42 protein-coding genes and 1 riboswitch are annotated in these 57,671 nt (G+C 45.0%); of the genes, 20 read left to right on the top strand and 22 right to left on the bottom strand.

Translation table 11 applies throughout. The features are described 5' to 3' along the window. Window positions 1–79: 79 nt before the first annotated feature. Window positions 80–481 (top strand): DUF3842 family protein, encoded by a 402-nt coding sequence (locus tag KQI32_RS06760; RefSeq protein WP_253291096.1) that lies wholly within the window; start codon window positions 80–82, stop codon window positions 479–481. A 105-nt stretch (window positions 482–586) separates the two neighbouring features. On the opposite strand, the gene KQI32_RS06755 is transcribed toward KQI32_RS06760, so the two are convergent. From KQI32_RS06755 to galT, 8 genes are all read right to left on the bottom strand, one after another. Beyond that, window positions 587–2,194 (bottom strand): extracellular solute-binding protein, encoded by a 1,608-nt coding sequence (locus KQI32_RS06755; protein ID WP_216424412.1) that lies wholly within the window; start codon window positions 2,192–2,194, stop codon window positions 587–589. 331 nt (window positions 2,195–2,525) lie between these two features. After that, window positions 2,526–3,224, bottom strand: a complete 699-nt coding sequence (rsmG, locus tag KQI32_RS06750; protein WP_177689724.1) for a 16S rRNA (guanine(527)-N(7))-methyltransferase RsmG — start codon at window positions 3,222–3,224, stop codon at window positions 2,526–2,528. An 11-nt stretch (window positions 3,225–3,235) separates the two neighbouring features. Next, window positions 3,236–4,801, bottom strand: a complete 1,566-nt coding sequence (locus tag KQI32_RS06745; protein ID WP_216424411.1) for an extracellular solute-binding protein — start codon at window positions 4,799–4,801, stop codon at window positions 3,236–3,238. Beyond that, window positions 4,714–5,268, bottom strand: coding sequence for a thioesterase family protein (locus KQI32_RS06740; protein WP_253291094.1), 555 nt, complete (start codon window positions 5,266–5,268; stop codon window positions 4,714–4,716). The genes KQI32_RS06745 and KQI32_RS06740 overlap by 88 nt, the downstream gene beginning before the upstream one ends. Window positions 5,269–5,677: 409 nt before the next feature. Then, on the bottom strand, window positions 5,678–7,966 hold the full coding sequence (locus KQI32_RS06735) for a fibronectin type III domain-containing protein (protein ID WP_216424409.1): 2,289 nt from the start codon (window positions 7,964–7,966) through the stop codon (window positions 5,678–5,680). Between the two features lie 734 nt (window positions 7,967–8,700). Continuing rightward, window positions 8,701–10,215, bottom strand: coding sequence for a LamG-like jellyroll fold domain-containing protein (locus KQI32_RS06730; RefSeq protein WP_216424408.1), 1,515 nt, complete (start codon window positions 10,213–10,215; stop codon window positions 8,701–8,703). 554 nt (window positions 10,216–10,769) lie between these two features. Next, window positions 10,770–11,930, bottom strand: coding sequence for a galactokinase (locus KQI32_RS06725; protein ID WP_216424406.1), 1,161 nt, complete (start codon window positions 11,928–11,930; stop codon window positions 10,770–10,772). Continuing rightward, complete coding sequence (gene galT / locus KQI32_RS06720) at window positions 11,924–12,907, bottom strand: galactose-1-phosphate uridylyltransferase (protein WP_216424405.1); 984 nt, start codon at window positions 12,905–12,907, stop codon at window positions 11,924–11,926. Before galT ends, KQI32_RS06725 begins: the two co-directional genes overlap by 7 nt. 256 nt (window positions 12,908–13,163) lie before the next feature. On the opposite strand from galT, the gene KQI32_RS06715 reads away from it, so the two are divergent. Next, window positions 13,164–14,717 (top strand): ClC family H(+)/Cl(-) exchange transporter, encoded by a 1,554-nt coding sequence (locus KQI32_RS06715; protein WP_216424403.1) that lies wholly within the window; start codon window positions 13,164–13,166, stop codon window positions 14,715–14,717. Window positions 14,718–14,984: 267 nt separating this feature from the next. Here the strand turns inward: KQI32_RS06715 and KQI32_RS06710 are convergent, their stop codons facing one another. Both KQI32_RS06710 and KQI32_RS06705 read right to left on the bottom strand, forming a co-directional pair. Beyond that, window positions 14,985–19,985 carry a sialate O-acetylesterase gene (locus KQI32_RS06710; protein ID WP_216424401.1) on the bottom strand — a complete coding sequence of 1,667 codons (5,001 nt, stop codon included), beginning with the start codon at window positions 19,983–19,985 and terminating at the stop codon, window positions 14,985–14,987. 764 nt (window positions 19,986–20,749) lie between these two features. After that, complete coding sequence (locus KQI32_RS06705) at window positions 20,750–21,118, bottom strand: VOC family protein (protein WP_216424400.1); 369 nt, start codon at window positions 21,116–21,118, stop codon at window positions 20,750–20,752. Between the two features lie 251 nt (window positions 21,119–21,369). Here KQI32_RS06705 and KQI32_RS06700 point away from each other — a divergent pair, with 251 nt between their 5' ends. Continuing rightward, window positions 21,370–22,257 (top strand): DegV family protein, encoded by an 888-nt coding sequence (locus KQI32_RS06700; protein WP_177689734.1) that lies wholly within the window; start codon window positions 21,370–21,372, stop codon window positions 22,255–22,257. Window positions 22,258–22,323: 66 nt separating this feature from the next. Here KQI32_RS06700 and KQI32_RS06695 read toward each other — a convergent pair whose 3' ends face one another. Beyond that, complete coding sequence (locus tag KQI32_RS06695) at window positions 22,324–24,486, bottom strand: DNA topoisomerase (ATP-hydrolyzing) subunit A (protein ID WP_253291093.1); 2,163 nt, start codon at window positions 24,484–24,486, stop codon at window positions 22,324–22,326. Between the two features lie 15 nt (window positions 24,487–24,501). After that, on the bottom strand, window positions 24,502–26,490 hold the full coding sequence (locus KQI32_RS06690) for a type IIA DNA topoisomerase subunit B (RefSeq protein ID WP_177689737.1): 1,989 nt from the start codon (window positions 26,488–26,490) through the stop codon (window positions 24,502–24,504). A gap of 403 nt (window positions 26,491–26,893) precedes the next feature. On the opposite strand from KQI32_RS06690, the gene KQI32_RS06685 reads away from it, so the two are divergent. Continuing rightward, on the top strand, window positions 26,894–27,061 hold the full coding sequence (locus KQI32_RS06685) for a YtxH domain-containing protein (RefSeq protein WP_177689738.1): 168 nt from the start codon (window positions 26,894–26,896) through the stop codon (window positions 27,059–27,061). 132 nt (window positions 27,062–27,193) lie between these two features. On the opposite strand, the gene KQI32_RS06680 is transcribed toward KQI32_RS06685, so the two are convergent. Next, on the bottom strand, window positions 27,194–28,495 hold the full coding sequence (locus KQI32_RS06680; RefSeq protein WP_177689739.1) for a phenylacetate--CoA ligase family protein: 1,302 nt from the start codon (window positions 28,493–28,495) through the stop codon (window positions 27,194–27,196). A 383-nt stretch (window positions 28,496–28,878) separates the two neighbouring features. Between KQI32_RS06680 and KQI32_RS06675 the strand changes: the two genes are divergently transcribed. The 9 genes from KQI32_RS06675 to KQI32_RS06635 all read left to right on the top strand — a co-directional run bounded on the left by KQI32_RS06675 (window position 28,879) and on the right by KQI32_RS06635 (window position 36,929). Next, window positions 28,879–29,595, top strand: coding sequence for a pseudouridine synthase (locus KQI32_RS06675; RefSeq protein WP_177689741.1), 717 nt, complete (start codon window positions 28,879–28,881; stop codon window positions 29,593–29,595). A gap of 8 nt (window positions 29,596–29,603) precedes the next feature. Next, entirely contained in the window at window positions 29,604–31,745 is a 2,142-nt protein-coding gene (locus KQI32_RS06670) for a Tex family protein (RefSeq protein ID WP_216424399.1), read from the top strand. 34 nt (window positions 31,746–31,779) lie between these two features. Next, a complete protein-coding gene (locus tag KQI32_RS06665; protein WP_177689743.1) occupies window positions 31,780–32,301 on the top strand; it encodes a DUF6106 family protein in 522 nt (173 codons plus the stop codon). Continuing rightward, window positions 32,298–32,666, top strand: coding sequence for a holo-ACP synthase (gene acpS / locus KQI32_RS06660; RefSeq protein ID WP_177689745.1), 369 nt, complete (start codon window positions 32,298–32,300; stop codon window positions 32,664–32,666). The genes KQI32_RS06665 and acpS overlap by 4 nt, the downstream gene beginning before the upstream one ends. Before the next feature lie 2 nt (window positions 32,667–32,668). Then, complete coding sequence (locus tag KQI32_RS06655; RefSeq protein ID WP_216424398.1) at window positions 32,669–34,174, top strand: NAD(P)H-hydrate dehydratase; 1,506 nt, start codon at window positions 32,669–32,671, stop codon at window positions 34,172–34,174. A 320-nt stretch (window positions 34,175–34,494) separates the two neighbouring features. Continuing rightward, window positions 34,495–35,691 (top strand): alanine racemase, encoded by a 1,197-nt coding sequence (gene alr / locus KQI32_RS06650; protein WP_216424397.1) that lies wholly within the window; start codon window positions 34,495–34,497, stop codon window positions 35,689–35,691. 105 nt (window positions 35,692–35,796) lie between these two features. Beyond that, window positions 35,797–36,081 (top strand): hypothetical protein, encoded by a 285-nt coding sequence (locus tag KQI32_RS06645; protein ID WP_177689748.1) that lies wholly within the window; start codon window positions 35,797–35,799, stop codon window positions 36,079–36,081. Between the two features lies 1 nt (window position 36,082). Next, window positions 36,083–36,427, top strand: a complete 345-nt coding sequence (locus KQI32_RS06640) for a type II toxin-antitoxin system PemK/MazF family toxin (RefSeq protein WP_177689750.1) — start codon at window positions 36,083–36,085, stop codon at window positions 36,425–36,427. Window positions 36,428–36,452: 25 nt separating this feature from the next. Continuing rightward, window positions 36,453–36,929, top strand: coding sequence for a hypothetical protein (locus KQI32_RS06635; RefSeq protein WP_177689751.1), 477 nt, complete (start codon window positions 36,453–36,455; stop codon window positions 36,927–36,929). A gap of 145 nt (window positions 36,930–37,074) precedes the next feature. Here the strand turns inward: KQI32_RS06635 and KQI32_RS06630 are convergent, their stop codons facing one another. The 5 genes from KQI32_RS06630 to thiD form a co-directional block, all read right to left on the bottom strand. Then, a complete protein-coding gene (locus KQI32_RS06630; protein WP_177689752.1) occupies window positions 37,075–38,448 on the bottom strand; it encodes a TrpB-like pyridoxal phosphate-dependent enzyme in 1,374 nt (457 codons plus the stop codon). 387 nt (window positions 38,449–38,835) lie between these two features. Next, complete coding sequence (locus KQI32_RS06625) at window positions 38,836–41,430, bottom strand: hypothetical protein (protein ID WP_216424396.1); 2,595 nt, start codon at window positions 41,428–41,430, stop codon at window positions 38,836–38,838. Between the two features lie 320 nt (window positions 41,431–41,750). Then, the gene (gene thiC, locus KQI32_RS06620) at window positions 41,751–43,052 is read right to left on the bottom strand and encodes a phosphomethylpyrimidine synthase ThiC (protein ID WP_216424419.1); all 1,302 of its coding nucleotides are present in this window, start codon (window positions 43,050–43,052) and stop codon (window positions 41,751–41,753) included. A 52-nt stretch (window positions 43,053–43,104) separates the two neighbouring features. After that, a complete protein-coding gene (locus KQI32_RS06615; protein WP_216424395.1) occupies window positions 43,105–43,743 on the bottom strand; it encodes an HAD family phosphatase in 639 nt (212 codons plus the stop codon). Further along, window positions 43,740–44,552: a bifunctional hydroxymethylpyrimidine kinase/phosphomethylpyrimidine kinase gene (gene thiD, locus KQI32_RS06610; protein WP_177689756.1), complete on the bottom strand. Its 813-nt coding sequence runs from the start codon at window positions 44,550–44,552 to the stop codon at window positions 43,740–43,742. Before thiD ends, KQI32_RS06615 begins: the two co-directional genes overlap by 4 nt. Window positions 44,553–44,618: 66 nt before the next feature. Then, a riboswitch (TPP riboswitch) is annotated at window positions 44,619–44,719 on the bottom strand. Window positions 44,720–44,822: 103 nt separating this feature from the next. On the opposite strand from thiD, the gene KQI32_RS06605 reads away from it, so the two are divergent. Then, window positions 44,823–45,590, top strand: coding sequence for an AraC family transcriptional regulator (locus tag KQI32_RS06605; protein WP_177689758.1), 768 nt, complete (start codon window positions 44,823–44,825; stop codon window positions 45,588–45,590). Window positions 45,591–45,831: 241 nt separating this feature from the next. On the opposite strand, the gene KQI32_RS06600 is transcribed toward KQI32_RS06605, so the two are convergent. The 3 genes from KQI32_RS06600 to KQI32_RS06590 form a co-directional block, all read right to left on the bottom strand. Next, a complete protein-coding gene (locus tag KQI32_RS06600; RefSeq protein ID WP_374197059.1) occupies window positions 45,832–46,746 on the bottom strand; it encodes an aldo/keto reductase family oxidoreductase in 915 nt (304 codons plus the stop codon). Between the two features lie 12 nt (window positions 46,747–46,758). Beyond that, window positions 46,759–48,057 (bottom strand): DUF1015 domain-containing protein, encoded by a 1,299-nt coding sequence (locus KQI32_RS06595; protein WP_177689760.1) that lies wholly within the window; start codon window positions 48,055–48,057, stop codon window positions 46,759–46,761. Between the two features lie 158 nt (window positions 48,058–48,215). Further along, window positions 48,216–49,367, bottom strand: a complete 1,152-nt coding sequence (locus KQI32_RS06590) for an ABC transporter ATP-binding protein (protein WP_177689762.1) — start codon at window positions 49,365–49,367, stop codon at window positions 48,216–48,218. A 216-nt stretch (window positions 49,368–49,583) separates the two neighbouring features. Here KQI32_RS06590 and rlmD point away from each other — a divergent pair, with 216 nt between their 5' ends. The 3 genes from rlmD to nth all read left to right on the top strand — a co-directional run bounded on the left by rlmD (window position 49,584) and on the right by nth (window position 53,041). Then, on the top strand, window positions 49,584–51,011 hold the full coding sequence (gene rlmD, locus KQI32_RS06585) for a 23S rRNA (uracil(1939)-C(5))-methyltransferase RlmD (protein ID WP_216424394.1): 1,428 nt from the start codon (window positions 49,584–49,586) through the stop codon (window positions 51,009–51,011). A gap of 98 nt (window positions 51,012–51,109) precedes the next feature. Further along, on the top strand, window positions 51,110–52,183 hold the full coding sequence (locus KQI32_RS06580) for a GGDEF domain-containing protein (protein ID WP_177689764.1): 1,074 nt from the start codon (window positions 51,110–51,112) through the stop codon (window positions 52,181–52,183). Window positions 52,184–52,405: 222 nt separating this feature from the next. Next, window positions 52,406–53,041, top strand: coding sequence for an endonuclease III (gene nth, locus KQI32_RS06575; protein ID WP_216424393.1), 636 nt, complete (start codon window positions 52,406–52,408; stop codon window positions 53,039–53,041). A 171-nt stretch (window positions 53,042–53,212) separates the two neighbouring features. On the opposite strand, the gene KQI32_RS06570 is transcribed toward nth, so the two are convergent. Further along, window positions 53,213–54,121: a GGDEF domain-containing protein gene (locus KQI32_RS06570; protein ID WP_216424392.1), complete on the bottom strand. Its 909-nt coding sequence runs from the start codon at window positions 54,119–54,121 to the stop codon at window positions 53,213–53,215. Window positions 54,122–54,475: 354 nt separating this feature from the next. Between KQI32_RS06570 and KQI32_RS06565 the strand changes: the two genes are divergently transcribed. From KQI32_RS06565 to KQI32_RS06555, 3 genes are all read left to right on the top strand, one after another. Beyond that, complete coding sequence (locus KQI32_RS06565) at window positions 54,476–54,811, top strand: helix-turn-helix domain-containing protein (RefSeq protein ID WP_374197058.1); 336 nt, start codon at window positions 54,476–54,478, stop codon at window positions 54,809–54,811. Between the two features lie 153 nt (window positions 54,812–54,964). Then, window positions 54,965–56,170 (top strand): GGDEF domain-containing protein, encoded by a 1,206-nt coding sequence (locus KQI32_RS06560; protein ID WP_216424391.1) that lies wholly within the window; start codon window positions 54,965–54,967, stop codon window positions 56,168–56,170. Window positions 56,171–56,182: 12 nt separating this feature from the next. Next, window positions 56,183–57,544 carry an RsmF rRNA methyltransferase first C-terminal domain-containing protein gene (locus KQI32_RS06555; protein WP_216424390.1) on the top strand — a complete coding sequence of 454 codons (1,362 nt, stop codon included), beginning with the start codon at window positions 56,183–56,185 and terminating at the stop codon, window positions 57,542–57,544. Window positions 57,545–57,671 lie beyond the last annotated feature (127 nt).

Here is a 57,671-nt window from a genome sequence, read left to right as displayed (position 1 = left end):
TTTATGATGTCTTTGCCTTGCAAAAGTATTTTCATCTTGTTATAATAGTTATTGAGGCAGGTGATATTTATTGAACGTCATGGTTGTGGATGGTCAGGGCGGAGGAATTGGAAAATCAGTGATTGAAAAGTTAAAAACAATAGAAAATATAGATATTATCGCTTTGGGTACAAATCAATATGCCGCTCATCAAATGGAAAAAGCCGGTTCCTGTAAAAATTATTTCGGCGAAACCGCAATAATAGAAAATGTCAAGAAAGCTGATATTATTATAGGCGCCATAGGCATTATAGCTCCCAGTGCAATGATGGGCGAAATAACCCCCAATATTGCCCGTTCAATCGCGCAAAGCTCTGCAAAGAAAATTTTAATTCCGATTAATAAATGTAACTTTATTGTTGCCGGTGCTGATAAGAATAATCTATCAAATTATATACAGAATGCTGTCAATATTGTAAGGTCGTTATGTATGTCACTTTAAAAAACTGACACCGTAATTCATACGGTGTCAGTTTATTTTTTGTGATTCTATTTTTTACAAAACAAAATGTATTGATCTTGCAAAGCACACATATAAAGCTATTCTTTACTGTTGATCATAACGCGCCTGTGCGGCATTCTGAGCTGCTACTGTTTCAGATGCGCCGTTAGCTTCCATCTGGCTCAAGAAATTATTCCAAGCAGCATCTCCGCTTTCTCCAGACAGAATATATTTGGAAGCAAACTCCTCAGCCAGCTTTCTGAGTTTCGGATCGTTTTTGGTGATAATTTCTTTTTCCTCGGCAGTCGGGGTAGGCTGCGGATCTTCCGGCAGATAGCCTCCGTTCGGTTTGTTGTTCATCAGATCCTGTGCTTCCTGGTTCTTCTCGGAGTAATTAAAGTAAACCGATCTTCTGTCATATCTTCTGGTCGTTCCTGCCAGGCACATTCCGTATTTTTCTTCCAAATCCTTGATGGTAATGTTCTGCGTGTCAAATCCGATATAAACCGCATGGGATTTATCTTCATTCCAGTTAAAGGTAACCCCTTCGATACCACAAGTCATCAGTTCCGCTCCGCCGTCACTGAGAAGATAGTCATTGACCTTCATCGCTAACTCACTGTTGTCAGATCTTTTAAACACTACACCACCGGATACAGGTGAAATTGTAATGACTTTCTGTGTCGGGCCAACTGGATTCCCGTATCTCAGATTGTAATCCGGAACCGTAGCCTTGGCCTGTTCGTAGAACATATCCATTCTGTCAATCCAGTCAAAGGTTGTAAACGCCTGATTCGGCTGGGTCATTTTTGTTGTCCATGCTGCCTGTGTACAGGTCAAAAATTCAGGATCCAATAATTTTTCATCATACAGCTTTTTGATATAATCCAATAATTCTTTGAATCTGGGATCCATAGAGGAATATTTCCACGTCTTCGCTTCATGGTCATAGAACATACCGGGCCAGTTCAAAATTCCCCAGCTTTGCGCCTGTTGGGTAAAGAAATTAGTGCCTGTTTTAGAAACCATCGGCGTGGATGACGGATACAGCTCTTTCAGTTTTTTCAGCACCTGATAGTAGCTTTCCGGACCATCCCACATCTGAATTCCATGTTTGTCAAAAATGTCTTTCCGGTACATCATTCCATGATTCACATCACGGTTAATGCCATAGGAGGGGAACATATAGAGATTGCCATTGGAAGCTTTCCAGCTTTTCATAACTTTTTCTGTCCCCAGCTCTTCCGCTTTATCGATAAACAGGTTTTTAAAGTTCGGGAGTTCATCCAAGTGTTCCAAAACGGGTTCAAAAGCTCCCTGCATCCCCAGGTCATTGAGTTCCTCTGTTGTAAAACCTCCGGTAATAACATCCGGCATATCTGTCTTAGATGCAATCAATACCTTTGCTTTTTCTTTCATCGTGGCTTGCGGGATCTCTGTTATAACAATCTTTGCACCTGTTCTTCTCGAAAGTTCTTTGATAACGGTACTGTCTGTCATCCCGGTATTGCTGGATTCTGTCATGAAATTGATCTGCGTTCCTTTTTTGTCCAAAGGAAGTTTCAATCCGCCAGCATCCGCCTCGAATTTTTCAATTTCCTCTTTTGTCATTTCCCCTACATCATTTTGTGTTCCACCGCCATTACATCCAGCAAACAGGGAAGCTGCCATTGTAATACATATTCCTGCGGCCAAAAGTTTTTTTGCTCTCATCTCACTTTTCCTCCTTTTCATTTTCGTGCATATTTCATAGAAATACACAGATGTGCCCCATTCTTTTATGTTATTTTACACCTTTTGTTGGGATAGTGTCAATCTAATTTGATGTTTCTGAACATCACATCTTCATTTTTTGTCATCTTGCATAATTTTAATCTCATTTTTTATCTATTTTGATATTTAAAAAATAAGATTATCTATTGACAAATATAATTTTATTAGTTTTATGATCTTTCTTACAGATACGGGCAACATCTTCTTTTCATTGCATATCTTATTAAAACACCGACGGTAATATCACAGTCAGTCTTCTAAGAAGGAGCGCTTAAAGTGGTTTTTTGCCGGGCTTTCCTGCTTTTCTGGGATACCTTAAAGGAGTCTCTCCCTTTTTTTGAAAAACAAGCAACATTCTCCTTTGATCCGTCGAAGGAAGCTCCAGCTCGATCGTTTCGTATACCTCCATGGAGAGTATCTGCATAGCATGTTTTGACTCTTCCAGTTCACGGATTCCATCCGGTCCCTTTAGAGCAACGAAGTATGCATCTTTTTTCAAAAAAGGCGTACAATATTCCATTAAAATATTGAGCGGCGCTACCGCTCTAGCGACACAAAGTTCATACTGCTGACGGTATTGTTCGTCCTGACCGGCATCCTCCGCACGCATGTGAAGCGTTTCTATCTCCTTAAGCCCTAATTTTTCAATGGCACAATTCAAAAAATGAAGCCTCTTATTCAGAGAGTCCAGGAGTGTAAAACGCAAATCCGGCCGGATAATCTTTGCAGGAACAGATGGAAACCCTGCTCCGCAGCCCACATCAATCGTTTTCATTCCCTGCCGGATAACCTTTGTCTGAAACAGCAGAGCACTGTCCAGATAATGCTTTAAAATAATCTCATCCGGGTCGGTAATAGCGGTCAAATTCATTTTCTGATTCCATTCCAAGAGCAATTTTGTGAAATCTTCAAACTGTTCCCTCTGCCGCTGGCTTAAGGTGATTCCAATCTTTTCAAATAGTTGATACATAAACAATTCCTTTACTTTAGATACTTTTGATATTGGTGGTTATATAATGCAACGAGTTCTTCTGCACCAAGATAATTCGCCTTTTCCGCCCACCGATCCCAAGATGTTTCCCCCGCATCATTTCCAAGGACATAGTTTTGGGCAAACTCCATGGATGCCGCATATAAATCATTCGTCCATTTGGATACCTGTGCCTTCTGGGCAGATTCAAATCTTACCGGCGGCAGTTCTTTTGCAAACCGGTTTTCCTTGATAATCATATCCTGCGCTTCCTGTTCTTTCTTAGAATAATTGAAGTAAACGCTTCTCTTGTCGACGCGGCGGTAAAGCCCATCGATAAACATTCCATAGCGTTCTTCCAAATCATCAATTGAAATCGTTTTTTCCTGAGAAAATCCCAGATATTTCACAGAACCGTCCTTTTCCACCTGAAACGTTTTATTCTGTACCCCCAAAGTCATCAATTCAGCTCCCGAAGGGCTCAGCAAATAATCTAAAAGTTTTAAGGACAAAAGCTTTTTGCTATTGTTGGTAACCGCCGGTCCTCCTCCAATTTTGCTCAACGTCGCAACATTGCCAGTGGGACCTACCGGATAAGCATACCGCAAATCAAATTCGGGATTGGATTCCTGGACTTGCTCGTAAAAAATATCCATTTGACTGATCCAGTCAAACGTAACAAAGGCCTTTTCCGGTTCTGTCATCTTCACTTCCCAATTGCCCTGCGTACAAGTTAAGAACTCCTCGTCCAGCAACCCTTCCACATAAAGCTTTCGCATAAAATCCAGCATTTGCTTAGCTTTCGGATCGGTCGCAGAATATTTAAAAATTTGCTCTTCCTCGTCAAAAAACAGCCCCGGAAAATGAATTCCCCAGCTAGTAGACCAATCTGAAAAAATCTGTGTTCCCGTCTTGGATACATAAGGGAAAGAGGACGGATAAACGGTTTTCAGCTTTTTCAAAGCCTGGTAAAATTCCTCTGTGCTCTTCCAGGCAGAAATCCCGTTTCGGTCGAAGATATCTTTCCGGTATAAGAATCCATGGTTAACAGGTCGCTGAAATTCAAACTTGGGGAAAACATACAGGTTGTTATCGCCGGATGTGTAAGTGTTAAAAATAATATTGTTTTCATCGTCATCTACAAAATGCTTTTTCAGATTAGGCAGTTCATTGATGTATTTATTAATAGATACAAAAGTACCTTGCGCTCCCAATTGATTAATCTCGTCAAAGCTGAAAGAACTGTTCACAATATCCGGCATGTCATTGCTGCTCAGCATAACCTTTGCCTTCTCCTGTATGCTGGCTGGCGGCACCTCAATAATGTCGACATCCAAACCTGTACGCTCGGATAATTCCTTTATCACCAGCTTATCCGAAAGGTTGGAGAAATCAGAGGCCACCAGAATACTTATTTTTGTGTGGTTTGTATCTAGCGGCAGCTCCAAACCGCCGGTGTCTCCATAATTCATGGCACTGTCGGAATGAATCAATGAAATGATACTGCTTTTTTGACCGCAAGAAGCCAAGATGAAGCAAAGGAGAAGCAAAAGGATAGCACCCCTTTTTTTACCCATTTTTCTTTCCATCCTCTTTTTTCATATTGTGAAGCATAGATGGTATCATCCGAATCGGCAGCTGCCGCAATCATTTGATAAACATCCGGAAACTTCTTTTTCAGGTTAATTGGCCGAAACGTCTGTGAGTCCACCCATCCATGCAGAGTTGTTCCAATATTCACCGGTTTTCCACAGCCGCATTTATATATGGTATATTCAAATTGAATTTTTGCTACTCCCATTGAACTTATCCTTGTATGAATGCATAATTCATCCTCATATTCCACAGGATGGATATATTTGCAATGCACTTCCAGTACCGGAAGCATCGCCCCCATTTTCTCCAGCCGGTTATATCCAATCCCGAGCTCTCTGATAAATTCCGTACGCCCAACCTCATACCAAACTGGATACACCGAATGATGTGCAATTCCCATCTGATCTGTCTCCGCATAGCGCACCGTCAACTTACTTTCACTTGTCAATCTTTTTTCCTCCTTTCTCTGTGCTTCCATTTTATAAAAATTTTTATTCTGAAAAACGCAATCGCGCTTCGGACGTTGTTTTTTGAAACATGCAACCGCGCACAAATTTGCACCGTTTTCTATGTTATAAAAAGCAAAATAACCGCTATCAAACAGCTATTTTATTTTACCATGCTTCACAGATTTGTCAACCGGTCGTTTTCGCTCTTTCCATTCTTTTTCAAGGGGGAAACACCGAGAGCCAAAAACAAAATATCATCCGCGCGCTATTCCTCACTCTATATCAAAATGTCCCCCGCCCGCAACGGGCAGAGGACACTTTCTCTACTTATTCTTCTTTTTTAACGAATGAAACGAACTGGTTCGGTCTCAACATAGGATGACATCTTCATTGAGCACCCGATTGATCTTATGGAATAACTACTGTTATAATCCTATCACTATAAATGTAATTTTCACCGTATTTTGCATAGGCTCTCGTATAGTAAGTCTTCCCGGATATCAGGCTTCCGGCCAGTTTAATCCCATACTGGCCTTTCGCATTGGCAGCTGTAACTGCTTTTCCGTCAAAGACACCCTCCGCGCCTATAACAAAGGATTCGCCGTCAAGCTCTGTCTCGCTGAACAGAACACCGTATTCGCCCAATGTAGCTCCCAAAGAAACCGTGGCAAATGCAAGTCCATAAGGAGCGGCGCTTTCCGTACCGGTGAAGGTAGCGGGCGCAGACATAATCTTTTCCTGTTCCTCGGCCAGTGTGAACGAAACGTCGATCGTCGCGTTCGCATTCATTGCCGGCGTGGTATAATTGTAGTAATAATAAACCGGATCCCCGTTTGCATCTGTTGCAGTTTCCTGACCGGTAACTTCAACTGGAACGCCGTTGTACTTCACCTGATTAAGAATATAAGAGGTATCCGCCGTTCTGATCTGGAAGGTTTCCGTCTCCCCCTTTACTACGCCGATCTTTCCGGACGGAGAAATACTTCCGTTTTCACCGCTGCTTACAGTAACCCATACATATTCGGGCGCTGCTTCCCAGGTACCTTTCAGATTATCAATGTATGTAATACCTGCCTGGCTGGCAATGGAAGTAAATCCGATGGAAACCGCCGCGGTTCCGACCGGTGCAATACTGGAGAAGCTGTAAGTTCCCCATACCTTCTGTTCTACGACACCTTCTTCACCAGGCGTAATAACCGCATAGCTGTCTCTTCCGACCGCGTCCTTGCGCTGCCAGTCAGAATGTCCGGTAACCTCCAGCGTTTCCCAGCTCTCGGCAGCACCGTTCCAAACCTTGCCGTCCTCGTTATAGAAGAGCATGGTTACATAAATCGGAGGTGTCAGCCGGTAAGCATAGTCAAACTGGAATGTCACTTTCTGCATCGTGGTGAATGTCTCTGCCAGAGGCAGCTTGTTCTGCATCAAAAAGCTTCCGTAAGTAGAACCGCTGGTCTGTTTGATACGCAGAGTGTTGTTTGCGGTCTGCGTGTCAGGCGTGTTCGGCGCCATCTGCGGAAAACTTTCCGTGGTGTGATAACTACTTATCTCATAACAATTCTGTCCGGCAACCAGTGTTTTATCTGACGGATAAACCGTCACATCCCATCCGTATTTTGAAATGTCAACGGAATTGGCTGTGACTGTCTGTTCAAAGTCCGCATTGGGAATGGTGAATACACCGTCAGAGGAGACTGTTTTGCCCACCGGTGCGGTCGTCGCAGTAACCGCTGTGGAGGACATACTCTTATCTGCGTTCACTGAGGTAACCTCAAAGGTATATTCCACGCCGTTGGTCAGTCCGGTGATCACCTTGGAAGTTACCGCAGCGTCCATAACATCCACGGTGTCCACGAGAGTTGAGCCGTTTTTCACAGCGATGGATACACCTGCGTAATCCGTGGTGATGGACGGCAATGCCCAGCTTAAAGTAACCTGACCGTCTCCGGGAACGGCAACCAAATCCGTTACCTGCTGAGGACCGGCAGGAAGCGATTTATAGCTGATGCCGACATTGTCATACCAAAAACGGATCGCTTGCGAAGTAGAAGCAATCAAAGCAACAGACACACTGCTTGTACCAATCGGAGCTATAGCTTTAAAGCTAGTGCTTTCCCAAGTACTGGCTGCTGAAGGGGTATACGCAACAAAGCTTCCATTTCCTACCGCATCCTTAAGTTGCAAATCAGTATCCAAGGAAGGAGTTTGAATTTCATCGATCCATCTTCCACCATCGTAAACTTTCCCTTCTGCATTGTAAAAGAATAAAGATACTTTTGCAGTATTAGATCCAGTTCTCGACATCTTAACATCAAAAGCTGTGTTAAATTCCTTTTTCTCTGTTAAAGCACTTTCTAAACTGATCTTGGGAGATTCAACATAAAGAGCTCCTCCGGTGCCATTATCTTTTAATGACAGACTGTAAGAACCATCAGTGCTTGGAGCACCGGTTGCTTTACTATTTTCGCAGGTTGAATTGATATAGTAATCAAATGAATTTGATGCCAACACAGTCCCTGAATATATTTTTCCAACCCAGCCACCCGGCATTGATGTACTGTTTGTCGTACAGGTTTCTGCAAAATTTCCGTTGGGTACTGTCAGTGTGACGGTATCATCTGCCAATACATTAACTGCACAGACCGTCAGAAGCATTGACAGCGCCAAAAATAAGCTCAATGCTTTTTTCATGTTTTTCATGAATATTACCCCCTAATTTGTTTCTTGGGCTTGCCTTTCCTCCTCACCGCAAAGCCCTTTTGATTTATCCGCAGCGACACTGATTCCCAGCAGTATCCCTTTAGATTTTCCGGCATTCTTTCAGCCGCAAGCCCATCCTTGATGCCAGAATCAGCATCCCTCCTTTTTCATGATTTCACTTCGCCCTATTTTTTCACAAAGCAATTCGGAAAGCAGGAATAAATTGTTCTTCATTCCCGCCTCAGTAATTCCTGATATATACTATTTTTACAAATAATATATCTCTTTTTTGCGCATGTTAAGTCATTTTGTACAATTATTATAGCAAAATAAAAAAATATTGTATTTATCTTCTTTTGTTCTTTTTTTTGATTATTTTTCATTTTTTTATGACATTTTTGTTTTATATGGCTAGCAATCGTTTTTGATATCAGGCATAATACTGTGCAAACGCTCCCTGCCGCTCCTTATTTTTCAATAAGGGCTTGTCCCGTCATTCAACGAGGGCAAGAACACTGCTTGGCAGTGCCGCGGTCAGCAGGAGATTGCACTTCCGCTGACCGCGGATATGGAACCCGCCTTCTTTCGAGGCGGGGGACATCTTGCCCGCAGTTATACATTCCGCTCCTTTTCCTCACTGTCAAACTGCTCATACAACAAAAAGCGGGAAACAAAACTTGTTTCCCGCTCTCATCATAAAATATGAAATTTTTAAATTCATCTTACCAGCAAATTTACGGTATTACAATCGGCACAATCCGATCCCCGTATACAATTTTCCCGCCTGTATAAACGGCGTAAGCTCTTGTATAATAGGTTCCGGCTTCCAAATTTCCCGTAAACTTGATGCCATACTGTCCCTTTGCATTTGCTGCCGCAACTGCCTTTCCCACAAAAACACCAGCCGCGTCCTGAGTAAACGCATCCATTTCAAGCTCTGTCTTGGAGAATAATATACCGTATTCCTCCAATGCGCTACCAAGAGAAACCGTTGCAAATACAGTTCCAAAGGACCTGTCTCCTTCTGAACCGTTAAAAGTAGCTGTGAAGGGAATTACCTCTTCTTTGGACTTCAATGCAGTAAACGTGATGGCAACAGTAGAATCGCTGTTCAAAGCAGGTGTCTGATAACTCTTTTCGCCTTCCGTATAGCCGATTACTTCCATACCATTGTATTGGATGGATTCAATTGCATATCCATCGTCCGGCGTTGCGGTAATGGTGACTTGCTGACCTTTTTCAACTTCCTGCACACCCGATGGAGTAACCGTTCCGTTAGCACCTCCGGTGACAGTGAGTTCTACTGTTTCAATAACATTCACTGTCATTGTATAAACAGAAGTTTCCTTGCCGTCATCTGCAGTTACATGAATGGTTTTCGCCCCTGCCGAATCGGGTGTGTAGCTAAGAATATTGCCGTTCATTGTTCCCGCGTCTGAGGTTAATGTGACGGAATCTCCGTCGGTGTCAATCACGCGGCCTGTGAAATCCATTTCCAGCGTTTCTCCTAATTTTATGATTTTTTCGCTGTTCATCAGATTGAATATAGGCTCCGCATTGATTTCTGTTCCGTAATAACGGGAACGGATGTTGTCAAAGTAAACACTTTTCGAATTGCTAATAGCGGTACACCGGTTATAAATCTGGAATTTGTTGATATTTGTAATATCAATTCCAGAATCCGCATTTTGCAGCACCGGATCTCCATCCAGCCAAAAGCTTATCTCATCTGTGTCCGGATCCAAAACAATAGTAATATGATACCATGTATTGACTGCAGCGGTTTTGTCCGGAACAGTTACCCAAGTGCCGCCTCCAATTCGGTATTTCCAGCTGCCGTTCTGGGAATCAACTGCAAACTTCTCCGTTTTGCTGCTGATCAACCGGAACTGAGCGTCATTTCCAACGGATCGGGTAAGCATATAGTTGAAGTCAAACACCGCTTTTCCGCTTGTGTAGCTGCTGTACTCATAAATTACATTCGTATCCTGTTTCGCGGCTGCACAGTATGTATCCAAAACCTGATTTTGAGGATCCAGCGGATCCTGCACATATTCGACCCGGTGTGTACCTGTACCCAGTGTAAGAGTCCAGCCGTTTCCGTTGCTCAATCCTGTCCCTGCTTCCTTATCCTCAAAATCCATAATTTCCGGAGAATTGGAGTTCAAAGCTGCGGACGCAAGGGAAGGCATGCAGAAAGCAGTGAGAAGGGAAAAAATTATAAAGATACTTGCCGTTTTTTTCTTCATTGTATTCCTTCTTTCTTTTCCTATTTTCTACGAATGGAATGGGGAATGTTATTCCATAAATTACAATATAATTATTTTGTAATTTATAGCATTATAATATCACTATATTTTTCAATTATCAATACTTATAATTAATTAAATATTTAAATTATCTATGTTATATTTGTTGTTTTTCATGAAAAATTGAATGCAGCGTTTTGGCAGTGAAGGTATTTTGATTTTTTCTTTTGTAAAAACGCAGAAACGCTCTGCGCGCTATTTTTTGAAACACGCAATTTGGTATGATCCCGCACCGTTTCCTATGCTATAAAAAAGTTTTTTCGTTCCGAAAAACATAAGCTCGCTTCACTCGCTCTTTTTTGGAATCTCCCAGATTTCATATTTAAATTATCTTATTTTTTCAAAAAAATTTTTAACTCATTTCGTTGTAATTTCCTAAATTATAAAAAGCGCTTATCCGATTTGATAAGCGCTTCCATTTTCACAATACGTAAATACTTTTGTCCAGCCAAAGCGATTCTGATTCTCTATAGCATGGCAGGAAAAAGAGAAGATTACCCTTCCAGCAGCTTTCCTCCGTCTCCAATCACTGTAATATAAAAGCTGGGATCATAGCCAATCTTCTTTTGATAACTTTTCGACACCTTCTCTTTGAAATCCTCAATCGCATCCTCTTTGACGAGACTGACCGTACATCCGCCAAACCCGGCGCCGGTCATTCTGGAGCCCAAAACGCCATCAATCTTTCTCGCCTCTTCCACCAAGGTATCCAGTTCGGCTCCCGTCACTTCATACAAATCCCTCAGGGAATCATGGGATTCATTCATCAGCTTTCCGAATGCCGCCAAATCTCCGTCCTTCAAGACCTTCACCGACTGTAAAACCCTGTCATCCTCCATAACGACATGTTCTGCCCTCCGCCGTACCGTCTCATCCGCTATGACGTTTTTATACTGTTCAAACATGTCTGCTGTCACATCAGCCAAACAGGTAATGGCTGGGATTGCTTTTCGGAGCTCTTCAACAGCGTGTTCACATTCCGCTCTTCGCTCATTGTATTTTGAATCGGCAAGACTTCTCTTTTTATTGGTGTTGGATATCACAAGCTTATATCCATCCATTCGGATCGGAACCAACTCGAAATCCATGGTCTTGCAATTGAGAAAAATGGCATGATCACGCTTTCCCATGGCAGATGAAAACTGATCCATAATGCCGCATTTTACACCAATGTATTCATGCTCCATCTGCTGAGAAATTTTCGCCATCTGCACCATATCCGGCTGTTCTCCGTTTAGAATGGATACCAGCAGCGCGGTCACCACCTCAATCGCCGCAGACGAGGAAAGTCCCCCGCCGTGCGGAATCGTATCATCATATAAAAGATCACAGCCAGTAATTTGGTACCCTCGCCTTTTCATGGTTTCAAAAATGCCCAGCTGATAATTTCCCCACCTTAAATTTTTATAGCAATCAAGCTGATGAATGTCTGCCTCTACAATCTCAGACAGATCGGTCGCTTTCAGACGGATAACAGGCTCCTCCCGTTTCCGGTACAAAAGGGTGCTGCCCATACCAATCGCCGCCGGAAAAACATACCCGCCGTTATAATCCGTATGCTCCCCGATCAGGTTCACCCGTCCCGGCGAAAACAGCACCTTCTCGCAGGGAGCGCCGTATAAATCTTCAAATTCCTGTTTTAGCTTCTCTAGCATGATTCCTTCTCCTTTTCCAAGAATCTCCGGTAAGCCGCCCGCAGCTCCTCCGCCTTTTCCTCCGGTGCAGTAGGATTGCAGTGTGCCCATACCCCTGTTTCACTGGACGCGTTATATTTCATTTTATCTCTGGACCGCATCGGCGGGAAAAACTCGATATGAAAGTGGTAATATCCCGACGTGTCCTCACTGTTGACCGGCGACTGATGCATACACATCATGTAGGGAAACGGATAGTCAAACAAGCTGTCGTATGTTCCGGTAACCGCCTTTAAAATAAATGCCAGGTTCTTCTTTTCTTCCGGATTTAATTGGGCAATATTTTGTTTATGCTTTTTACTGATAATATAAATTCCATACGGATATTCGCAAAAGAAGGGCAAAACTGCCGAAAAATCATCGTTTTCCATAATCACGCGCTTTCCGAAAGCCTGTTCTTCTTTCAGCATATCACAGATGAGACAATGTCCCTTTTCCTCTTGATACTCTCGGCAAGACTCCAGTTCCAGTTCAATTTTTTTGGGAATCAGGGAATATCCATAAATTTGTCCATGGGGATGCGGCATGGTAACACCCACAGCATCCCCTCGATTTTCAAAAATAAACACATATTTTATTCTTTCATCCTGCGCCATCTTTTCAAACCGTTCCACCCATAAATCCACCAGCTTGCAAATATGGGATACGGACAGCTCTGGCAGCGTGACAGTATGTTCCTTCGAATACAGAATGACTTCGCATTTTCCATAGGCGTCCCTCACCTTAAAAAATTCATTTTCCACAGGATCCGGTTCCGGCGGATTTTGGGACAACGCCGGAAAATCATTGTCATATTCCAGCACTGTGAAGTCGTCCGGCACCTTCCCAGAGCCGGGGCAAAATGGACAAAAATCCTTCGGCATCTGCGGCCGGTTCTGCCGATGGGATGCAATCATTACCCAATCTTTTATTAAGGGGTTATATCTCAGTTCAGCCATATGAATCCTCCATTCCGCCGCAGGCTGGCAATAACCCGCCGGCACATAATCTCTCTTAGCATATCATAGCTTTTTTCCCTCCCTGATACAACCCGAATTTGTATCATATTTATGGACAAGAGTATGATGAGACTTTTGTCCATAAACACAGAGTGGCAAACCGATTTGTCATCTGTTTGCTTTTCCCTTTTCTCTGTGCTACAATAAAATAGAAATTTTTATTCATGATATGTTCTGACACAAAGGGGTTTTGAATATGAAAAATAATTATCAAGCAATTGGCAGTGTGGGTGAAAAAAAGCTTTCTGTCCTGTTGTGGAGCATTCTCATCGGTCTTTTATCGGGGCTGGTGGTTGTAGGATACCGTGCTGTTTTGAATTACGCGGAAAAACTGGCTTTTCTCATTTGCCGTTTTCTGAGAGAACATCTTATCTGGTTTCCTGTCTGGATGACTCTGCTCATTGTTATGGGGATCGCGGTGGGAAAGATGGTCAAAAAGAATGATATGATAAGCGGCAGCGGCATTCCCCAGGTAAAAGGAATTATGATGGGTTACATCAAGGATACCTGGTTTGGCACCCTCTGTCTCAAATTTATCGGAGGTACCGTCGCCATCCTCGGCGGCTTGTCTCTTGGCCGGGAAGGACCGTCTGTGCAGCTGGGTGCCTGTGTCGCGGAGGGCGTCACAAAAAAAGTGAAGGCTACTAGGATGGAGAAAAAGGTTTTGATAGCAAGCGGTGCCAGCGCCGGACTTTCTGCCGCCTTTAACGCTCCGTTGGCGGGTGTCGTGTTCGCGCTGGAGGAAATTTTCAAATATTTTTCTCCCCTGATCCTTCTCTCCACAATGGCGGCGGCGGTGGCGGCGGATTTTGTAGCCAAGAATGTATTTGGAATGGAACACGTGTTTCAGTTTCCGGAGGTAGGAATGATTCCTCTTTCTTCCTACTGGATCCTTCTGCTCTTAGGCGCTGTCCTTGGTGCCGCAGGCGCTTTTTACAATAAAGTTCTGCTGGCAACGCAAAGATTATACAGAAAACTGCTTCCTCAGGACAAACGGCCTCTGATTCCTTTTATTCTGGCAGGCATTCTTGGTCTCACGTTTCCCTCCGTTCTCTGCGGCGGCCATGAAATCATCTCACAATTCAATCTGTCAACCGGGATCTTCATGCTCTTTTTACTGCTTCTGGTGAAATTTCTCTTCTCCATGATAAGCTTCGGCTCGGGCTCGCCCGGTGGTATTTTCTTTCCTCTTCTGATTATTGGCGGCACCATAGGCGCCATCTTCGGAAGTGTTTCGGTTCACTGGCTGGGCTTTTCTCAAAATTTGTTTTTTAACTTTGTGATATTAGCTATGGCAGGATATTTCACAGCCATCGTCCGAGCACCAATCACAGGAATTATTTTAATCACCGAAATGACTGGTTCTCTGCATCATCTTCTATCTCTGACCGTAGTTTCCATTACGGCATATATTGTTGCAGATCTGTTAAAAAGCGCTCCTGTTTATGAATCATTGCTGGAAAACCTTTTGAAAACAAAGAATATCCTGCCGGAGAAGGAGGAGCATAGTAAAAAAATCCTTATCGATACGATTGTACAGCACGGAAGCAAAATCGCAGGAAAACAGGTAAAGGAAATCAAATGGCCCAGAAGAAGTCTTCTGCTGTCCATCAAGCGAATGGAAACTGAAATCATTCCAAAGGGAGACACCATTATTCAGGAGGGTGACTATCTCATCCTTATCACCGATTTAAACAGCGAATGGAAAACACGTGAAAGGATAAACACACTTGCGTGCGCACCGGAATAAGTGTTTTGCTCCGATGCTCCAGCACAGCGCATTGTATAAGAATTAGGAGCTGAATTCAATATGGTTTTCACAGGAAAAATTTCGTTGTAATCCCGCTCTGCTGTCCCGCAAAAAAGCGCCTCATTTGTCAGAAAAGTATGTATACTTAGTCAGACAAATGAGGCGTTTTGCATGCCGCACGGTTCTATATTTATATTCCACGCTGAAAGAAGCAGGGGCTTATCCGTTTCGACTCTCTAATGCTTAAGAACGCTCTAACCTTTCATCTTATTTTCCCTGCGGTACAAATTCGATAATATCGCCGTATACCACTTTCGTGATATCTACGCTCTGATAGATTGCATAAGGACGGGCATAATAAGCGATCCCCGCTTGGATTGCATCCCCTCTGAACTTGATTCCGAACAGACCGTCATAGCGGGGGGCTGCGATCCCCTTGGCTGTCCAGTAATTGCCCAAATGCAGATTCTCATCTTTCAGGCTGTTTGCGTCCACTGCCAGCAGCATACCAAATTCCGTACGCGTATAACTTCCAATCTGTTCCCTCGCCGCCGAGAAGGTCACACCGATTGGAGCATCGTCATTATCCGCCCCTGTATAGACAAAAGGAGTCATTTTAATATTCGGTTCGGCGGCCGACGGCGCAAAGTTAACGGTTACCACCTTTGATTCGGTGATCGCCGGCGTAGCGTATACTACAACTTCTCCGGAGCCAAAGCAGACTGGAACATCGCCGTAGTAAATGGATTCGATCTCATAACCGGTATCCGGAGTGATTGTCACCTCTTTTACCGCCCCTTCTCTCACATAAGCTGTTCCAGACAAGTCAACTGTCCCTCCGCTATTGTGATTGACGGTGATCTCCCACATGTTGAAGGGTTCCTCCTGCGGGTTCTCCTTCAAGGTGGGGAAGAAGGTTTCCGTGTTCCAAACCGTTCCGGTTGAATCACCCAGCTGAACCGCCGTCAGTGCTTTCATTGCATTTAGTCCAAGATAGGTAACGCCTCCGGCTGACGGAAGAGTTTCAGAGCTGAGCTGATAGCTATCCCTTGCAGCCAGATCATCCTGAATCGTGATATACAAGGGGGTGGAATCCAAGTTATAACTGTATTCGATATAGGAGATAGAAGCCTGTGCACGGCTATCAAAATAACCGGAGATTCCCATCGCATTTGTTCCTGTTACACTTCCCAGATTATAGCACTGGGATATCGCTCCGTTGCGAATCATTCCTGCGATTCCTCCTGCCTTACCGGAAGAACCGGATGCTTGAACCGTTCCCGCATTATAACTCGCTGTAACCTTGCCAGTGGAACTGTGCTGTCCTATCAGCCCGCCGACCTGATCGGAAGCAGAGACCGTCCCGAAATTCGCGCAAGCGGTCATAAGCGTAGATGCATTCACACCCACAAGACCTCCAACATAGGTGCTGCCTGTTACGTTTCCGTAGTTTTTACATTTCGTCATGGTTGTCGCTGCATTCAGTCTGCCGACCAAACCGCCGATTGCATTGCTGGTTCCGGAAATCTCTGCATGGTTCACACAGTCCGAAATCGTGACCGCTTCCCTATTCACGGTGGTGCCGATCAGCGCCCCTGTATCGGCGGTCGATTTCACACTCCCCTTAGTGACAATATTTTTCAGCACACAACCTGCCTGTGCCGTGGCAATCAAACCTGCGGAAGTATTGGTATCAATTCCCAGATTGATGCTATGCCCTTTTCCGTCATATGTGCCGGAGAACACAGAAATGGGCGTTGTAAATTCATCCTCAATATCCGCAATCTGTTCAAAATATTTGTCCGGAAGCTCCCTTACATTATTCAGATGCCCAATGTTTTTTATCCGGAAGGGATCACTCTGGGTTCCTTCGCCATAGAAGAATCTTGCGTCCACATCTGCCGGCGCGCTGTAGTTGATTTCCTTTCCGCCTTCCACCGCCGCGATAACCGCCTTGTATTGGACTGTCTCGGTAAGGTAGGGGGAGATATCATGGCCCGACTTGACGTCTGTAGCAACCGGTGCGGACGGCCGTTCTGATCCTGTGTAAACGTACAGGCTATAAGCTTCAGCATCTCCTGCAAAATAGATTCTGCGGATGCCTTCATTATTATCCACTGTCAAGGACAGTGCAGGACCTCTGAATGTTACGAGAATTTCTGTATCCGCCATGATTGCCGGGGTTCGGAAAAGCTGTTCCCCAGCTGAAACGTTTTCTGCCGGTATCCCATTTATTTTAATGCTCTCAATGATTTGACCGGCATCAGGCGTAATTTGTATGTTCAGGATGGTACCTCCCTTTACCTCCATGGGTTCGGTGAAAGATATGGTTCCATTTCCGTCTTTTACAAAGGTCACATTCCACAGATCATAGGCTTCTGTCTGAGGATTGGCGATCAAAGTCGGGAAAGAGGTTTCCGTATTCCAAACCGCGCCCGAGGAATCGCCCAGCTGGGCAGCGGTTAAGTTCCTCATCCCGTTCAAGTCGAGAAGAGTAACCCCCGTTTGCTGCGTAAGGGATCCCGTCTGGAACTGATAGCTATCTTTTGCAGTAAGGGATGTATTGCTCGATACATAGAAAGGAGCAGAATCCAGATTATAGCTATATTCGATATAGGTGCGAGCCACAGTAGCCGTCGCATAGAAGACAGAGATGCCCGCCGAGGTTGCTCCTGTTACCGTTCCCAAATTATAGCACTGAGAAAGCACTCCGTTTCGGAGCATGCCGGCAATTCCTCCGGCATTTCCGGAAGTGCCTGTAGCCTCGACCGCTCCCATGTTGTAACAGGCTGAAAGCATACCACTATTGATATTTAATTGCCCGATGATCCCTCCAACCTGATCACCGGAGGACACCGTGCCGAAATTGGCGCATGCAGTCACAAGATTGGAATTACCATACCCGATCAAACCGCCCACATACATCCCTCTGCCTGCCACGCTGTTTGTCACGCTCCCGTAGTTTTTGCAGCCTGTCATGGTTGCCGAAGCGTTGAGAATTCCGACCAAGCCACCCATTCTGCTGCCCTCGGAAACCGCCGCATAATTGACACAGTTGAGTATATTGACCTGTCCGGAGGTGCTTCCCGCCAATGCTCCTACGCCGCCGGCGGTAGCGCTTGAACACACGGTGCCCTTGGTGACGATATTTTTCAGCACGCCGCCCGCCTGCAATTGTGTGACAAAACCGGTGGAGACGTTGGTGTCAATTTTCAGATTAATACTGTATCCTTGCCCGTCATAGGTTCCGGAGAAAGTCGGAATCGGCTCGCTGAAAGGTTCTTCAATATCCTTAGTCTGTTTGAAATGTGCACTGGAGAAATTTTTTACATTGTAAAGCTGACCGATTGTGCCGACCTCATAGGGATCTCCCGCCGTGCCGCTTCCCTTGGTAAAAGCTTCCGGTGTGACAGGAACATCAACTTCCTCTTCTCCGATATCCTCATGATAAATCATCTGATATAATTCACGTTCGCTTTTCTGGATTCCATATACCTTGGACAGTATCTTTTCCGCAAAACGGACGCCGCGCAAGCGCTGGGAATCTGCTGTAAAATGAACCGTATCAAAAATAACGGTTCCTTTGCTGCTGATAAAATCGGAGTTTTCCACGACAGTGGCAATTTTCGCAATATTTTCATTTTGAGCGGCTCTCTGCAAAGGATAGGAGGCTGCAATAAAGGGAACCTCCTCAGCGGCGACCCCAAGCTCGCTTCGCATACCCTCTGCTATCTTATTCAGCAAAGTCAGATAGTCATCCCTGGATGCGCAGGCTTCGCCCTGCGCCCAGAGGATCCCCTTTAGCGTACCACCGCTTGCGATTGCAGCCTGTGCTCTGGCAACCGCCCGCTCGTAAAGCTGCGTTCCGGATCCCTTCTGCCATTGGTCAATGCTGGTCCCGCCAACAGATTGACATACAATTCCAACGCCGATACTGTCAGGCACATTTGCCGCTATCGTTCTGGTGAAAGAATGCGCCGGACTCATCCCTGCAATTTCAGCGGTGGGATCCGTATTGTCAATGCTGACCGTGGTATAACGGTTATAGCCTTGCATTTGTCCCAGCCCCGGCTGCGCATATTCCCATTGACCGGCACTGTTGAAGAGATAAGCGCCCTCCGTCCGCACTCTATCCTCAGCAAGCACTTCATCTGCACCAACCATATTGGATTGTCCCAGACACAGATAAATGTGAAAGTTTTCTTTTGTATACGGTATCTCCGAAGCGATTTCAGGCGTTTTTAAATCCCCGCCTGCCAACGCCGGCGGCTCCCCGTATGGGAACGTAACTGTTTCGCTGGTGTTGAATACCTCTATCTGGCGGAAGCCAAAACCGATCTCCGCTTCCAATACATCAACCTTTACATACCTGGCTTCCGTAAGCGGGAAATTGACGATTTTCTTTGCTCCCGCTGTGGATTCACCTTTTACAATATTCCAGCTGATATTATCTTTTGAAACCGCAATATCAAATTGACTGATTTTAAAACCATCTTCATAGACAATCACCTGATTGATATTGCCTATCGCCCCCAGATCCACTGTGGCGTACGCTTTGGTCTGTTTTGCTGTGCTGTTTGCAAGAAAGGAAGTTGACAACTCTCCGTCCGTCGCCCGCACAGGGCCAGTGAGCCCGTTATAGTATATAAAGTCTGTTTCCACTTTACGGCCATACGCCAGATTACCATTCAGCGCGCCGCTTACTGTCAGCTCAGCGCCAGGATAAATCACTGCATTGTCATAGCTCACATCGCCCGCAGCGCCCTCGCATATATATAAAAGCAAAGCAGCAGAAGAGGTCTCTGCCGGCGCAACCGCACTTACCGTCATGCCCTTCCATTGCCCGGCAGCGGCATTTACTGCAGACTGTGAGCCAACCACTTTTCCATTTGCGTCGTACATCAGCAAATAAACAGTGCCTGCCCCGCTGTGGACGTAAGCGTCAACCGTGGCCTTATATTCTTTTCCTGGTTCTGCTGACGACGTTTTGGATAGAATTCCCATACTGCCGGAACCGCTGGTTAAACGCACACTGCTGTTTCCGTCGGTGAAATGACTCGTATCCTTTTTCACATTATCACTATTTGCGCCGGCAAACGCGGTCCATCCATCGGGCAAATCAGTAAAAGACGTTTCAAAAGAATCATAGAACAGGTAATCGCTCGCCTGCACGGTATAGAATGATGGCAGTGCAGTGAATGTCATAAGCAGGCACATCGCTGCCGCCAGCACTCTCCTTCCTACTGTTTGAAACACACTTTTTTTCATGTTTTTCTCCCCTTTCGTTTTCTTTCTATCCCTTAAATTTACGCTATTTGAATAGAACTGCTGTCCAAATAGGATCATTTATTGTTCAAAAGCAACTAAAATGTTAAGAATATTATATCAGCCGAGGTGCTGAAAAGTAAATATCTTATGTTGCTTAATTTTAGTCCGATATTGCGCAATAAAATTTTAATAACAATGCTCAGAAGGAGCCTCCGTCTCCGCAGGCATGGGGAATCATTTTCTTTTTTTCAGCGGAAGTGGATTTTTCCTCTAAATCGCTGTACAACGGTGCAAAATCCTTATTGAAGGAATTTTGCCTCGGAATGCAGTTCTATCATGAACGCTGGCAGGCTAAAAAAGGCACAAAAAAGGAACCTCTTCGGGTGAAAAAGAGGTCCCTTAACTTAACACACCCGTTTCTGTAAATGGTTTGAAAATAACATTAAAAGAGTGGGTGTAAGGTGTGTGCCTTGACAGAAAAACAGATAAGGCTTCCATCAGGAAATTTATCCCGGAATACAGCATCCTAAGGGAATTCTTTTAGCGCTGTGAAACAGGGGGTAGTTACCCGCAGTCTGATCATAAATTGTATCCCGCCCGCTCGCAGACGCGTGACCACATCCAAGCGAGGGTATATCGAAGAGGCGCTATCCCTTCCTAAATTACCATAGTAACGATTGTTCTGGTATTATAATAACATGTTTTATATGGAAAAGTCAACCAATATTGTACGAAAATTTCCTACTTTTTTCGGCAAAAACCGACTATCTCTCAGGTAATATTTCTATCCAATATCCATCCGGATCGCTGATAAAATAAAGTCCCATATCCTTATTCTCATAACAGACGACCCCCATCTCCTTATGCAGAGCATAGGCTTTCTGGAAATCATCCACCCGGAAAGCCAAATGAATCTCGTTATCTCCCAAATTATACGGCTTTGTCCTGTCCTTGAGCCAGGTAAGCTCCAACTGATGCCCGGATATACCATCCTCCAAAAATACCAGCGTAAAATCCCCGCCTCCACCTTCTTTGCGCTTATATTCGGTTAGTCCAAGGGCCTTTTTATAAAATACCAAACTTTTTTCCAGATCAAATACATTTAGATTATTGTGTATAAAACGAAATTTCATAAGCTTCCTCCTCATAGTAAAATAGTATTTTCATCATTTTAACACTCTATTCAAAAAATAGCAAGCTTACTGCTTCTGATAAAAACCATTTCTACGGGAATATATAAATATAGGCTCAAGAAAAAGATTGAAATCAAAGTGAAAAAATGTTAATATAACTAAATGAAGAACACAATATCTCTTTCCCTGCATAATACCCAAATGAATGGTATAAAAGGCTTAACCCAATCCCCTGAAAGGAGTCCTGAAAAATGGAAAAGATAAAAATCATGGTGGATACACCGTCAGATATTGAACTGGAAGAGGCACAGAGGCTAAACATTGAGCTAATCCCCGTCACAATCAGTTATCAGGGAAAATCCTACCGTGAAACTTACGACATCAGTAAAGAGGATTTTTTCTCTGTACTGAATGAATGCGAAGAACTTCCCACCACTGCACAAATTACACCGCCTCAGTTCCTGGCTGTTTATGAAAAAGCATGGGAGGAAGGCTATACTCATATTATTCTGACCACAATCAATGCTGCGGGAAGCGGAACGTTCAACAGTGCACATCTTGCCGTTTCCCTGTTTGAGGAGGCTCACGGCAAGGATAAAATCATTTTTGAAATTATCGATTCTCATACCTATACCTTCTGTTATGGTCGTCCGGTTATGCTGGCGGCAGAAATGGCGCAGCAAGGAAAATCCTTTTCCGAAATTGTGGCCTTCCTGAAAGATCGCTTGACCCATTCCCATTGTTATGCCTATATTTCGACCCTCAAATTTGCCCGCAAAAGCGGCAGAATCTCCGTGACAGCGGCGATTGTCGGGGAGGCACTGGGTTTAAAGCCCATCATGGCGGCAGGAAACGGCAGTGTTGATGTCTACAATAAATGCCGCGGTGAAAAATCCGCCATCGCCAAGCTGATTGAAAATGTCAAGGCGGAGGCTGTGGATCTGGAAAACCAGGAGATTGTTCTGCTCCTTGGCGATGTACCCGAAAATGTGATAGAACGGCTTCGGAGAGAGGTGACTGAAAAGCTGAATCCAGCAGCTGTTTTTGAAGGCAGATTGGGATGTGCTATCTGCAACAACGCCGGTCCGCAAACCGTAGGTATCGTATTCTCGGGAAAAGATTATAAGTTGTATGAGTAGAATCAGCTGATAAAAAACGGCTGCCGTGCAAAAACTCACAAATGTTCTGCACGGTAGCCGTTTTGGCTATTCAAACATCTTCACCTGTTTGTCGCCGTCTTCCTTCTGGAAACAGCCAACCGCAGGAATATTTTTGGTTCTGTAATAATCCGGTTCCTTGAGCCTTGTTCTGGCAAGCTCAACCACCTTTTTCAAAGCTGCTCCTCTTCGAAGGGTCATTACATTGACTCCGTTTGAACTTCTGGTGGTTTTTGGATTGATCGATGAAGAATGAAAAACTAAAATTTTTCCATTGCTGGAATAAGACACTATGTCCGTATCCTCCGGAAGATATAGTATTTTAATCAGCTTCGACGCATCCGAATAGCTGTTTACCAGCTTTTTACGGTTTGTTTTTGTCTCATAGGAAGCAAGAGGAATTTTCGCCATCTTTCCGTTTTCAAAAGCGAACAGAAAATGTCCCTTGTATGCATTGGCGCTGAACACATCGATAATCTCTTCCTCCGGTTCACACCCCAGCACACTTTTCAAAAATTCGCCCATTCCGCTCAATTTGGTGTCCGCAATCTCATAAATTTTGATTTTATAGACATTTTGCCTGTTGGTAAATACCAGCAATTCTCCTAAATTCGTCTCATCAAATTCCTTGACCAGCTTATCTCCCTCTTTGAATTTATGCTCTCCGCCAGCACGGAGAGATGTCAGCGGAATCTTTTTTAAATACCCCTGTTTTGTCAGAAATAGCTTCAGATTATAATCCTCAATCTGCATGTCCTCCGAAAAATGCTCAATTTCTTCTGTTGTCAGAATCTCTGATTTTCTGGGTTTACTGTATTTCTTCTTAATCGCAGTCAGTTCTTTTATAATCTGCTCTTTTATCAAGGCAGGATCTGCTAACAGTCGGTTCAAATCTTCTAATTCTTTACGGAGATTTTCGATCTCGTCGACCTTGTTCAGGATATATTTCTTGTTCAGGTTTCTAAGCTTGATCTCCGCCACAAACTCGGCCTGCTTCTCATCAATGGAAAAACCCTTCATCAGGTTGGGAATAACTTCCGTATCATCCTCCGTTTCCCGCACGATCTTTACCGCTTTGTCAATATCCAAAAGAATTTTCTTGAGGCCGTTTAATAAATGGAGTTTCTCACTTTTAGCCGAGATATCAAACCTGGTCTGCCGCTTTATGCATTGGATACGGAAGGTTGTCCAATTCGCCAAGATCCCTTTTACACCTAATACTTCAGGACTTCCATTTATCAAAATATTGAAATTGCAGGAGAAACTGTCCTCCAAAGGTGTCATTTTAAACAGTTTAAGCATCAGCATTTCCGGATCGGTACCGCGTTTTAAATCCAGTGTGATTTTCAAGCCGTTTAAACCGGTTTCATCGCGGATATCAGCCACCTCTTTGAGTTTTCCGGCTTTGATATTTTCTACCACCTTATCCACAATTGCTTCTGATGTTGTGGAATAAGGAATCTCCAAAATCTCAATCAGATTTTCTTTGGCGTCATACTGGTATTTCGCACGGATTTTAAAGCTGCCGCGGCCGGTATCCAAAATAGCTCTCATCTGCTCTTCATCATAGATGAGATATCCTCCGGTGGGAAAATCAGGCGCTTTGATATAATCTGCCATATCTGCGTTTTCATTCTCTAAATATGCAATTTCCGCATCGCACACTTCACCCAGGTTGAAACTTGCAATGTTGGAAGCCATCCCCACGGCGATTCCCAGATTGGGATTTGTCAAAATCGTCGGAAACGTAACAGGGAACAATGTCGGTTCCTTCAGTGTTCCGTCATAGTTGTCAACAAAATCTACCGTGTCCTTATCAATATTTTTAAACAGCTCGAAACACAGACTCTCCAATTTCACTTCCGTATACCTGGATGCGGCAAATGCCATATCTCTGGAGTATACTTTTCCGAAGTTCCCCTTAGAGTCCACATAGGGATAGAGCAATGACTCATTGCTGCGGGTCAGCCGCACCATGGTCTCATAGATCGCCATATCCCCATGGGGGTTTAGTTTCATGGTTTGTCCCACTACATTCGCGGATTTTGTTCGATTCCCGGTCAGCAGCCCCATCTTGTACATGGTATATAAAAGTTTCCGGTGGGAAGGCTTAAATCCATCAATTTCAGGGATTGCACGGGAGATAATCACGCTCATAGCATAGGGCATGAAATTTGTGCGAAGCACATCGGTTATATTCTGCAAATCCATTTCTTTTTCCATCTCCTAACTGATATCCAACATTTCAAGATAGTCCGCGCCGAAATCCCGGATGTAGTCTTTCCTCCCCTGCAGATTATCCCCTAAAAGAATATCAAACATCTGCTTCGTGCTTTGTGCGTCCTCCGGCATAACCTTGATCAGCCGGCGGGTATCCGGACACATTGTAGTTTCCCACATCATTTCCGGCTCATTCTCACCCAATCCCTTGGAACGCTGCAAGGTATATTTTTCATCCAGTTTGTCTAATATCTCCATCTTTTCTTTTTCGTTGTAAGCAAAATAGGTTTTTTTCTTCGTGGTAATCTCAAACAGCGGTGACTCCGCAATATAGACCTTTCCCGCTTCGATCAGGGTCGGTACCAGCCGGTATAGCATGGTCAGAATCAACGTTCGTATCTGAAATCCATCCACATCAGCATCGGTACAGATGATGACCTTTCCCCATCGAAGTTTGTCCAAATCAAAGTCAGAGATGTCCTTGGCATGCTTCATCTTAATCTCCACTCCACAGCCCAGCACCCGAAGAAGATCGGTGATGATTTCGCTCTTAAAGATTTTGTCATACTCTGCTTTCAGACAATTCAAAATTTTCCCTCGAACCGGCATAATCGCCTGAAAATCCGGATCACGTCCCATTTTACAGGAACCCAGTGCGGAGTCACCCTCCACAATATAAATCTCTCGTTTGGCGATATCCTTGGAACGGCAATCCACAAATTTCTGCACACGGTTTGTCACGTCCATGGTAGATGAAAGTTTTTTCTTGATATTCAGTTTTGCCTTCTCCGCCTGCTCCCGGCTTCTCTTGTTGATCAGAATCTGTTCCGCGATCTTGTCCGCTTCCTGCTTATTCTCAATGAAATAAATCTCCAGCTGTTCCTTCAAAAACTCATTCATCGATTCCTGAATGAATTTGTTCGTGATGGCCTTCTTTGTCTGATTCTCATAGGAAGTTACCGTGGAGAAAGAACTGGAAACCAAAAGCAGGCTGTCCTGTACATCATTGAAATTGATTTTGGATTCTGTCTTCGTGTATTTATTATTCTGTTTCAAGTATTTGTCAATAGCATAGACGAAGGCATTCCGGACCGCTTTATCCGGAGAACCTCCATATTCCAGGAAACTGGAATTGTGATAATACTCAATCAGGTTGATTTCATTATTAAAGCAAAATGCTATCTGCATTTTCACCTTATATTCCTCTTTATCGCTTCTGTCTTTACCTGCTCTCTCGCAAGCCATGCTGCGGATTGAAGAGATTTCCTTTCCCTCGCTTAATTCCCGCACATAGTCCACGATACCGTCTTTATACAAAAAATCATAGGTTTCAAAAGAGCCGTCCTCTTTCTGATTAAACAGCTTGAAAGTGATTCCAGGATTTACAACAGCCTGTTTTTTCATGACGGTGATATAGTAATCCAAGCCAATATCAATGTCGGTAAAAACCTCCAGATCCGGCCTCCATTTTGTGATGGTACCGGTCTTTTTCGCATCGGTAGGCGTCTTTTTCAGACCGCCGATATTCTCCCCGTGCTCAAAATGCAAATCGTATTGATACCCGTCGCGTATGACAGTCACATTCATATACTCTGATGCATACTGCGTGGAACAGCATCCAAGTCCATTCAATCCCAGACTATATTCATAGTTGTCTCCCGAGTTGTTGTTATATTTTCCACCGGCATAAAGCTCACAGTATACCAGTTCCCAGTTGTATCTGTTTTCCTTTGGATTATAGTCCACAGGCGTCCCGCGCCCGTAATCCTTAACCATCACCGAATGATCGGCGAAACGTGTCACCTCTATGGTTTTTCCATAGCCTTCCCTTGCTTCGTCAATCGAATTGGAAAGGATCTCGAAGACGGAATGCTGGCAGCCCAGAATCCCGTCAGAGCCAAAGATAACCGCAGGTCTCAGCCGCACCCGGTCCGCTCCTTTGAGTGAGGAGATACTGGAATTATCATATTTTTTTTGTTCCACTGAAACTATCATTCCCTTCCAAGTACAAATTTTAAACTTTTTATAACATAGAAACAATGCATAATTGCATGTTTCAAAAAATAATGACAAAAGCGCTTTTTCTGTCACTTCGACGAATATGTCCATCGCATGGCGAGTTTGAAGCGCTTTTGAAGAGTTTCCGATTATTTTTATAACAAGATGAATTGCTTTTGCGCACAGTGCGTCAAAAGTCACCATACAAGCGTTTCAACCCTGCGCAGCAGAAGCTGTTTGCCTGCCGCTTGTTTCCCAAATCGAACCCTGCCGCTCACAGGCACAGAAAACTTTTTAGCAAGGTTATACATTTTGTGGATTGCCAGCCTGAATTTCTCTGTATAGAGGATAAAATTCAACAAATACTAACAAAAGAAATCAGGAAAAAGGAGTGAAAAGTATGAGTACAGGCGGATTTGTAAAAGGCCTGGTAGCAGGTGCGGCAATTGGTGCAGTGATGGGAGTCATTTTCGATCCGGTCAAAGAGCGTGACAGAAAATACATGAAAAAACGGGTTGGCCGGATGATGAAAAATGCCGGAAGTATCATAGATACCCTTCACATGTAATCCATGCTTAAGCATAGAATGCAGGATACGAACCCGCCTCAGACAACCAAAACCGGATTCGTATACGATGCTTCAAGCTTAAATCCAAAACGGCGCCGTATGATTATCATACGGCGTCTTTTTCCAATCAATTCAAACCAATTTTCTCCTGTCAATGACACGCACCGCTTTTCCTTCGCTTCTCGGAATCGTTTTGGGTTCCACCAATTTGATTTTTGCGCTGATTCCCAGGGTGGAATTGATCTCAGCGGACAGCTTCTTCTCCAGATCCTCTAACTTGCGCACCCGGGAGGAGAAGAGTTCCTGGGTTACCTCCACCTGAACTTCCATGATATCCAAATTGTTTACCCGGTCAACATAAATCATGTAATGAGGTTCCACATCACTGAATTTTAAGAGAACCGTCTCAATCTGAGATGGAAATACATTCACTCCGCGGATGATCATCATATCGTCGGAACGACCGGTGATTTTGCCCATCCTAGGCAGTGTTCTTCCACACTCGCAAGTATCATAGGTGACAGAGCAAAGATCCTTTGTGCGGTAACGCAGAAGCGGCAACGCCTGCTTTGTGATGCAGGTGAACACCAGTTCCCCTGTCTCTCCTTCCGGAAGCACCTCGCCGGTCTCCGGGTTGATAATCTCCGGGACAAAGTGATCGTGATGGATATGTAGCCCATCCTTTACAGAACAGTTCATAGACACCCCTGGTCCCATAATCTCCGAAAGGCCATAAACATCGTAAGCAGTAATGCCCAGTTTGTTTTCCAATTCTTTTCTCATATTTTCTGTCCAGGGCTCTGCCCCGAACACACCATATTTCAGACATAAATCATCTTTGGAAAAGCCCAAATCTTTCATGGTGTCGGCCAAATGCAGTGCATAGGAGGGTGTGCAGCACAGCAGAGTCGCTTTAAAATCCACCATCAGATTAATCTGACGCTTGGTGTTACCGGTCGAAACAGGAACAACCGCAGCCCCGACCTTCTCGCATCCGCAGTGGGCCCCTAGTCCCCCGGTAAACAAACCATAACCATAGGCAATGTGGGCAATATCTTTCCTTCCTACTCCGATGCTGGTGAAACTTCTGGCAAGGCATTCCGCCCAAACGTCCAAATCCTGCTGGGTATAGCCTACCACCGTCTGCTTGCCTGTGGTTCCGCTGGATGCATGAATCCTGGTAACTTGTTCCATTGGCACCGCAAAGGTTCCGAAAGGATAGTTATCCCGCAAATCTGTTTTATATGTAAAGGGCAGTTTGTTCAAATCGTCAATTCCTTTGATATCCCCTGGTTCCAATCCGATATCCTGCATTTTTTTACGGTAATAGGGCACGTTTTCATATACCCGTTTTACCGTATCCACCAAACGCTCGGACTGCAGCTTCCGCATTTCTTCACGCGGCATTGTTTCGATTTTCTCGTTCCAATACATTCTCGTTTCCTCCACATTTATTTCAATCAGCATTATTTCCGAAATACATTCGCTTCAGCAATAACCTATCGCGCTGTCATATATGCTCTCCAGCAGAAGAGTATATTTCCACAGAAAAGAAAAAGGCTACCGCCTGCAAAAATGCTGGAATCTCTATTTAGCTATTATATTTTATTCGCGGGAAAAAGTCAAGAAATAACGAAAAGCAAGCGGTCTTCCACCGAACCGGAAAAGCCGAACCGTTCCTCCTTATAGAAGCATAGAATGTAAACCTGCACTCCGCGGAAAACTCCAAAACATATCACTTGCGAAACGGAGCGGTTTGTAGTATAATATGAAACGTATATTTGAAGCGCGGACACTCTTCAAAAAAGGAAGATGAAATGATACGAATTGATAAATTTTTAGGAAATATGGGCATTGGAACCCGCACGGAAGTGCAGAGAATGATCCGCCGCGGCGAGGTATTGGTAAATGGGCAGGCTGTCCGCTTGCCGAAAGAGAAAATTGCCGAGGAAACCGACATCGTGACAGTGAATGGCGCCCCGGTAGCTTACCGCAGGCATATTTATTTGATGATGAACAAGCCTGCCGGTTACGTCACCGCAACAGTGGATAATCTGTATCCTACCGTGATTGAATTGCTTGACGATCCCATTGTGGCTTCCAAAGTCATGCCTGCCGGCAGACTGGATGTAGACACGGAGGGATTCGTATTTCTTACCAGTGACGGTGCGCTGAATCACTTTGTCACCGGACCGAAAAATCATATTCGAAAAACATATTATGCAGAGGTAGAGGGCGTGCTGGGTGAGTCAGACAGGGAAGCTTTTGAAAGCGGAATTCAGCTGGACGACGGTTATGTCACAAAGCCAGGCAAACTGGAAATCACCAAGTCCGCTGAAATATCAAAATGTTTTGTGACCATATCGGAAGGGAAATTCCATCAAGTGAAACGTATGTTTTTGAGCCTTGGAAAAAAGGTCGTATATTTAAAACGAATCCGCATGGGAAATCTGGATTTGGATCCCCGTCTGGAACCCGGCGAAAGCAGAGAACTCACGGAAGATGAATTGGCTTTGATCAAAGAAGAAAGGTGATATAGACTGTGGAAATCAATCAAACGATTGCAGAGGAATTGAAAATAAAGCAGTGGCAGGCGGATGCAGCCATTGCTCTCATTGATGAGGGGTGCACAATCCCCTTTATCGCCCGTTACCGAAAAGAAAAAACCGGTGAGTTGGATGATCAGGTGCTCCGTGAACTTTTTGACCGTCTGACTTATCTGAGAAATTTAAAACAGCGCAAGGAGGAAGTGCTTCGCTCGATTGAGGAGCAGGAAAAGCTGACCGACGAGATTGCGCTCAGTATCCAAAATGCAAAAACGTTGGCTGAGGTGGAGGACATTTACCGTCCCTTTAAGCCGAAAAAGCGTACAAAGGCGACCATTGCGAAAGAAAAAGGGCTCGAACCCTTGGCTCAGCTGATCCTTGCGCAGGAATTAAAGACAGGCTCCATACAGGACTTGGCTTCCGGTTACGTCAGCGACGAAAAAGGAGTTGCCAGCGGGCAAGAAGCTTTGGAAGGAGCCATGCATATTGTGGCGGAAAACATCTCGGATGATCCTCAGATTCGGAAACTGTTAAAAGCGTTTCTTTACCGCACAGGGGTCATATCCTCCAAGCAATCAAAGAATGAGGATTCCGTCTACCGGATGTACTATGAATACAGCGAAGCGGTAAATCGGATTGCAAACCACCGTATTCTGGCGTTGGATCGCGGAGAAAAGGAAGGTTTCCTGTCTGTTAAACTGGAAGTGGATGAAGAAAACGCTCTGGCTCTGATTCATAAACAGGTAATCAAAGGGCAGAGTATCACCCAGCAACTGGTGCGGGACAGCGCTCTTGACGCTTATAAACGGCTGATCTTCCCCTCGGTGGAAAGGGAAATCCGCAATATGCTGACCGAGCGGGCGCAGGAGCAGGCCATCAAGGTGTTTTCGGTCAACCTGAAGCATCTTCTGATGACTCCCCCCTTCAAGGGAAAGGTGACGCTGGGACTCGATCCCGCTTACCGGACAGGCTGTAAGATCGCGGTGGTGGATGAGACAGGAAAGGTGCTGGAAACCACGGTTGTATATCCCACGCCTCCGCAGAACAAAGTGGAACAGGCAAAGGCTGTTCTAAAAAAATTGATCGAAAAATACCAGGTTGATCTGATTTCCATCGGCAACGGCACCGCTTCAAAAGAATCCGAAATTTTCGTCGCCGATCTGCTCAAAGAGGTTGACAGGGAGGTTCACTATATTGTTGTCTCCGAAGCGGGTGCTTCGGTCTATTCCGCCTCCAAGCTGGGTGCAGAGGAGTTTCCCGATTACGATGTGGCGCTGCGCAGTGCGGTATCTATCGCACGGCGGATACAGGATCCGCTGGCGGAGCTGGTGAAAATTGATCCGAAAGCCATTGGGGTCGGACAATACCAGCATGACATGAACCAGAAGCGCCTGAGCGAAGCTCTGGGCGGCGTTGTCGAAGACTGCGTCAACTCGGTGGGCGTGGATGTGAATACCGCATCCCCTTCCCTGCTTTCCTTTGTCTCAGGCATCAACGCCACCGTAGCAAAAAATATTTTAGCTTACCGGGAAGAAAACGGTGCTTTCCAGTCCCGCAGAGAGCTTCTGAAGGTTCCGAAACTCGGCAAAAAAGCCTATGAGCAATGCGCCGGATTTCTGCGCATTCCGGAGGGAAAAAATATATTTGACAACACCTCTGTCCATCCGGAAAGCTATCAGGCGGCTGAAATGATGCTGGATATTCTTGGATATCAAAAAGAGGACATTGGGAACCTTGATGATATCCACAGCCGCATCCGGGAATATGGCGCTGAGAAACTGGGAGAAAAAGTAGAAATCGGTCTTCCGACGCTTCGGGATATCGTCACAGAGCTTGTAAAACCAGGCCGTGATATCCGCGACAATGCGCCGAAACCGGAGTTGAGAAGCGATCTTTTGGATATCAAGGATCTCAAGCCCGGCATGATTCTGACTGGAACCGTGCGCAATGTCATTGATTTCGGCGCATTTGTTGACTTGGGAGTCCATCATGACGGTCTGATCCACATTTCCCAGATCTGTAAAGAATATATCAAACATCCCTCCGAAAAACTTGCTGTAGGGGATATCCTAAAGGTAAAAATCATGGATGTGGATGTACAAAAAGGAAAGATATCCCTTACTCTGAAGGACATCTAAATCGAAATAAGAAATACAATCAAGGAGAACAGTTATGGATATTTATAAGGAATATATGGTAAAGCAGAAACGGTCCGCTCTGTCTATCGCGGGTTCCGTTTGCCTGTGGGGGCTGGCGGTAGCCTGTACGCCATTGGCGTTTACTATGTCCGTTCTGACCTATGGATTGAGCGTTCCTCTATGCGCGGGCATCTATTTCCTGGCTTGGTGGTTTACAACGAACAACAGTATTGAGTTTGAGTACATATTTACAAACGGCGAACTGGATGTGGATAAAATCTCCGGCAAACGGAAGCGGAAACGCTACGTGACAATTTCCGTATCCAAGTTTGATGTGTGCGAAAAGGCAGAGGGCGAACGTTTCCAAAACTATCAGAAGGACCCCAATATCAAAGTGAAATTTGATGCCAGCAAAGGCGCGGGCACCGAAAACCGTTACTATGCCGTCTTCACCAACAAGGAGGGCAACCGTATGCTGATGCTGTTTTCTCCTGCCTCGGGGCTTCTGGAAGACATGAAACGGTACAATCCCATGCGGATAGTGATAGACGGATGATCAAGGGAATCGGAACCGATATCATCGAAATCGATCGCATCCGGAAGGCAGTCCAAAGGGATTCTTTTCTCCAGCGCGTATTTACAGAGGGAGAAATTTCTATTTATCAGGAAAAGGGGCTGAATCCGCAAACGCTGGCGGGTTTTTTTGCGGCAAAGGAGGCGTTTGCCAAAGCTCTTGGTACGGGCTTCCGCGGCTTTTCTTTCCGTGATGTGGAGGTCCGAACCGACAATCTCGGAAAGCCTTTTCTCGTGCTTTCAGAGAAATTAGACCTACTTTCCTGCGTTCCGTCTTTTCGAAACATTTATGTGAGTATATCCCACTCAAATCAAAATGCGGTTGCATTTGTCATATTGGAGGAATAAATATGTTACTGGCTACATCTGCACAAGTAAAACAATTGGATCAAATTGCATCTGCCGAATTTTCTATCCCGGAGGAAAAGCTGATGGAAAATGCAGCGTCTGCCTTGGCAGAAGAAATATTCAAAGATTTTGGCAGGGAACGTTCGTTTCTCTTTCTGTGCGGCAGAGGAAAAAACGGCGGAGACGGTTTACTGACAGCAAAAAATTTGCTGCAAAAAGGATGTAACGTTTCCGTCTTTGCAACCGATCCGCCGGAACAATTCAATCCTTTGACGCTGCGGGCTTATGAGACGGCGAAAAGTGCCGGTGTTCCCATCCGTTCTGAGCAAATTGCGCCGGACAAGTCCACAGTCGTTGTGGATGCGCTTCTGGGAATCGGTATCACCGGGGAGCCGAAGGGCAGTATCAAGGAAACGATCGACAAGGTACAGGAATGGAAAAACATCGTGATTTCCATTGATATCCCCAGCGGTGTCAATGCCGACAACGGGAGGGCAGTCGGTTCCCATATCAAAGCAAAGAAAACGTATTCTCTGGCCATTGATAAGGTCGGGTTAAACGTCTATCCGGGGGCGGAACTGGCCGGTGAAAAAATTGTCTTGGATATTGGCATTCCGAAAGAAGCTTATACAAGACTCAATTACAGTTACCGACTGATCAGCGATGAAATGGCGCGGATGCTTTTGCCCAAACGCGCTGATTTTTCTCATAAAGGCACTTTCGGCAAAGTGGGAATCGTGGGCGGAAGTCTGGGAATGTCCGGTTCTGTAACACTGGCTTCCTTGGCGGCGTTGCGCGCCGGCGCTGGCATGTGCTATCTGTTTGTGCCGGATGACATCTATGAAGCCGTTTGCATCAAGCTCAACGAGGTAATTGTCCGGAAAGATTCCGAACTGGAAAAATACATGGGCGAGTTGGATGCAATTGCTATCGGAATGGGACATGCCCAAAATCCAAAGGCAAAGCATATAATGAAATTGGTAATGCAGAAATTTACGAAACCGGTATTGGTAGACGGAGACGGTCTGAATTTTCTGGCGGTCAACGAGGCTATGCTGAAAAAGGCCGCCTGCCCGCTGATCTTTACCCCTCATGAGATGGAATTTTCCCGTCTCTCCAAGATGGATCTGTCCGAGGTGATTCAGAATAAAATCTATTTTTCTATGAAGTATGCGAAAGAAAATTGTGTCACCACAGTCTTGAAAGGGCCAAAAACCATTGTTGCATCCCAGTCCGGTGAAGTCCGGATCAACACCACGGGGAACAACGGTATGGCCACAGCAGGAAGCGGCGACGTACTTTCCGGCATTATCGCAGGCCTTCTGGCACAAGGTCTATCCCCATATGACGCTGCAAGTTTAGGCGTTTACTTGCACGGAGCCAGCGGAGATATCTATGTGAAAGAAAACGCAAAGTATTCTCTTATTGCAGGCGATCTAATCGTCTACCTGCCAAAGGCATTTCATTTGATTGAGCAGACTCAAGAGATTGACGCTTTCACTTTCTGATTTTAATAATATAAAACCATTCGAATTCTTGTTTGAGAAAGGGCATCACCCTGTTATACCATCATTTCAGCGGAAGATGATTCTATCTGCTCCCACTGAAAAAAGTGGTTCCCATCGCTTGGAAGAAACGCGGGGGGGATATCAGCGAGATTATCATGAAATGAGCTTTTTCTTCTGAAAGGATAGGTCATTTCTTTCTCTCGTTAAAACACTTTTTTGCAGGTTTTTGCCCGGCACAAAAACTTTCATTAAAATCTTGTTATAAAATAGAGAAATATTGTAAAAATATATATTACAGTACTGTATGGAGGGATTTTAGCATGTCCATGGAGGAAGAGCGAAGCTGGACAGAAATCAATCTGGATCATCTGGCGCACAACGTGTCGGTCATTCGGAAAAAAACCGGGGAAAATGTGAAGATGCTAGGCGTCGTGAAATCAGATGCATATGGACATGGCGTTGTAGAAATCGCAAAAAAATTACAGCAGCTGGGCACAGATTATCTGGCGACCGCCTGTTTGAAGGAAGCTTCCGAGCTTCGGCAAAGCGGGGTTACCCTTCCGATTTTAATCCTCTCACACACATCCGCCTCACAAGCGGAGGAACTGATTGCCTTTGACGCGATGCCTACCGTTTTTGATTTGGATTTTGCGAGAAAGCTTAACCAACAGGCAAAAGGGAGGAAGATAAAGGTTCATTTGAAAATCGATACCGGAATGACCCGCTTGGGATTTCATTTCTGCAATGATGGTTCCGCATCCGATTTACAGACAATCCATGATATCTGTGAGGCTGCAAATCTGCCCAACTTGGAAATAGAAGGAATCTTCTCCCATTTTGCATCCTCCGACGAAGAGGAGGGTCAGAATTACACCAATATGCAGTTTACCCGCTTTACAGCACTGATTAAAAAGCTGGAGGACAGGGGCCTGCATATTCCCATCAAGCATATTTGCAACAGTGCGGCAACCCTCCTGCATCCCGAAATGCATTTGGACATGGTTCGCTGCGGCATCATCCTGTACGGAGCCTATCCCTCCGCTTATGTAAAGGAACAGCTTTCTTCTGACGAGATGCTCAAACCGCTTTTGTCTTTTAAGGCAAAGGTTACCCAAACCCGTACCATTCCTAAGGATGTGTGTATCAGCTATGGAAGAAAGTACACAACAACCTCTGAGGAGAAAGTTGCCGTGGTATCCGCAGGCTATGCGGACGGATTCCGTCGTATGCTCAGCGGTTCCTTTCATGTATTGATCCATGGAAAATACGCTCCCATCCGCGGAACTGTCTGCATGGATCAGACAGTAGTCGGTATATCTGAAATACCTGGTGTTCGGCCAATGGATACCGCAACTCTGATCGGCCGGGACGGTGAATCAGAGATCACCGTTGATGAGATGGCAAAGGTGCTTCACACCATCAATTATGAGATTTTTTGCCTGATTGGCAGAAGGGTTCCCAGGATATATCTTGAAGACAATAAAATCGTAGCAAAAACCGAATATCTCAATTACTAAATTTTGCAGTTTGACGATATTGTAAGCTTGTAGTATAATGTAACTAAAAACGGCAGTTGTAAACCTTTTTAGTTTAAATTGCTCAAAAAAAGGGGGCAATCAGCATTGGACGCTTCTTACAAAATATCGGTTTTCCTGGAACCTGAAACCTACAAGGCTCTTGATGAGATGACTAGGGACAGTGAGGATCCAAGAAGCATTTCCGACCTTATCAATAAAGCGATTTGTGAATTGATCAAAAACAATAAGAAAAAGAAAGAATCCGAAGAACAATTAAAAAGAGGATATGAAGAACTCGGCGAAATTAATTTGGGGCTGGCTGAGATGTGTTTGGAGGCAGACAATCAGGCTTTGTATATCACAGAGCTGAATCTAACGGAGAGTGAATAATGTGCTTATTAAACGTGGAGATATATACTATGCCGATTTAAGCCCCGTAGTCGGATCAGAACAGGGCGGCGTACGTCCCGTTCTCATTATTCAGAACGACGTGGGAAACAAATACAGCCCAACCGTAATCGCTGCGGCGATTACCAGCAAAATCAACAAGGCAAAGCTCCCCACCCACATCGAACTGAATGCAGAGAGCTTCGGACTGCCGAAGAACTCTGTGATTCTAATGGAACAGATCCGGACCATCGATAAAAAAAGGCTAAAGGAAAAAATCGGCCGTTTGGACGAAATTTATATGGAACGGGTCAATGCGGCCTTATCTGTAAGTTTTGGTCTGAACTAAACGTTTTTGGAAGGGGTTACAAAAGTTGAACAGAAGAAGAAAAATAGCAATCATTTGTTTTGTTTGTGTATTTCTTAGTGCCACTTGTGTTTACGGTCTTGCGACCAACGACGCACTGATCACGGAAGGCTACTTGAACGAGGTGTTCTTCCCAAAGGTTAAGGAATACATAAACCAAGTTGTATCACAGAATCCCGGCACTGACCAGCCCGGTACTTCGCCTGGTTCAAGCGAGATTTTCACCGTCGTATCGGTAAAGGAAGGTCAGAATTTTTATGGGAAGGAAGGCTGTGAATTTATCTTAAGACAGGGCGCCGGTACTGTTATCGCATCAGAACTGGGCGGCCTGAATGATGTCACAAGCGGTGTGGATTTGGGAAACGGGCAGGATGTTCCTCCCAACCACCTACTAATTGTTCCCAGAAATGATTCCCGCGGGTTCACTGCAGCCAGAGATGTTTTGATCATGGTAAAGGGCGGATATCTGATTGAACAGAAATAACATTTCTATGGTTCATCTTTTCCATGATTCCTTGAAAGGCTATCCGGTTAAACCGGATAGCCTTTCAAATTGTAGTTGAAAAAACAAAAAAGCAACGCTTGGGCTTTCGCGCTGTAGCGTTGCTTTTCATCTTATCTGTTTTTTATCAGTCTATCTTCGGCAGACCGTCGAATCCAATCTGAAGCTCTTCGTCAGTCGGAACGTAATCCCGCATTTCCCCGTTGTGGAACTTTTCATAGGCAACCATATCAAAATAACCGGTTCCAGTCAGTCCGAACACAATGGTTTTTTCCTCGCCGGTTTCCTTGCACTTCATCGCCTCGTCAATGGCAACACGGATTGCATGACTGCTTTCCGGAGCAGGCAAGATCCCCTCCACCCGGGCAAACTGCTCTGCCGCTTCAAAGACGGAAGTTTGCTTTACGGAAACTGCTTCCATCAGTCCATCATGATACAGCTGTGAAAGAGTGGAGCTCATGCCGTGATAACGCAGACCGCCTGCATGATCCGCCGCGGGAATGAAGCCGCTGCCCAAGGTATGCATTTTTGCAAGTGGACAAACCATACCAGTATCGCAGAAATCGTATGCAAATTTCCCTCTGGTGAAGCTGGGACAGGAGGCGGGTTCCACCGCGATGATGCGGTAGTCTGCTTCACCGCGGAGCTTCTCGCCCATGAAAGGAGCAATCAGTCCGCCCAGATTGGAACCGCCGCCGGCACAGCCGATAATGATATCCGGCTTAATTCCGTATTTGTCCAGGGCTGTTTTGGTTTCCAGACCGATCACGGATTGGTGCAGCAGCACCTGATTCAGCACGCTGCCCAAAACATAGCGGTATCCTTCCTTCTTCGTCGCAACTTCGACTGCCTCAGAGATTGCGCATCCTAAACTTCCGGACGTGCCGGGATGTGCTTCTAAAATTTTTCTTCCCACTTCGGTGTCCATAGACGGAGATGGGGTAACCGATGCACCATAGGTACGCATCACCTCGCGGCGGAAGGGCTTCTGTTCATAGGAAACCTTCACCATATATACCTTGCAGTCCAAACCGAAATAGGAACAAGCCATAGAAAGCGCTGTTCCCCATTGACCGGCTCCGGTCTCGGTTGTAACACCTTTTAAGCCTTGTTTTTTTGCATAGTAGGCCTGTGCGATAGCAGAATTGAGCTTATGGCTCCCACTGGTATTGTTTCCCTCGAATTTATAGTAAATCTTTGCAGGTGTCTGCAGCTTTTCCTCGAGACAATAAGCGCGTACTAAAGGGGAGGGGCGGTACATTTTGTAAAAATTCCGTATCTCCTCGGGAATCTCAAAATACGCCGTCGTGTCATCCAGTTCCTGTTTTACCAGTTCCTCGCAGAATACCGGCTGCAGTTCTTCCTGTTTCATCGGCTGCAACGTTCCCGGATTCAAAAGCGGAGCGGGCTTATTTTTCATATCCGCCCGTACATTGTACCAGCTCTTTGGCATCTCACTTTCTTCCAGATAGATTTTGTAGGGAATCTCCTGTTTTGACATCTTCATGTCTCCTTTCTTTTTCATTTGGGAAAGGATAAAAAAATACCCTTATCCCAGAATTATTTCAATGCTGGGACAAGAGTATATCATTTCAATATAATCCTGCGGTGCCACCCGGCTTGACGCTTTTGCGCCCTCTTTACGCATACCCTTGATATGCAGACTTTTGTTAACGGAGTGCCATACTCCGGCTTACATACTAAAAGAGGAATCTCTTTTTTCCGTTCGCCCTCGGAAGTCCATTCAGCTTCTGTCTCCTTACCGCAATCCCACCATCTGCGGCTCTCTGGAAAGAAAATCAATGAAACCTACTCACTCTCCCTCAATGGTTTCTACTAACAGTATAGCAGAAAATATACTTTTGTCAATACTGTTTTTTGCTTTTTATCAGATAACTGAAACAATCGCATCGTTGTAAACCGTAATTTTTTCCTCGGGCGCTTCCTCGGTACAGTAGACGACATAAGCTTTCATGTAATATCCTTCCGAGGGAATGCCCCCCAGAACACATATTCCATATTGGTTTTGCGTGCTCAGCGCGGTTTCCGCTTTCAGTTTCTGGCAGGAATCCGGAGAGCTTTCCAAAAGCGCGCGATCCTCGCTGTAGGCAATCCCCCACTCCAGAACTTGATATCCATAGCCCGGCTCCACTTTTCCGAATGTGATACTGCTGGAGCGGTCATCGGAGATATACGCTGCGGTGTATCCGATCGGTTGAGGCGCGGCAATGATCCGCTCGGTGAAGTTCACGGTGATTGTACTGTTTTCTGTAATTGCGGGAGTGGTATAATCGGATTGAACGCCGGGTATTTCCGCCCCGTTGAACAAGAGGCTTCCCACCTCATATCCGTTATCCGGCTGAATTGCTATCGTAAAAGGTTGTCCTCCCTTTGCGTATACTGTCCCGCCCGGGGATACCTCTCCATTTCCAGTTTGGATTATATCAACACGGTACATTGCGGTAAACGGCTGCACGTGCTCATTGGCACGAAGCTGTGGGAATGGAAAGTCTGTATTGCTTGCAACAGGTTTCATCTCCCAAACATTTGTAAAATCAAAGCCTGTATACGCGCTTGAATCGGTTAGGGATACGGCAGACAATCCTGTTGCGCCGCTGTCATTCCGCGCGCCTTCAAAGCTGTTGAAATAGACATTGGATGCCTCTGCGTTTTTCCCAGTACCAAACAGCACATCACCCGCTGGTTTCTCCAGCTGAATAGAATAGGAATTGCGGACTGTCACGGTACTGCTTCCGGCCAATCCGCCTGTAAAATCAGCACTTTCCAGTTCTCCGATATTATAGCAGTTTTCAATTACGCAAGCTTTGGCGTCCACACGCGCGGCGATTCCGCCTGTATAGCCGTTATTGTGGGTAGACGTAATATTCCCTGTATTAAAGCACTGGGATATCAGTCCGCTGGTGTTAAATCTGCCAATGATGCCGCCGAACTGTCTCGTCGTACGATTCATATCCCCGTAATTTCTGCTCGTCTCAACCGTTCCTCCCATGGTAAGTCCCGCAATTCCGCCGCAATAAAAATACGCACTGAGGTTTGCATCTGTCCCTTGAAGCGTACCATAATTGCTGCATCCGGAAACCTTCTTTCCGCTATACAGCTGTCCGACGATACCACCTTCATAAAAATAAGAGCTGTTGCTTGGATTTGCATTTTCAGGGTATGCGCCCAAAATCGCTCCGTCTGCTCCATTGACACAGTTCACTATGGAGGCAGCCCTGTTTTGTCCTACGATTCCACCGGTATAAGTCGTTTTACTAATCTGTTCATTGGTTACAGGAAATTCTGCGGAAACGGTACCTTTGTTTTCACAGCCGGATACAACCGCCGCCGTATTGTCTGTATAGCCAGCAATCCCGCCTATATTGATGGTTCCGGAAGTGTCATCCTTCTCGTCCGTGAAGATAAGCCCTTCGTTTACACATCCGGTAATATTCCCTGCGGAAAAGCCCACGATACCGCCGACATTTGTTCCAGAAGAGCGAATCTCCCCTTTATTAATGCAATTGCTTACCGGTGTGGAGATATTATTGCTCTTTCCAAGAATGCCACCCACGCCATTGGTGCTGCTCCCCGAAGATATGATTTTCCCTTCATTGACGCAGGTATCGATGACTGAGTTCTGGGTATAGCCCACAATACCTCCCACAGCGTTTGCCGTGGTGATCTCCCCGAAGTTTTTGCATCCGGTTATTGTCGCTTTCGGTCCCATCGCTTTGCCGACTATGCCGCCCAGACGGCTTTTGGCCCCCAGTATTTTCCCATGATTTTCGCAGTTTCTCACCGTTATGGTATCATTGCCGCTGCCGATTTCACCGATCACACCTCCGAAATCAGCAGTCTGTTCGGTCTCAGGTGTATAGGTAATCTGCCCATAATTGACACAGTTTTCAATTAAAATCGTTCCGTTTGTCGAAGCGCTGTTGTTGTATACTGCTCCGATAAGCCCTCCAGATCTCAGGTTACTATCTGCAGCATAATGGATGGTAACAGCAGCATAGCTTGAAATGTTGGTCACCTGCACATTGGAACCTGCCGCAATATATCCCACCAAGGCACTGGTATACCCTGTGTTGCCTCCAGTCACAGCTCCCGTCAGTACCAGATTATCCAGAATAGCGTTTTCTGCAATACTGTCGAAGAGGGTTGCCCTTTCTGTCGAACCTGACCGGTCAATGTTCAGATTGATGGTATTCTGCCCGTCTTTCCCATATAGCTTTCCTTTGAAATTTGTGATAGGAGTTGGATTATTCAGTGTAATCCCCGACTCGGCCGGAGTGCGAAGCTCAAACACGGCCGTTTTGAAGCTATGAATTTGATTGAATTCTTCCGCCGTGGTGATAATATAGGGATTTTCATCCGTCCCAGCTCCCTCCCCGCTGTAGCTGACCGCAGACACCGGAATGCCGCTAAGGCAGGACACCATTACGGCGAGCGCAATGAATACCGCAAGTTTTTTTCTCATATTCCTTACCTCCTTGTTTCTGTGTGATCCCTCTTTCTTCAGACAGCGAAAGAACTTTGGAAAAACAAACTGGAACCGCTGTCTGCAAAAGAAATACAGGATCCCTGAATTCTATTTTATACAGAAAAAACGGGAAAAGAAAGGTATCTTTTTCCCGTTTATATATACTATATTCTCATTTTTATACCATTTATGACAGGATAAAATCCTGTGTCATGATACAAGCGATTTAACCTTGCGAAACAGGAGATATTTGTGCGCCGTTTGCTTCATAATCCATATTTGGATCTCATACAAAAGCGGAAAACATATTAACAAGATCATATCAGATTGATATCTTCGCCTTTCAGAATTTTGTTCATGTTGCGAACAGCACACATTTTTCCACACATGGTACAGGTGTCCTCCACCTCCGGCTGTGAGCTTGCGCGGTAGTCTCTGGCCTTCTCCTCGTCAATGGAGAGCCGAAACATCTCTTCCCAGTTGATCTCTCTTCTCGCCTTTGCCATTTTGTCATCCCAGTCTTTGGCTCCCTTGACTCCCTTCACCAAATCACCGGCATGCGCTGCGATACGGGAGGCGATAATCCCCTCTTTCATGTCCTCCAAATCCGGAAGCCGCAGATGCTCCGCCGGAGTCACATAGCATAGGAAATCTGCTCCGCTTGCCGCGGCGATCGCCCCGCCGATTGCACTGGTTATATGATCGTAACCTGGCGCGATATCCGTCACTAAGGGTCCCAATACATAGAAGGGAGCATTATGGCAAAGCTTCTTCTCCAGCATCATATTTGCCTGAATTTCATCCATTTTCATATGACCCGGTCCTTCGACCATGACCTGCACATTTTTTTCCCACGCCCGCTTGGTCAGTTCTCCCAAAACCAAAAGCTCGGAAATCTGCACCGGATCGGTCGCATCGTCAATACAGCCGGGACGGCAGGCATCCCCCAGGCTGATCGTCACGTCATACTGTGCAAGAATGTCCAACACCTCGTCATAATATTCGTAAAAAGGATTCTCGTTCCCTGTCATCTCCATCCAGGCAAACAGCAGAGAACCTCCCCTTGATACAATGTTTGTCATCCTGGGATTCTTTTTAAAATGCGCCGCCGTCTCCCGGTTGATTCCGGCATGGATTGTCATAAAATCCACGCCCTGCTCCGCATGGCACCTAACAACATCCAAAAATTCTTTTGCCTTTATTTCACATAGTTCCTTTTCCAGAAAGCCTACGGCATCGTACATTGGCACGGTTCCTATCATAGCGGGGGAATAATCCAAAAGCTTTTGCCGGAAGTCATAGGTTTTTCCGTAGGAGCTTAAATCCATAATTGCTTCCGCCTTCAGCTCTATCGCTTTTTTCACCTTGTTCATTTCCATCTCTACATCATTGCAGTCTCTGGATATCCCCAAATTGACATTTATTTTTGTCCGCAGGCCATGCCCGATTCCTTCAGGGGAAAGGCTTTTGTGATTTCTGTTTGCCGGGATAGCCACCCAGCCTTTCGCGACCAGATTGCAAATCTCATCGGCAGTCTTACCCTCTTTCCGCGCCACGGTTTCCATCTCTTGTGTGACAATGCATTTTTTTGCAGCATCCATCTGTGTTGTATATTCCATTTTTCTCACCTGTTTTACCGCCTGCCTGGCGGTCCTTTCTTTTATTTTGGTATTACAGCAGTTCCTGAAAGCTTACAATATATCGATCTGCTGTCTTTTTTATTTCATCCCGTTCCGGCAATGATGCATCGTCCTCAACTGCCGTCACCATCATTCCGGCTTTTTTTGCGCTTTGCACAGCAATCAGGATATCTTCGAATACCATGCAGTGTTCCGGCGCAACATTTAGTTTCCGAGCCATTTCCAAATAAATTTCTGGCTTTTCTTTCCCGTTACCCGCCTCGTCTGAGGTGAGGATACGGTCAAACAGTTCAAAAATACCATTCCGTCTTAAAAATGCCTCACAATTTTCTCGGAAATTCGAGGTAAGAAGCGCCAGCTTCACCCCACACTGATGGAGACGCTGTAAATATTCGAAAGCCCCCTGCTTTAGAAACAACTCATTGCCGTAATAGTGGTATACCATGCCCATCCATTCCCGGCGGATTTCTTCCGGTGTCATTTCCAGAGCAAAATGATGTGCCAGATAAGCAGAGGAGCTCTCGAAGGTCATATTTTTGAATTGGTTGTTCAATCCGGGGGGCGGAGTGACATTCTTTTTTTCCAAAAAACGCTGTGCTAAGCCCTCCCAGATCCACATAGAATCCACCAGTGTTCCGTCCATATCAAAAATCGCACCCTGAAAGTTCATGCGTCCTCCTCCAACAGCCCTGCTTTTCGATACAGATCATAGAAATGATGTGTCGGTCCGATTCCATGTCCCAGTTCAATGCCGTGCAATATTCCGGTTGCCACATATCCTTTGGCCTGCCGTATACTCTCTTCACAGTCAAGGCCTCTTGCCAGATAGGCTGCGATTGCGGATGACAAGGTGCAGCCGGTTCCATGGGTATTTTTATTCTTCAGCCTCGTTCCGTGAAATACCGTCCATTTTTCGCCGTCAAAGAAGGTATCTATCGGCTCGCCCTCCAGATGCCCCCCTTTTATTAAGACGCTGCGCGCACCCATCGCACAAATTTCAGCCGCTGCTTTGCGCACTTCCTCCGCGGAGCGAAGTTCCCTGTCCACAAGAACCTGTGCTTCTTCCAGATTGGGCGTCAGAATCCAGGCAAGCGGCAACAACTGCTCCTTCAATGCTTTCACAGCGGACGATTTTAACAGCGGACAGCCGTTTTTAGACACCATGACGGGATCAATAATCAGGTATTCCGGTCTATAATACCGCATTTTCTCCGCGATTACGCCGATTGTATCCTCTGCGGACACCATACCTATTTTCACCGCATCCACGGCAATATCCGAAAAAACGGCATCCATCTGCGCCGCGACCACATCGGGGGGCAGATCATAAACACTCTGAACCCCCAGCGTATTCTGTGCTGTGACAGATGTGACAACGCTCATGCCGAATGTTCCCAGTGCAGAAAAAGTCTTTAAATCTGCTTGGATGCCTGCCCCTCCACTGGAATCGGAGCCTGCAATGGTCAAACATCTTTTCATAGCCTGTCCTCTTTTCCATCCTATATTTGCAACAAAAAACAGCCTACCTTAAAGATAAGCTGTGTTCTTTCAAACGGCTTTCTTTCCTCCGGCAGTGTTAACTACTTCAGGTTCAAAGGGTCAGGTTTTAACCTTCTCAACATCGAAATGTCCCCCTAGAAATCCAATCATTCAATTGTTTCTTTTATCATAATACAAATCGCGCATTTTGTCAAATAAGGATTGCAGGCAAGCCGGAATCATGATACACTTGTGGAAGGAGCTGATACTATGGAATTTTCCTTCTTGTCCCATGTGGAGAGACCCCAGTATACGGATACACAGCCGGCTTTCCACGACTGCTATGAAATTGTTTATTACATAAAGGGTACCGGCTATACCGTTATTGACGGCTATGAATTCCGGTACCATCCGGGTACCTATGCCCTAATTCCGCCCTATACAAGGCATGAAGAAAAACGTCTTGCGGATTCCGAACTGGTTTTTGCCGGATTTCACATCCCAGATCCGTCCGTTGTTTTAGAAAAGGGTTTATTTTCGGATCCCGACAAAAGTATTCATTATATTATGGTTAAGATGGAGCGGGAATTCACGAAGCAATCGCCATTCTACGGCAGATACCTTAATATCCTGTGCGAGCAGATTGTTCTGAGATGTCTTCGCAGACAACAGGCAGATAAAGATAATCCGATTCAAACGGCAATCACATATATTAACATACATTTTAATAAAACGGTAAGTCTCCAAGCTTTAGCCAGCAGAACCGGCTATTCCTATCACCGTTTCCGCCACATATTTAAAGAGCAAACCGGACTCCCCCCTGCGGAGTATATCTTGGAGAAGCGTCTTATGTGTGCAAGAATGTATTTGATGAATACCTCTTTGCATATCGCTCAGATTGCACAGAACTGTGGTTTTTCCTCCCTCTCCCAATTTTCCAAGCTGTTTAAAGCCCGTGTAGGTTTTTCCCCCAGAGAATATCGGAAGTTTAAGGAATGGAAAGAGGTTCAGACCCCTGCTCTGGACGATGTTCTGTAAAGATTTTCCGCTCTGAAAACATAAAATTGCTTCGCAGGTTCCATAGGGTTATTGCCCCGTTATGCAGCGATTGAGCAGGCAGCATCTTGCTTTTCGTTCAATAAAGTCTTGTCCCGTCATTCACCGAGGACAATGGCGCTGCCGCTTCGTGCGGATATAGAACCCGCCGTCGAAAGAGGCGGGAACATCTTGCCCGCAGTTATTTTTACGAAACAACAGCCCGACTGAAACATTGTCCTTTTTACGGCAATACATTTCCGGCAGAGCGGTATATCTCATACCACTCTTCCCTTGTCAAAGCAATTTTCAGCGCTTTGGCAATCCCCTTTAGCCGTGCAGGGTTCATCGTCCCGACAACCGGCTGCATACGGGCGGGATGCCGCAGAATCCAGGCGATTACAATTGCTTCCGGCGATGCGGATTTCTCCTCCGCCATGCGATCGATAGTCTGGTTTAAAACATTGAATTTTTCCCGGTTATTCAGGAATACTCCTTCCATAAAACCATACTGAAAGGGGGACCAGGGCTGAATCGTGATGTCCTTCAAGCGGCAGTAATCCAAGACGCTTCCGTCCCGCTCCACCGCCGAATCATTCTCCATATTCACATTGAGCCCGTTTGTGATCATAGATGCATTGGGGATGCTCAGCTGCAATTGATTCACGCAGACAGGCCGATTCAAATATTTGGAAAGCAATTCTATCTGCATGGGCTTCTCGTTGGACACACCGAAATTCCGTACTTTCCCCGACCGATACAATTCGTCAAACGCCTCCGCCACCTCCTCCGGATCTGCCAGAGCATCCGGTCGGTGAAGCAGCAAAACATCCAGATAATCGGTTTGCAGGCGCTTTAAAATTCCGTCCACGGAATTCACGATATGCGACTTGGAAAAATCATAAAAACCCTTGCGGATACCGCATTTCGACTGCAAAATAATTTTTTCGCGGACTTGTGCATTCATCCCGATTGCGCGGGAAAAGATCTCCTCCGATTTTCCTCCCCCGTAAATATCCGCATGGTCAAAAAAATTCATGCCGCAATCCAGGGCGGTATGTATCAGTTCAGCGGCACGCTTTTCCTCCAGGTTGCACATCCGCATACACCCTACAGCAATCCGGGGAACCTGCAATCCTGTTTTTCCGAGCTCCGTCATCATTTTTCCTCCCTACTCAAACTGATTCATCACAATTCCGGTTACCAGCTTCGGCCAGAAATAAGTCGATTTCTGGGGCATCTTCTCTTTATATAACGTGACATCCTTAATTTCATTGATCCGGGTTGCATTGAGAATAAAACTGCACTGGACCGTACCGTCTTTCACTCTGTCAATCGCCTCACTGAAATCACGGGTATAGCTCAGGTTTTTCTGGTTCGCCATGTTTTCCTTGTCGATCCCCATAAACCGTTCCAAAATGCCCGAATGAAGAATGGATACGTCCAGATTGCGGTAGGGCTCCGATTTTTCCGGAATCAGGTCATCCATCAACGTTTTATTTTTTAAGGTCAGAATGTAATAATAATCCTTTCCGGTATAGAATCCGAAGTTTTTTCCTTCCCGCTTGGAAAGTTCCTGTTCCATCTGCATCGGTTTTCCGCACTTTTCAACAGAAAAATCATGTTCCACTTCTTTCAGAAAATGTTCCTCTGAAAAATCAGATAAATCCCTCAGCATTCTATGGGTAGGAAAAACCAACAACCCCTCATTGTCCATATTGACCAGAAACATCATTACATAGTTAAACAGAGCATTCTCGGCATATGTCCCTTTTTCCTCCCGCAGCTTATTGCGGTAGTTCAACGCTGTCTCATAACGGTGATGTCCGTCCGCTATATAAAGCTTTTCAGCGCGAAAGAGGGAAATGATGTCGCGGACCTCTTTGTTTTCAGGAATAATCCACAGCCTTTGCTGTATCCCGTCATCCGTTGCAAAACAGATATCCGGCTCGCCGTCGGAAAGCGCGTCAATAGCCGGATAAATCTTTTTCTGTTCGTCCAGATAAAGGGAATAAATCTGGGAAAAGTTGCAGTTGGTTGCGCACATCAGATTGAACCGATCCGACTTGGCCTTGGACAGTGTTTCCTCATGGGGGAGCACCACTCCTTTATCAAATTCCTCCAGCTTCACCAAACAAATAATTCCCTTAAAGGATTTGGATTCCCCATTCTTCAGTTGAAAAATCTGCTCATAGATATAAAGGCAGTCTTTTTCATCCCTTTTCAGTACACCCGTATTCAAAAAATCCTTCAGCTGCTGTCCCGCACGGGTATATTTATTTTGCAATTCGCTGTCGCCTGCAAGCTCCATACCATACTCCAAGCGAATCACATTATTCTCGTTTTTTGCATAATACCCCTTTTGTTCCTCCGGTGAAATAATGTCATAGGGAGGCGTAACCAATTCCTTTAAATCTCCGGCGATTGAGGGATCATACCTAAGCCCCCGGAATGCTCTGATTTCTGCCATTCTCATATCCTCCAAACAATCTTTTTTGTATTTCATTTCCAATGCTTATCATACATGATTCTGAAGCGTTCGTCAACCAATGAAAATATCATCCTTTACAGCTTCTAATGCCCTATGAAATCAAACAAAAAGGCAGGCCTTAGCCTGCCTTTTTATCATTAATTGAAAATCGTTTTTTCGGTTTCTTTGTCGAACAGATGAATTTTGTTCAAGTCCAGAGCAACCTTGATCACGTCGCCGTGTTTTGCCTGTGTTCTCGGATTCACTCTCGCAGTGAATTTTTTGCCTTCGAAGTCCAAATACAGATAAGTTTCAGCACCCATCAACTCGGTTACTTCAACCTTCACGGAAATGACGCTGTCAGGTGACAGGTTCAGGAAAGCTTCTTCATCATGGATATTCTCAGGCCGGATACCCAGAACAACTTCTTTGCCCACATACTGATCCAGATTCTTTGCTGCCGCAACTTTACCATCCGGAATTTTAATGGAGTAAGATGCGAATACAACGTAATAGCCATCCTCTTTTTTCTCCAGCTTGGAATCGATGAAGTTCATCTGGGGGCTTCCCATGAATCCTGCAACAAACAGGTTTGCAGGTGTTTCATACAGAACTTGAGGAGAATCAACCTGCTGGATGATGCCGTCCTTCATAACAACAATTCTGGTCCCCATTGTCATAGCTTCTGTCTGGTCATGGGTAACATAGATGAAAGTGGTATTCAGTCTTTTATGTAATTTGGAAATTTCGGTTCTCATCTGAACCCTCAGTTTTGCATCCAAGTTGGACAGCGGTTCGTCCATCAGGAACACCTGAGGTTCACGAACGATTGCACGGCCAAGCGCAACCCTCTGTCTCTGGCCTCCGGACAAAGCCTTCGGCTTTCTGTCGAGAAGATGTTCAATATCCAGGATTTTAGCTGCTTCTTCTACTCTTTTCCGAATTTCTTCCTTCGGGATTTTGGTCATCCGTTTGGGATTCTGCGGATCCGGAACTTTTCTCAGTTTCAGAGAGAATGCCATATTTTCAAAAACAGACATATGCGGATACAGAGCGTAACTCTGGAACACCATCGCAATATCCCTGTCCTTCGGTGCAACATCGTTGACCACTTTGTCGCCAATCATAACCTGCCCGTCAGAGATTTCTTCCAGACCTGCAATCATTCTCAGTGTGGTGGATTTACCACAGCCGGAAGGGCCGACCAAAACGATAAACTCTTTATCTGCAATATCTAAGTTGAACTGTTTAACAGCTTCGACGCCATCGGCATATCTTTTTGTAACATTTTTTAAAGATAAACTTGCCATTTTTCTTACCTCCATTTTCCTTTTCATCGTTGGAACTTGATACTAATATACCATATTTGAGGGGCAGATACCATTGGATTATTCTACAAAAAAATTAAAAATTCCTTATACACTTTGACTATAATTTTTTGCCTAAAATTGAATTTTTCATAAATCTATGGTATATTGAATATGGTTTTTGTTTAATGTGTACAAATCTTTGAAAGAGAGAACAATATGAAGAAAAATGAGATATACTGCCTTTCCGTTACAGGGACAACCTCCGAGGGACTCGGAGTTGCCAAGCAGGACGGTCTGGTGATTTTTATCCAAGGCGCCATTGCCGGGGAAATGGCAGAGGCAAAAATCCTGAAAGTGAAAAAAAACATTGCCTATGCAAAAGTGGAAAAAATATTGACTCCCTCCGCCAGCCGTATCCGCCCTTCCTGTCCGGTTTTTCACCAATGCGGCGGATGCAGTTATCTGCATGTGTCCTATGAAAAGCAGCTGGAGATCAAACGGCAAAAAGTAACCGACTGCCTGAAACGAATCGGAAAAATCGAATTTCCGGTTTCCGGTACGCTTCCGTCTCCTCAGCCTTTTCATTACCGCAATAAGGTTTTCATTCCGGTTGGCAAAGATACGAACGGACATATTATCGCCGGTTTCTATGCACCCCGCTCCCACCGGATCCAATCCGCTGACGCCTGTATGATTCAGGACAGAAAGGCGCAGGAGGTTATAAATTGTATCAAGCAGTGGATGGAAGATTTTAAGCTTCCTCCTTACGATGAGAAAACCCACACCGGTCTGATACGTCATATTTATTTTCGTGTCGGACTCTCCACAGGACAGGTTATGGCAGGCGTTTCAGCCAATTCGAAAGTTCTTCCTCATGCGGACATTCTGGCAGAACGTCTGCTCTGTATTGACGGTGTTGCCTCGGTGATTCACAATGTCAATCAATTCAAAACCAATGTCATTTTGGGAGAAAAGACAAACATTCTGGCCGGATTACCTTATATTGAGGATAAGATTCTGGATACACGGTTTCGAATCGGACCGCTTTCCTTTTGCCAGGTGAATCCCTATCAGACGCCCCGCTTATATCAGGCAGCCTTGGATGCAATGGATTTAAACATCGATGATGTACTGTTTGATATCTATTGCGGAATCGGCACCATCGGTCTATGCGCCGCAAAGCGGATAAAGAAGCTTATTGGTATTGAAATTGTGCCGGAAGCTATCGAATACGCAAAGCAAAATGCGCTCTTAAATGATATTCAAAATGCCTGCTTCTTCGCGGGAAAAGCGGAGGAAAAAATTTTTGAATTGATAGATCAGGGAGAAATTCCCACCGCCGTGGTTCTGGATCCCCCCAGAGCCGGCTGCGACCGGAAGCTGCTGGAGGCAATCATCCGGCTGGCTCCGAAAAAACTCTGCTATATCTCCTGTGATCCTGCCACATTGGCAAGGGATTTGAACTATCTTGCGGAACATTCGGACTACCAAATACAGTCGGTTGTCCCGGTTGATATGTTTCCGCAGACAAGCCATGTAGAGACGGTGGTGTTGATGTCACGATGCAAGCCGGATGCCCCGATAAAGATCACACCGAAAGAGGCCGAACAGGGTGAACCCTACACAAAGAGAGGAGCGTGCTGACGGCGTATGGCAATGTCCAAAAGTATTGCGCCTATGCGAGGAAATATCAAGACATCGTCCTTTGACATGAATAATTGCCGACTGGGAGATTTGTTCAAATGGATTATTACTTTTTAATTATTACAATAATAGATGTTTTTGTTCTGGGAATAATGTGTGTTCTTACAAAATACAATGAAACGCTTAATTTACAGCAAAGGCGTTGGTTTATCAGTTCTTTTATTTTAATTATCTGTATTTCAATTCTGGAAGTAGTAACTGTTCTTGTAGATAATCAGTCTGCATCATTCAGGTGGATCAATATTCTTGCAAATTATCTGGGATTTGGGTTGACACCGGCAGTTTCGATTTTCCTTTCTGTTGCCTTGGAAAAAAATCGAAGCACCAAAAATGCCATTATTGTTGAGATTGTGTACCTGCTGTTTTTAGCGATATCTTTCCCGTTCAAGATAGTCTTTTACATTGATCAGAATAATCAATATACGCGAGAAGAATTCTTCGGAATATACCCTGTGGTTTATTGCGCCAGCATAATTTTTCTGCTTGTTTCGACTGTTCGAGTTGTTAGAAAACACCAGAACAGAAGCAGGAACATCGTTTATCTAATTGCTGCCTTTCTATTAGCGTCTACTATGCTACAGGTAGTTTTTCCGCAAATTCATGTAGCCTGGTTATGCGTATCGCTTCTGTCAATTCTTTACTTTACATATTGTAACGGTATGTGGCAGCAACTGGATGGACTTACCGGATTGTTAAATCAGAATAGTTACCTGAATAAAACTGCCTCATTGGGACAAAACGTTACTTTAATTGTTTATGATATTGATCATTTTAAACAAATAAATGATAATTACGGCCACTTAGTGGGAGACCAATGTTTGAAAGAAATAGCAGCTTGTATTATGAAAGCATATTCAAAAGATGGCCTTTGTTATCGCATTGGCGGAGATGAGTTTTGTGTTTTGTTGAATACAAGTGCAGATAAAGAAAGCTGCAATGAAATGCTGATAAAAGAATTGGATATCAGAAGAAAAACATTGAGTATACTGCCTTATGTGTCTGTTGGATCCGCTCCATTTACGGCAGGCGACAATGTTCAAAAAGTTAAAGAACTCGCTGATAGTAATATGTATCAAATGAAGAAGGAACATAAAAACGGGCAAACTATGTAAAGACGATGATTGGTTGCGCAGATTTTCGTTTGCTGAACTGTTGCCAGGAACACAATATAGCAAATATATATATTTCCAAATACATTTGTGAAAGGGGCAGTTTCCTTTCGTCCTTCACATTCATCATGTTCACTCAGTGTACATTGAACACTAAAAACCAATGAAATCAAATTAAAATTTAACCAATGATACAAATTCTATCTTCCGAAAGGAGTTGTTATTATGACAAAGAAAAAACTGGCTTTGGAGATTATTGAACGTTTGAAGAAGGAATATCCGACGGCGCATTGCAGTCTGGACTACAATCAGGCTTGGAAGCTGCTGGTGAGCGTACGTCTTGCCGCTCAATGCACCGACGCCAGAGTAAACATAGTGGTAAAGGAGCTGTACGCAAAATTTCCTGACGTGGACGCGCTGGCTTCAGCGGATGTGGAGGAGATCGAACAGATTGTAAAACCCTGCGGTCTTGGACACAGCAAGGCGCGGGATATCAGCGCCTGTATGAAAATCCTGCGGGACGAATACGGCGGGAACGTCCCGGATGACTTTGACGCGCTTCTGAAGCTCCCGGGAGTAGGACGGAAAAGCGCGAACCTTGTGATAGGGGACGTGTTCGGAAAGCCCGCAATCGTGACAGATACCCACTGTATCCGGCTGGTCAACCGCATGGGACTGGTGGACGGCATCAAAGAGCCGAAAAAAGTGGAGATGGCGCTGTGGAAAATCATTCCTCCCGAGGAAGGCAACGATTTTTGCCACAGACTGGTATACCACGGCAGGGACATCTGCACAGCGAGAACAAAACCTCATTGCGATAAATGCTGCATTGCTGATATCTGCCGTAAAAAGGGCATATAAAGAAGCCTTGTCTTTTTATAGAAACATCTTTTTCATTCCTTTCCTATCGCTGCAATATATTTTACAACTATGATCGCTCTTTTGAAATACCATTTTTTCTCCGGTATGTCGTAAAAAACGTCATGAATCCCCAATGGTTTCATGACGTTTTTCTATCTGTTCGTTATCTCTTCATCTCTGCGTGGAAAGCTCCGACTGTGCCGAATAGCAACATACCCTGTTCCTTCCGCCGGACTTTGCACCGTACAACGCTTTATCCGCTTTTGCAATAAGCTGTTCCGGCGTATCTTTTCCTTCCTCTCCCCGGACGGCAAAGCCGATACTGAGAGTCAGCCGTCCCTCTCTATACTGGGGAAAGGCAATTTCCAATTCCCACACTTTTCTTCTCAGCATCTCCGCAATGTCATGCATTTCATTGACATCCATGATATCCATCAGAACAACGAATTCTTCCCCTCCATACCGGAATGTCTCCGCTCTCTCATCCTTCTCATACTCCTTCAAAAGCACTCCAATTTTTTGTAGGCAGATATCCCCTGCCGGATGTCCATAGCAATCATTGTAGCGTTTAAAGTGATCGATATCCAGCATCATCACAGCATTGATTTTCCGTGTACCTGCTTTTTTTTCGTTCTGTATCACCTCGTATAACTTCCTGCGGTTAAAAAGCCCGGTTAAAAAATCCGTCTTCATTTTCAGCTGTGCCCGGCGTTTTAATTCAATGTTATCCAGCCGGATAAACCGCATATATTCTCCAACAAAAATACCACTGATGGCAAAACAGGCACTATTCAGACTGTCATCCAATGCGGCCTGATGTTCTTTTAGCAGAAAGGCCAACATAGTATAAACCAGATAGGACGCCAATACAGCAGTGTTTATCCGCCAGGATTTATCAAGGATTACCAATGGAGCCAGGCAATACAGGCCAATCAATACGGTTGTCTTCTGCTGGACATCTATTCTTAAACCGATATATGCGGCGAGAAGAAAAAGCATCGCTGATACAAGATAAAAACCGCCCGCCGCAAAATGCTGAATCCAAGAAAAGCGAAAAGCGATCAGCAGTATAAACATCATGCAAAACATACAGCAATAAATAAGCGGAATATTTTCGTAACACGGCAAAAACATGCTGGCAATAAAAAGTAATCCAAAAACAAGACAACCGCATACTAATACCCCATGTAATAATTCTAAATTGTTTTTTGCGATCTCGCGTTTGTTTTGCTGAAATAATTCGGATTGTCTCTTAAAATAAGCTAAGAAATTCACTTTCATAACCGCATCATTCCCCTTTTCGGCATAAACTGCCAATTGATTTCCAATTACATGCAATCATTATACCTCAGATAAAATATATTTTCAATACTTATGTGTATTAATTTAATAACTTTTTTATACTATTTTACCACTAAACTGCGAAGTATAATAGTGTCAGGAAAGATGGTGATTAAGCTGGATATACACAAACGCATGAAAGAACTAATGGAAGAGCGGAACTGGACGGAATACAAGCTGGCAAAGGAGGCCGGACTTTCCCAATCGACGATCTCCAATCTTTTTAAGCGGAATATGCTTCCCACCATACCTACATTGGAGGCAATTTGCGGCAGCTTCGGTCTGACGCTGAGCCAATTTTTTGCGGAGGGAAACATCATTTCACTGACCTCGCAGCAAAAAGAACTGATAAATTGCTGGAATGTGCTGTCCGAAGAACAGAAGGAAGCCCTGCTCCAGCTGATGAAAACGCTGAAAAAGAGAGTCTAATTTTCTGACACTCTGAAAAATGAAAGCGGACTGTAGCCAGGAGCGTTTTTTACACTCTCCGTTACAGTCCACTTTTTTTCTTGGCTTTTTCCCTTCCTGATGTTATAATAATTTTTAGATTATTATAACTTTGTAGTTAAGGGAGGATTTTCTATGACAGATGCCTTTATCAATGTTCTTTCCATTTCCTGCATATTAATTTTATTCCTGATTCTATGTGAATCCAGATATTCCGTAAAAAAAACATGGATAATCGGCATCAGTACCTATATGGTATGCTCCGCCGCTTATCTATTTGGCCTCTCATTGGGGATGTTTCCGGCGCTTTCGTCCGCATTGTTTCTGACGATACCCTCCTTTTTTCTTTGCGGTTCCATCGCAAAATACAGAGATTTTCGGTATATATTTACCTTCTGCACTGTCGATATTTTTGGGACGATTATCTTGGGAATTTCCAATATTCTGAATGCTATTTATGATCTTTCTGAAGTTTTTATGCTCTTGTGGACCGCCATATTATTCGCAGCCGCTTTTTATGTCATATACCGGATCCACAATACATATAAGGAGATACAGCGGGCGCTGAAAAAAGGCTGGGGCGGTTTGGCTTTACTCTCCATCTTTTTTTATCTCATGCTGTATCTTACCATTGGATATCCAGCGCCGCTGGTTCAGCGGCTGGAGTACGCACCTGTAGTGTTAGCTTATTTTGCACTGATTCTTGCTGTCTATGCGGTGCTGTTTCAGTTTATTAAAAACATGCGCAAAAATTACGAATTTCATCAGAACGAACAGCTTCTCAAGATACAGCTGGAACTGAAAAACAGTCAGCTAAAAGAGCAGGAGCTCTACCATAAACTGGCTTATATTGATCCGTTAACCCAGTTGTTCAACCGCGCCGCATTGGGAGACGAAGAAAAGAGTATCATAAGAAACCCCTGGAATTACTTACCTTTTTGCTGTGTTTTACTTGATTTGAATAATTTAAAATATGTAAACGATACCTTTGGACATATGTCTGGTGATGAGATTATCTGCGGCCTTGCCGGTGTTCTTATAAAATGCTTTTCGTCCGATGGGAAAACCTACCGCATAGGAGGAGATGAATTTTTAGTAACTCTGCCAAGGGTATCTGCAGAGAAACTTCCCATACATATTCAGAAAATCAAGGATGGCATTTCAGCTTATAATAAGAATCACAAGCTGCCGATTTCAGCTGCTATGGGTACCGCTGTCCTGTATCCCACAGATACAAACGATATTCCGCAGGATGCTTTCCAAAGATTATACCATGAGGCAGACGACAGCATGTACCGTGACAAGCAGAAACAAAAAAAACAGAGTGATTTTTATTTCTAACGAGGTGAACCGATGAACCTTCCCCAACCGTTTCGGCAACGAATGAAAAAACAGCTGCAAGAAGAATATGACGCATTTATACAAAGTTATGAGAAAGGACGTTTCCAAGGCCTTCGTGTCAATTCACTGAAAATTGAACCGTCCGCATTTACAGCACTCTCCCCCTTTTCCCTTACGCCGGTGCCATGGACGGAAAACGGCTATTATTATCCGGCAGAGGAACGCCCCGGCAAGCATCCATATTTTGAAGCCGGACTTTATTATATCCAGGAACCCAGCGCAATGGCCGCTGTGATATATCTTGACCCGGAACCCGGAGAACGCATTCTGGACTTATGCGCCGCTCCCGGAGGAAAAACAACCCATATCGCATCCAAAATGTTAAACAGAGGCCTGCTCATCTCCAACGAGATTCATTCGGGGAGAGCAAAAATTCTTTCCCAAAATGTGGAGCGTATGGGAATTATAAATACGGTTGTCACGAATGAAACGCCGGATCGGCTGGCAAACCGCTTTCCTGGCTATTTCGACCGAATACTGGTGGACGCCCCCTGTTCCGGCGAAGGAATGTTCCGCAAAGATCCCAATGCCTGCAGCGAGTGGAGCCTGGAAAACGTCGCCATGTGTGCACAGCGCCAAATGGAGATTCTTCTGGAAGCGGAAAAAATGCTTCGTCCCGGCGGCAGGCTGGTTTATTCCACCTGCACCTTTTCTCCGGAGGAAAACGAAGGGACAATCAGCCGTTTCATAGAGGCATGTCCATGGATGGCAATCCAGCCTGTGAACAGGGACAACTCCTTTTCCCCAGGCAGGGCGGATTGGATACGGGAACCTGCCCCCCATATTGCGGATACCATCCGTATCTGGCCCCATCTGGCACAGGGGGAGGGTCATTTTATCGCCGTCCTGAAAAAGAATGGCCTCGAATCGAATCATAAGTATATGTTTTGCCAGCCGGAGGGAAAGATTCCCTTGGCATTTTATCAATTTGCAGAGGAAACGCTTTCTTCCATCCCGCCGCAAAACCGATTCCTGTTCGGTGAAAATCTGTATTCTGTTCCAGCAGGAATGCTGGATATGAAAGGTTTAAAGGTGGTGCGTCCCGGCCTGCATCTGGGCACGTTGAAGAAAAACCGATTTGAACCTTCCCACGCTCTGGCGCTGACACTGAAACCAGATCAGGCAAAGCATGTGATTCCCCTCTCCTCCGATTCGCCGGAAGTATTCTCTTATCTGCGCGGAGACGTGATACAAGTCCAGGGCGAAAAAGGCTGGAATCTTGTCACGGTTGACGGCTATTCCCTGGGATGGGGAAAGCTGAGCGGCGGCATTCTAAAGAACCATTATCCAAAAGGACTGCGATGGCTGTCTTAAAAATTATTGGCTCTGTAAAGTTAACATGAAAAAATAGCACCCGCAATCAGCCAATCTGGCTAAGCAACGAGCAAAAGCTCGCGTTTGCGCTTTTTGGACAGCTCGAGGCCGGCGCACTGTGCCGGGG

This window comes from Acetivibrio sp. MSJd-27, assembly GCF_018918095.1.
Classification (GTDB): Bacteria; Bacillota; Clostridia; order UMGS1840; family HGM11507; genus HGM11507.
This window is presented reverse-complemented; position numbering and strand designations above follow the sequence as displayed.

Bases quoted from the DNA above. Each gene is read 5' to 3' on its own strand.
- KQI32_RS06760 (WP_253291096.1), top strand. From the start codon at position 80: ATGGTTGTGGATGGTCAGGGCGGAGGAATTGGAAAATCAGTGATTGAA.
- KQI32_RS06755 (WP_216424412.1), bottom strand. From the start codon at position 2,194: ATGAGAGCAAAAAAACTTTTGGCCGCAGGAATATGTATTACAATGGCA.
- rsmG (WP_177689724.1), bottom strand. From the start codon at position 3,224: ATGTATCAACTATTTGAAAAGATTGGAATCACCTTAAGCCAGCGGCAG.
- KQI32_RS06745 (WP_216424411.1), bottom strand. From the start codon at position 4,801: ATGGGTAAAAAAAGGGGTGCTATCCTTTTGCTTCTCCTTTGCTTCATC.
- KQI32_RS06735 (WP_216424409.1), bottom strand. From the start codon at position 7,966: ATGAAAAACATGAAAAAAGCATTGAGCTTATTTTTGGCGCTGTCAATG.
- KQI32_RS06730 (WP_216424408.1), bottom strand. From the start codon at position 10,215: ATGAAGAAAAAAACGGCAAGTATCTTTATAATTTTTTCCCTTCTCACT.
- KQI32_RS06725 (WP_216424406.1), bottom strand. From the start codon at position 11,930: ATGCTAGAGAAGCTAAAACAGGAATTTGAAGATTTATACGGCGCTCCC.
- galT (WP_216424405.1), bottom strand. From the start codon at position 12,907: ATGGCTGAACTGAGATATAACCCCTTAATAAAAGATTGGGTAATGATT.
- KQI32_RS06715 (WP_216424403.1), top strand. From the start codon at position 13,164: ATGAAAAATAATTATCAAGCAATTGGCAGTGTGGGTGAAAAAAAGCTT.
- KQI32_RS06710 (WP_216424401.1), bottom strand. From the start codon at position 19,985: ATGAAAAAAAGTGTGTTTCAAACAGTAGGAAGGAGAGTGCTGGCGGCA.
- KQI32_RS06705 (WP_216424400.1), bottom strand. From the start codon at position 21,118: ATGAAATTTCGTTTTATACACAATAATCTAAATGTATTTGATCTGGAA.
- KQI32_RS06700 (WP_177689734.1), top strand. From the start codon at position 21,370: ATGGAAAAGATAAAAATCATGGTGGATACACCGTCAGATATTGAACTG.
- KQI32_RS06695 (WP_253291093.1), bottom strand. From the start codon at position 24,486: ATGGATTTGCAGAATATAACCGATGTGCTTCGCACAAATTTCATGCCC.
- KQI32_RS06690 (WP_177689737.1), bottom strand. From the start codon at position 26,490: ATGATAGTTTCAGTGGAACAAAAAAAATATGATAATTCCAGTATCTCC.
- KQI32_RS06685 (WP_177689738.1), top strand. From the start codon at position 26,894: ATGAGTACAGGCGGATTTGTAAAAGGCCTGGTAGCAGGTGCGGCAATT.
- KQI32_RS06680 (WP_177689739.1), bottom strand. From the start codon at position 28,495: ATGTATTGGAACGAGAAAATCGAAACAATGCCGCGTGAAGAAATGCGG.
- KQI32_RS06675 (WP_177689741.1), top strand. From the start codon at position 28,879: ATGATACGAATTGATAAATTTTTAGGAAATATGGGCATTGGAACCCGC.
- KQI32_RS06665 (WP_177689743.1), top strand. From the start codon at position 31,780: ATGGATATTTATAAGGAATATATGGTAAAGCAGAAACGGTCCGCTCTG.
- acpS (WP_177689745.1), top strand. From the start codon at position 32,298: ATGATCAAGGGAATCGGAACCGATATCATCGAAATCGATCGCATCCGG.
- KQI32_RS06655 (WP_216424398.1), top strand. From the start codon at position 32,669: ATGTTACTGGCTACATCTGCACAAGTAAAACAATTGGATCAAATTGCA.
- alr (WP_216424397.1), top strand. From the start codon at position 34,495: ATGTCCATGGAGGAAGAGCGAAGCTGGACAGAAATCAATCTGGATCAT.
- KQI32_RS06630 (WP_177689752.1), bottom strand. From the start codon at position 38,448: ATGTCAAAACAGGAGATTCCCTACAAAATCTATCTGGAAGAAAGTGAG.
- KQI32_RS06625 (WP_216424396.1), bottom strand. From the start codon at position 41,430: ATGAGAAAAAAACTTGCGGTATTCATTGCGCTCGCCGTAATGGTGTCC.
- thiC (WP_216424419.1), bottom strand. From the start codon at position 43,052: ATGGAATATACAACACAGATGGATGCTGCAAAAAAATGCATTGTCACA.
- KQI32_RS06615 (WP_216424395.1), bottom strand. From the start codon at position 43,743: ATGAACTTTCAGGGTGCGATTTTTGATATGGACGGAACACTGGTGGAT.
- thiD (WP_177689756.1), bottom strand. From the start codon at position 44,552: ATGAAAAGATGTTTGACCATTGCAGGCTCCGATTCCAGTGGAGGGGCA.
- KQI32_RS06605 (WP_177689758.1), top strand. From the start codon at position 44,823: ATGGAATTTTCCTTCTTGTCCCATGTGGAGAGACCCCAGTATACGGAT.
- KQI32_RS06600 (WP_374197059.1), bottom strand. From the start codon at position 46,746: ATGACGGAGCTCGGAAAAACAGGATTGCAGGTTCCCCGGATTGCTGTA.
- KQI32_RS06595 (WP_177689760.1), bottom strand. From the start codon at position 48,057: ATGGCAGAAATCAGAGCATTCCGGGGGCTTAGGTATGATCCCTCAATC.
- KQI32_RS06590 (WP_177689762.1), bottom strand. From the start codon at position 49,367: ATGGCAAGTTTATCTTTAAAAAATGTTACAAAAAGATATGCCGATGGC.
- rlmD (WP_216424394.1), top strand. From the start codon at position 49,584: ATGAAGAAAAATGAGATATACTGCCTTTCCGTTACAGGGACAACCTCC.
- KQI32_RS06580 (WP_177689764.1), top strand. From the start codon at position 51,110: ATGGATTATTACTTTTTAATTATTACAATAATAGATGTTTTTGTTCTG.
- nth (WP_216424393.1), top strand. From the start codon at position 52,406: ATGACAAAGAAAAAACTGGCTTTGGAGATTATTGAACGTTTGAAGAAG.
- KQI32_RS06570 (WP_216424392.1), bottom strand. From the start codon at position 54,121: ATGATGTTTATACTGCTGATCGCTTTTCGCTTTTCTTGGATTCAGCAT.
- KQI32_RS06560 (WP_216424391.1), top strand. From the start codon at position 54,965: ATGACAGATGCCTTTATCAATGTTCTTTCCATTTCCTGCATATTAATT.
- KQI32_RS06555 (WP_216424390.1), top strand. From the start codon at position 56,183: ATGAACCTTCCCCAACCGTTTCGGCAACGAATGAAAAAACAGCTGCAA.